The sequence below is a fragment of the uncultured Streptomyces sp. genome (assembly GCF_947488945.1).
Taxonomy (GTDB): Bacteria; Actinomycetota; Actinomycetes; order Streptomycetales; family Streptomycetaceae; genus Streptomyces.
Genome location: NZ_CANLBS010000011.1, coordinates 57,672 through 113,742, shown reverse-complemented (window position 1 = coordinate 113,742; position 56,071 = coordinate 57,672). Strand labels below are relative to the sequence as shown.

The following is a 56,071-nucleotide window of genomic DNA, read 5'->3' as shown; positions in this document are numbered from 1 at the left end:
GTCGCGGCCTCGATGTCGATCTCCTTGGACGCGCCGAGCGCCGAGTTGACGTCCCACGACTTGACCGGGGCACCGGAAGCCGAACGGCTGTACAGGCGGAGGACGTTGGACTCGTCGTCGGCGACCACCGCGTAGCCGTCGCCGACGTCCACCGCGGCGGAGGCGTCGGACGAGCCGGTGAGGTAGCGGGTGTCGGCGGCGTTCTTCACGGCGGCGGACGCGGCGTAGTACAGCTTCTTGGTGGCGGTCTTGCCGCCGAGGCCGGTGACCTTGACGGTGAGGTCGGTGTAGCCGCGGCCACGGGCGGCGACCGCGAGCCGCCGGGTGGCGCCGGTTCCGGTGACGGTCACGTCGGCCGTCGTCGCGACCGAGGACTTCGACGTGGCCGACGCCGCCACGGTGAGCGCGGAGGCGTCGGCGCCGCTCTGCGCGACGGTCACGGTGACCACAGGGTCGCCGGTCGCGCCGACCGCACCGGAGAGGTACGAGGCGGAGAGGGTGATCGTCGGGGTCCCGTACGTCACGGCCTGGGCGGGGGTGCCGGACGCGAGCGCGGTCACGGCGAGGAGCCCGGCGGTGGCGGCGGCGGTGAGAACGGCGGTCCGGCGGCTCTGGGGCTGAAGCTGGTGCAGCACTGCGTGCCTCTCGTCGGCGTGGTGTCGAAGAGAAGGCTGCGGTCTGCATGTGACCGGCGGGACTACGACGGACGACGGGCGGGCGAACACCGTCGGGCCGACCCCCGTCCGCGCCCCATCGCAGCAACGGGCCGGCCCCCGCCCGCGCCCCGCGGCAGCAACGGGCAGGCCCCCGTCCCGCGCGGGTGGGCGCAGAACCGGGGGCCGGTCGAAGGTGCTGTGCGGGATCAGACGTTGAAGCCCAGCGCGCGAAGCTGCTCGCGGCCGTCGTCGGTGATCTTGTCCGGGCCCCACGGCGGCATCCAGACCCAGTTGATCCGCAACTCGCTGACGATGCCGTCGGTCGCGGACTTCGCCTGGTCCTCGATGACGTCGGTCAGCGGGCAGGCCGCGGACGTCAGCGTCATGTCGAGGGTGGCGATGTTGGCGTCATCGATGTGGATGCCGTAGATCAGCCCGAGGTTGACGACGTCGATGCCCAGCTCGGGGTCCACGACGTCGTACAGCGCCTCCCGGACCTCCTCCTCGGAGGCCGGCTTCAGTGCTGCCACGGTCTCGTTCTCGCTCATGCGGTCTTCCCTTCGGACAGCGCCTTCGCCGTCGCGTCCTTCCACGCCATCCAGCTGAGCAGCGCGCATTTGACCCGGGCCGGGTACTTGGAGACGCCGGCGAACGCGACCGCGTCCTCCAGCACCTCCTCCATCGCGTCGTCCGGCTCCAGCTGCCCCTTGGACTGCATGAGCTCCAGGAACGCGTCCTGGATCTTCATGGCCTGGTCCAGTTCCTTGCCGACCAGCAGGTCGTTCAGGACGGAGGCGCTGGCCTGACTGATGGAGCAGCCCTGGCCCTCGTAACTCACGTCGGCGATGGTCTCGCCGTCGTACTTCACGCGGAGCGTGATCTCGTCGCCGCACGTCGGGTTGACGTGGTGCACCTCGGCGTCGCCGTCCCGCAGGCCTCGCCCGTGGGGGTGCTTGTAGTGGTCCAGGATCACTTCCTGGTACATGGAGTCCAGCTTCACCAGTCAGCCCTCAGCCACTGTCGCCTGTTAACCGAAAAAGTTCCGTACGTGCTCCAGGCCGTCCACCAGGGCGTCGACCTCGGCGGGCGTGGAGTACAGATAGAACGACGCTCGCGTGGTCGCGGGAATTCCGTACCGCAGGCAGACCGGCCGTGCGCAGTGGTGGCCGACCCGGACCGCGATGCCCTCCTCGTCGAGCACCTGGCCCACGTCGTGCGGGTGGATGTCGCCGAGCGTGAAGGAGATCGACGCCCCGCGGTCCACGGCCGTCGCCGGTCCGATGATCCGCAGGTCCGGCACCTCCAGGAGCCGCTTCACCGCGTACTCGGTGATGGCGTGCTCGTGGCGGGCGATGTTCTCCATGCCGATCGCCGAGAGGTAGTCCACGGCCGCGCCGAGGCCGACGGCCTGGGCGATCGGGGGCGTACCCGCCTCGAACTTGTGCGGCGCGGGGGCGTAGGTGGACGAGTGCATCGACACGGTCTCGATCATCTCGCCGCCGCCGAGGAAGGGCGGCAGGTCCTCCAGGAGTTCCTGCCGTCCCCACAGCACGCCGATGCCCGTCGGGCCGACCATCTTGTGGCCGGTGAAGGCCACGAAGTCGGCCTGCAGCGCCTGCACGTCGAGCACCATGTGCGGGGCCGCCTGCGAGGCGTCGATGCAGACCAGCGCGCCGACCTGCTGGGCACGGCGGATGATCTGCTCGACCGGGTTGATCGTCCCCATGATGTTCGAGACCAGCGTGAAGGAGACGATCTTCGTCTTCTCGGTGATGATCTCGTCGATGTTGGAGAGGTCGAGCCGGCCGTCGTCCGTGATGCCGAACCACTTCAGCTTCGCACCGGTGCGCTGCGACAGGAGCTGCCACGGAACGATGTTGGAGTGGTGCTCCATCTCGGTCGTGACGATCTCGGTGTCCCGGTCCACCCGGTAGGGCTCGTCGGCCCAGCCGAGCATGTTGGCCACCAGGTTGAGCGACTCCGAGGCGTTCTTGGTGAAGATCACCTCGTTGCGGCTCGGCGCGTTGATGAAGGCGGCGACCTTGTCGCGGGCGCCTTCGTACAGCGCGGTGGCCTCCTCCGCGATGGTGTAGACACCGCGGTGGACGTTGGCGTTGTGCCGCTCGTAGTACTCGTTGAGCGCGTCGAGGACCTGGCGCGGCTTCTGGGAGGTCGCCGCGCTGTCGAGGTACACGATCTTCTTGCCGTCGTGGACCGTGCGGTCCAGGAGGGGGAAGTCCTTGCGGATCGCCTCGGTGTCGAGGAGGCCGGAGAGCCCCTGGCGGGCGTCAGTCACTCGGAAGCGCCACCCTTCACGTATGCCTCGTAGCCCTCGTTCTCCAGCTTGTCGGCGAGCTCGGCGCCACCGGACTCGGCGATGCGGCCGTTCGCGAAGACGTGCACGAAGTCGGGCTTGATGTACCGGAGGATGCGCGTGTAGTGCGTGATCAGCAGGGTGCCGACCTCGCCCGACTCGCGGACCCGGTTGACGCCCTCGGAGACGACGCGCAGGGCGTCGACGTCGAGGCCGGAGTCGGTCTCGTCGAGGATCGCGACCTTCGGCTTGAGCAGTTCGAGCTGGAGGATCTCGTGGCGCTTCTTCTCGCCGCCGGAGAAGCCCTCGTTGACGTTGCGCTCGGCGAAGGACGGGTCCATCTGGAGCTCGGCCATCGTCTCCTTGACCTCCTTCACCCAGGTACGCAGCTTGGGCGCCTCGCCGCGGACGGCGGTGGCGGAGGTGCGCAGGAAGTTGGAGACGGAGACACCGGGGATCTCCACCGGGTACTGCATCGCGAGGAAGAGGCCGGCGCGGGCGCGCTCGTCGACGCTCATCTCCAGGACGTCCTCACCGTCGAGGGTGACGGTGCCGCTGGTGATCGTGTACTTGGGGTGACCGGCGAGGGAGTACGCCAGGGTGGACTTGCCGGACCCGTTCGGGCCCATGATGGCGTGGGTCTCGCCCTGCTTCACGGTCAGGTCGACGCCCTTGAGGATCTCCTTCGTGGCGTTGTCGGCCTCGACGGTGACGTGCAGGTCGCGGATTTCAAGCGTTGCCATGGGTGACTCAGGACTCCTGGGTGACGGAGACGAGCACATCGTCCCCTTCGATCTTGACGGGGTAAACGGGGACGGGGCGCGTCGCGGGAAGGCCGGACGGCTTGCCGGTGCGGAGGTCGAAGGCGGATCCGTGCAGCCAGCACTCGATCATGCAGTCCTCCACCTCGCCCTCGGAGAGCGAGACGTTGGCGTGCGAGCAGATGTCGTTGATGGCGAACACCTCGCCCTCCGTGCGGACCACGGACACCGGGGTGCCGTCGAGTTCCACCCGGGTGGGGGTGTCGTCCTCCAGCTCGCTCAGCGAGCACACCTTGACGAACGCCATCAGACGGACGCCTTCAGCTCGGTCTCGATCTTGTCGAGGAGCCGGGCCTCGACGTCCGGCAGGCCGATCTGCTGGACGAGTTCGGCGAAGAAGCCGCGCACGACGAGCCGGCGGGCCTCCTCGGCCGGGATGCCCCGGGACTGGAGGTAGAAGAGCTGCTCGTCGTCGAAGCGGCCGGTCGCGGAGGCGTGGCCGGCGCCGACGATCTCGCCGGTCTCGATCTCCAGGTTCGGCACGGAGTCCACGCGGGCGCCGTCGGTCAGAACCAGGTTGCGGTTCATCTCGTAGGTGTCGGTGCCCTCGGCCTTGGCCTGGATGAGGACGTCCCCGATCCACACGGCGTGCGCGCCGTCGCCCTGGAGGGCGCCCTTGTACACCGCGTTGGACTTGCAGTGCGGGGTGTTGTGGTCGACCAGGAGGCGGTGCTCCTGGTGCTGGCCCTTGTCGGTGAAGTACAGGCCGAAGAGCTCGGCCTCGCCGCCGGGGCCCGCGTAGGCGATCCGGGGGTGCAGCCGGACGACGTCGCCGCCGAAGGTGACGACCACGGACTTGAAGGAGGCGTCGCGGCCGACCAGCGCGTTGTGCTGGCCGACGTGGACGGCGGTGTCGTCCCAGTCCTGGACGGAGACGACGGTGAGCTTGGCGCCGTCGCCGACGACGTAGTCGACGTTGGCGGCGAGCACGGCGTCACCGGTGTGGTTGATGACGACGACGGCCTCGGCGAACGCGCCCAGCTCCACGACCTGGTGGCCGTAGGCGGTGCCGCCCTCGCCGTGCACCGCGATGCGGATCGGCTCGGTGAGCACCGTCTCCTTCGGCACGGTCACGACGGACGCCTGCTCGAAGGAGGTGTACGCCTGGGCGGCCACCCGGTCGACCGGGGTGCCGGCGCGGCCGAGGCGCGCGTCGTCACGGCCGACGGTCTCCACGGTGACGCCCTCGGGCGCCTCCACGGCGACCTTGACGCCGCCGGTGGCGACGGCGGTGCCGTCGTGCAGCCCGCGCAGGCGCTCCAGCGGGGTGAACCGCCATTCCTCCTCGCGGCCGTGCGGAACCGGGAAGTCCGCCACGTCGAAGGACGGGGGGGCGCTCATGCGGGTGGCGACGGTCGACTCGGCGGCCACCGCGATGGACCCGGCGGTCGTGGAGCCCGCAGGGATGTTCTGAGCCTCAGCCATGGCTGTCGTAGTGCTCGCTTTCTCAGTCTGGAAGTCGGGGGGACGGTCGCGACGGCGGGGCCGTCAGCCGACCGAGCCCTCCATCTGCAGCTCGATCAGCCGGTTCAGCTCCAGGGCGTACTCCATGGGCAGCTCCTTCGCGATCGGCTCGACGAAGCCGCGCACGATCATCGCCATGGCCTCGAACTCGGTGAGTCCGCGGCTCATGAGGTAGAAGAGCTGGTCCTCGGAGACCTTGGAGACGGTCGCCTCGTGGCCCATCGAGACGTCGTCCTCGCGGACGTCGACGTAGGGGTAGGTGTCGGAACGCGAGATCGTGTCGACGAGCAGCGCGTCGCAGAGGACGTTGGACTTGGAACCCGGCGCGCCCTCGCCGATCTCGATGAGGCCGCGGTAGGAGGTCCGGCCGCCGCCCCGCGCCACCGACTTGGAGACGATGTTGGACGAGGTGTTCGGGGCCATGTGGACCATCTTGGCGCCCGCGTCCTGGTGCTGGCCCTCGCCGGCGAAGGCGATGGACAGCGTCTCGCCCTTGGCGTGCTCGCCCATGAGGTAGACGGCGGGGTACTTCATCGTGACCTTGGAGCCGATGTTGCCGTCGACCCACTCCATGGTCGCGCCCTCGTACGCCACGGCGCGCTTGGTGACCAGGTTGTAGACGTTGTTCGACCAGTTCTGGATCGTCGTGTAGCGGCAGCGGCCGCCCTTCTTCACGATGATCTCGACCACGGCGCTGTGCAGGGAGTCCGAGGAGTAGATCGGGGCGGTGCAGCCCTCGACGTAGTGGACGTAGGCGTCCTCGTCGACGATGATCAGCGTCCGCTCGAACTGGCCCATGTTCTCCGTGTTGATGCGGAAGTAGGCCTGCAGCGGGATCTCGACGTGGACGCCCTTGGGGACGTAGATGAAGGATCCGCCGGACCACACGGCCGAGTTCAGCGACGCGAACTTGTTGTCGCCGACCGGGATCACGGTGCCGAAGTACTCCTGGAAGAGCTCCGGGTGCTCCTTCAGCGCGGTGTCGGTGTCCATGAAGATGACACCCTGCGCCTCCAGCTCCTCGTTGATCTGGTGGTAGACGACCTCGGACTCGTACTGGGCGGCGACACCGGCGACGAGGCGCTGCTTCTCCGCCTCCGGGATGCCGAGCTTGTCGTACGTGTTCTTGATGTCCTCGGGCAGGTCCTCCCAGGACTCCGCCTGCTTCTCCGTGGACCGGACGAAGTACTTGATGTTGTCGAAGTCGATGCCCGACAGGTCGGAGCCCCAGTTCGGCATGGGCTTCTTGCCGAACAGCTTCAGGCCCTTGAGCCGGAGCTTCAGCATCCAGTCGGGCTCGTTCTTCTTCTCCGAGATGTCGCGGACGACGGCCTCGGAGAGACCGCGCTTGGCCGCCGCGCCTGCCGCGTCGGAGTCGGCCCAGCCGAATTCGTACGTGCCCAGGCCCTCGAGTTCGGGGTGGGCAGTCTCCGTGGGGAGCGTCATGCGGGGTTCCTCCCGGCCTTGCTGGCGGATGAAGCGGATGAAGATGAAATGGTCTGCTGGGTCTGCGGGGCCTGCTGCGGCGCGGGCGCCGTGTGGTGGCCGCTGCGGGGCACGTACGTCGTGCAGACACCGTCGCCGTGGGCGAGGGTGGCCAGACGCTGCACGTGGGTCCCGAGCAGGCTGGAGAAGAATTCCGTCTCCGCCTCGCACAGCTGCGGGAACTGCTCGGCGACGTGCGCCACCGGGCAGTGGTGCTGGCACAACTGCTCGCCCTGCTGGGGCTCCGGCGCGCTGCGCGCGGTGGCAGCGTACCCGTCGGCGGACAGCGCCCTGGCCAGGGCCTCGGTCCGGTCCTCGGGGGCGGCCGACTCGACCGCGGCGCGGTACCCCTCGGCCTGCGACGCCATGCGGGCCCGCGCGAACGTGAGCAGCGCCTCCTCGCCGGAGTGCGCGGCGATCCAGCGCAGCGCGTCCGCGGCGAGCTTGTCGTAGGACTGGTCGAACGCGTCCCTGCCGCAGTCCGTCAGGGCGAACACCTTGGCGGGCCGGCCGCGGGTGCGTGCGCCGTAGACCCGCTGCTCGCGGGACTCGACGACGCCGTCCGCGACGAGGGCGTCGAGGTGGCGGCGGACGGCGGCCTGGGTCAGACCGACGCGCTTGGCCAGATCGGTGACGGTGGACGGGCCGTGGTCCAGGATGGAGCGCGCGACCCGGTTGCGCGTCGAGCGCTCACCGGTCGCGAGTTCCTCCTGGGGTGGATCGCCCTGGTATTTCACAACGCCATTGTTGCGTAATTCGGGGACGGGTGACAACCACCCTCCGGAACGATCAACGGTGGGTTTGCTCACTTAGGGTTACCTAATCTGGCCCCGCGGCCGGGGTCCGAGGGCGTCGGACCTAGACTTACCGGCCATGGAGAACGAGCCTGTCGTGCGGGTCGAGGGCCTGGTGAAGAGGTACGGCGCCAAGACCGCGGTGGACGGCCTCGACCTCACCGTGGCCGCCGGCGCCGTCACCGCCGTCCTCGGCCCCAACGGCGCCGGGAAGACCACCACCGTCGAGACCTGCGAGGGCTATCGCCGCCCCGATGCCGGGACCGTACGCGTCCTGGGCCTCGATCCGGTGGCGGACGCGGCCGCGCTCCGTCCCCGGGTGGGCGTGATGCTCCAGTCGGGTGGCGTCTACTCCGGCGCGCGCGCCGACGAGATGCTGCGCCACATGGCGAAGCTGCACGCGCACCCGCTGGATGTGGACGCCCTGATCGAACGGCTGGGGCTCGGCGGCTGCGGCCGCACCTCCTACCGCAGGCTCTCCGGCGGCCAGCAGCAGCGGCTCGCGCTGGCCATGGCGGTGGTCGGACGCCCCGAACTGGTCTTCCTCGACGAGCCCACCGCGGGGCTCGACCCGCAGGCCCGCCGCTCGACGTGGGAACTGGTGAACGAACTCCGCGCCGACGGCGTGTCGACCGTCCTCACCACCCACTTCATGGACGAGGCGGAGACGCTCGCCGACGACGTCGCGATCATCGACGCCGGCCGGGTGGTCGCCCAGGGCAGCCCCGAGCGGCTGTGCCGGGGCGGCGCCGAGAACACCCTGCGCTTCACCGGCCGCCCCGCCCTCGACCTCGGCTCGCTGCTGAAGGCGCTCCCGGACGGCAGCGGCGCGTCGGAACCGGCCCCCGGCTCCTACCGGGTCACCGGCGAGATCGACCCGCAGCTGCTCGCCACCGTCACCAGCTGGTGCGCCCAGCACGGCGTGATGCCGGACGGCATCGCCGTCGAGCGGCACACCCTGGAGGACGTCTTCCTCGAACTCACCGGCAAGGAGCTGCGCGCATGAGCGCCGGTACGTACGCCCCCCGGCCGGGTGCCGCCCCGCTGTCCCGCATGATCGCCGCGCAGACCGCGCTGGAGACCCGGATGCTGCTGCGCAACGGCGAGCAGCTGCTGCTGACGGTGATCATCCCCGCGCTGCTGCTGGTGCTGTTCGGCGCGGTCGACATCGTGGACACCGGCGCGGGCGACCCCGTCGACTTCCTCGCCCCCGGCATCCTCGCGCTGGCGGTGATGTCCACCGCGTTCACCGGCCAGGCCATCGCCACCGGCTTCGAGCGGCGCTACGGGGTCCTGAAGCGGCTGGGGGCCTCCCCGCTCCCCCGGTGGGCGCTGATGACCTCCAAGACGCTCTCCGTGCTCGTCACCGAGGTGCTCCAGGTGGTGCTGCTGACGGTGATCGCGTTCGCGCTCGGGTGGTCGCCGCACGGCAGTCCGTTCGCCGTGCTGCTCCTGCTGGTGCTGGGCACGGCCGCCTTCTCCGGCCTCGGGCTGCTGATGGCGGGGACGCTGAAGGCGGAGGCCACGCTGGCCGCGGCCAACCTGGTCTTCCTGCTGCTGCTGGTCGGCGGCGGGGTGATCGTGCCGCTCGACAAGTTCCCGGACGCGGTCGCCTCCGTGCTCGGCCTGCTGCCGATCACGGCCCTCTCCGACGGGCTGCGGGACGTCCTCCAGCACGGCGCGTCGATGCCCTGGAGCGACCTCGGCGTCCTCGCGGTGTGGGCGGTGCTCGGCCTCGGCGCCGCCGCCAGGTTCTTCCGCTGGGAGTGACGCGGGCGGTGACGTGGGCGAAGGCCCGGGGCTCCGGCTTCCCGGCCGCGCCCCGCGACGTGCGAGGACCAGGTGTTTCGGGGTGACTCGTCCCCCTCGTGAAAGCTTGCACAAGCCGCCGCTTACGATGGTGCGCGTGCCCAAGCTGACCCGAGCCGATGTCGCTCAAGCCGCGCGGAACCCGCTCCAGTACATCGCCGAACGGTGGACCCCGGGCCCCCGGACCGTCCGCCGCGCCGCCATGTCCGCCGTCGTCATGGCGGTGCTGATCGTCGCCACCGGCGGCGCGGTCCGGCTGACGGGCTCCGGCCTCGGCTGCCCGACCTGGCCCAAGTGCACCGACGAGAGCCTCACCACGACGAGCGAGATGGGCTTCCACGGCGTCATCGAGTTCGGCAACCGCATGCTGACGTACGTGCTCTGCGCGGCGGTGGGCTGGGCGATCGTCGCCGCCCGCTCCGCGAAGCCGTGGCGGCGCAGCGTGACGCGGCTGGGCTGGGCCCAGTTCTGGGTCGTCATGGGCAACGCGGTGCTCGGCGGGATCGTGGTGCTCGTCGGCCTCAACCCGTACACCGTGGCCGCCCACTTCCTGCTCTCCACGGCCCTGCTGACCGTCGCGGTGCTCACCTACCACCGGGCGGGCGAGGGCGACGGGACGCCGAAGCCGCTGGTCGGCAAGGCGGTCGCGCAGCTCACCTGGATCCTGGTGGTGGCGGCCGGACTGCTGGTGGCGGTCGGCACCGTGGTGACCGGCGCCGGCCGGCACGCGGGCGACTCCAGCGACGTCCACCGCATCCCGATCGACTGGAAGCTGATCACCCAGCTCCACGCCGACCTGGCCTGGATCGTGGTGGCCCTCTCGGTGGCGCTGTGGTTCGTCCTCAAGGCCGTGGACGCCCCCGCCGGGCCCCGCCGCCTCGCCGGTCAGCTCTTCCTCGTCCTGATGGGCCAGGGCGTCATCGGCTACGTCCAGTACTTCCTGGACACCCCGGAGATCCTGGTGGGCCTCCACATGGTCGGCTCCTGCCTGGTCTGGATCGCCGTGCTCCGTGTGCTGCTCTCCCTGCGCGAGCGCCCCGCCGCCGACGCCCCCGTCCCGCCGCAGCAGAACACCGGAGCGCTGACCGCCGCCTGACCCGCCGCGCGTCCCGCGCGCCGCACACGCCCGTGGGCCCGTACGTCACGACGACGTACGGGCCCACGGGCGTGTGTGCGGTGGTGCGGAAGGGCTCAGGCGGGCGGGTTGGAGGGGCCGCCGACCTGGATGCCGGCCATCCGGGACCACTCGTAGGGGCCGGTGCGCACCCGGGCGGCGAAGTCGCCGTCGAACTCGTCGTGGAAGGTGAGGCCGGACTTCTTCGCGGCGCTCTCCGCCACCTCCTGGGAGGTGGCCATCAGGTCGCCCCAGCCGCCGTCCGCGCCGACCAGCACAATCCGGGTGCCGGTCTGTCCGACGTACGCGAGCTGGCCCTCGGCGCCGCCGTGCTCCTTCGCGAAGGAGCCGATCCGGCGGGCGAGCTTGTCCGCCGCGCGCTCCGTGCGGGCGGCCCGCTTGCCGTCCGCCTGCTGGGTCTCGTCCTGCTCAGCGATGTCTGCCATGACCCAGATGCTACCGATGGGTAGACAGCACGGCGACGGGCGGGTGGCGTGGCCCGGGCCACGCCACCCGCCCGTCGGGGGTGCGGATACGACTGCGACTGCGCGGGTCTAGCGGAGGAAGGGGTCCACCGCGACGGCGACGAAGAGCAGCGACACATAGGTGATCGACCAGTGGAACAGCCGCATCTCCTTGAGCTTCGCGCCGGTGACGCCGGCCTTGGCCCGGTTCTGCAGGCCGTGCGCCTCCCAGAGCCAGAAGCCGCCGGAGAGCACCGCGACGGCCGTGTAGAACCAGCCGGTGTAGCCCAGCGGGGTCAGCAGCAGCGAGACCGCCACCATCACCCAGCTGTAGATCACGATCTGGCGGGCGACCACCTGGTTGGTGGCGACGACCGGCAGCATCGGGACGCCGACGCGCGCGTAGTCGTCCTTGACCTTCATCGACAGCGGCCAGTAGTGCGGCGGCGTCCAGAAGAAGATCACGGCGAACAGGATCACCGCGGCCCAGGAGAGCGAGTCGGTCACCGCGGACCAGCCGATGAGCACCGGCATGCAGCCGGCGATGCCGCCCCAGACGATGTTCTGCGCGGTGCGCCGCTTCAGCAGCATCGTGTAGACGACGACGTAGAAGAGCAGCGCGCCGAGCGCCAGCGCGGCGGACAGCCAGTTGACGAGCAGCCCGAACCAGACCGTCGAGATCACCGCGAGGGCGATGCCGAAGGCCAGGCACTCACGCGGAGTGACCATTCCGGTGACCAGTGGGCGCTGCGCCGTCCTGTCCATCATCGCGTCGATGTCGCGGTCGATGTACATGTTGAGCGCGTTTGCACCACCCGCGGAGAGATATCCGCCGATCGTGGTGGTGAGGACGAGCCACAGGTCGGGAACGCCCTGAGCGGCCAGGAACATCACCGGAACGGTGGTGATGAGCAGCAGCTCGATGATGCGTGGCTTGGTCAGCGCCACGAATGCCTTGACGCGGGGCCCGAACGGGCGAGGACCCGCCGGGCTCGAAGTCAAGGCGACCCCAGCGGGTCGGGACTCGACGGCCGTCACGCACACCCCTGACAGAGAAACCCCAGCAAGCCTCCGTCGTGAAGGCACGGTAAAGACTTGCGCGAACCAGGCCACTCTAGACGTTGGCGATACGCCGCCCTTCGCGGGGGTGGGGTCGTGTTGAGGTGACATCTCGGGGAACACGAGCGGTGCGCCGGGAGGCGAAGTCCGCGCGGTGCCCGCACGCTGGAAAGCGCTCGAAAGCGGGACACAGCCACGGGGGTAGGCTCGACCACGTCCGGTGCGGCAAGCCAGCCACCGGCTACACGACAGTGGAGAGGAGCCCTGACTCAGGGTGAGCACCAAGCCGACCACCACAGACCTTCAGTGGACCGAATTGGACCAGCGGGCCGTGGACACCGTCCGCGTCCTCGCCGCGGACGCCGTACAGAAGGTCGGAAACGGCCACCCGGGTACGGCCATGAGCCTCGCTCCGGCCGCGTACACCCTGTTCCAGAAGGTGATGCGGCACGACCCCGCGGACGCCGACTGGACCGGCCGCGACCGGTTCGTACTCTCCGCGGGCCACTCCAGCCTGACGCTTTACATCCAGCTCTACCTGGCGGGCTACGGCCTGGAGCTCGAAGACCTCCAGTCGTTCCGCACCTGGGGCTCGAAGACCCCGGGCCACCCGGAGTACGGCCACACCACGGGCGTCGAGACCACCACCGGCCCGCTGGGCCAGGGTGTCGCCAACGCCGTGGGCATGGCGATGGCCGCCCGCTACGAGCGCGGTCTGTTCGACCCGGAGGCGGCCCCCGGCACCTCCCCGTTCGACCACATGGTCTACGCCATCGCCGGTGACGGCTGCCTGCAGGAGGGCATCTCCGCGGAGGCGTCCTCGCTCGCCGGCCACCAGAAGCTCGGCAACCTGGTCCTGCTCTGGGACGACAACCACATCTCGATCGAGGGCGACACGGAGACCGCGGTCTCCGAGGACACCCTCAAGCGCTACGAGGCGTACGGCTGGCACGTCCAGCGCGTCGAGCAGCTCCCGAGCGGCGACCTGGACCCGAAGGGCCTGTACGAGGCGCTGCTCGCCGCGAAGGCCGAGACGGAGCGCCCGTCCTTCATCGCCGCCCGCTCGATCATCGCCTGGCCGGCCCCGCACGCCCAGAACACCGAGGCCGCGCACGGCTCGGCGCTCGGCGACGACGAGGTCGCGGCCACCAAGAAGGTCCTCGGGTTCGACCCGGAGAAGTCCTTCGAGGTCGCCGACGAGGTCATCGCCCACACCCGTGAGGCGCTGGACCGCGGCCGCGACGCCAAGGCCGAGTGGGAGAAGTCGTTCGCCGCCTGGCGGACCGCCAACCCGGAGCGCTCCGCCGAGTTCGACCGCATCGCCGCGGGCGAGCTGCCCGCGGGCTGGGAGGAGAAGCTCCCGGTCTTCGAGACCGGCAGCGGCATCGCCACCCGCGCCGCCTCCGGCAAGGTGCTCCAGGCCCTCGGCGACGTGATCCCCGAGCTGTGGGGCGGCTCGGCCGACCTCGCGGGCTCGAACAACACCACGATCGACAAGACGTCGTCGTTCCTCCCGGTCGGCAACCCGCTGCCGGGCGCGGACCCGTACGGCCGCACGATCCACTTCGGCATCCGCGAGCACGCCATGGCCGCGGCCATGAACGGCATCGCGCTGCACGGCAACACCCGCATCTACGGCGGCACCTTCCTGGTGTTCTCCGACTACATGCGCAACGCCGTCCGGCTCTCCGCGCTGATGCACCTGCCGGTCACCTACGTGTGGACGCACGACTCGATCGGCCTCGGCGAGGACGGCCCGACCCACCAGCCGGTGGAGCACCTGGCCTCGCTGCGCGCGATCCCGGGCCTGAACGTGGTCCGCCCGGCCGACGCCAACGAGACCGCCCTCGCCTGGCGCGAGATCCTGCGCCGCCACACCAAGGTGTTCGGCAAGGGCGCCCCGCACGGCCTGGCGCTGACCCGCCAGGGCGTGCCGACGTACGAGGCGAACGAGGACGCGGCCAAGGGCGGCTACGTGCTGTTCGACGCCGAGGGCGGCGAGCCGCAGGTCGTGCTGATCGGCACGGGCTCCGAGGTGCACCTCGCCGTCGAGGCGCGCGAGCAGCTCCAGGCGGCCGGCGTGCCGACCCGGGTCGTCTCGATGCCGTGTGTCGAGTGGTTCGAGGAGCAGGACCAGGCGTACAAGGACAGTGTCATCCCGCCGTCGGTCAAGGCGCGGGTCGCGGTCGAGGCCGGCATCGGCCTGACCTGGTACCGCTACGTCGGCGACGCGGGCCGGATCGTCTCGCTGGAGCACTTCGGCGCGTCGGCCGACGCGAAGGTCCTCTTCCGCGAGTTCGGTTTCACCGCCGAGCACGTCGCCGCCGCCGCGCGGGAATCCCTCGCCGCCGCCACGCGCTGACGCAGACATACCACCAGTAGGAGATGCAACTCTCATGACCGACGCACTCAAGCGCCTTTCCGACGAGGGCGTGGCGATCTGGCTCGACGACCTGTCGCGCAAGCGGATCACCTCGGGCAACCTCGCCGAGCTGATCGACCAGAGCCACGTCGTCGGCGTCACCACCAACCCGTCGATCTTCCAGAAGGCGATCTCGGGCGGTGACGGCTACGACCAGCAGCTCTCGGACCTCGCCGTCCGCGAGGTCACCGTCGAGGAAGCCATCCGCATGATCACGACGGCGGACGTCCGCGACGCCGCCGACATCCTGCGGCCGGTCTTCGACTCCACCGACGGCCAGGACGGCCGGGTCTCCATCGAGGTCGACCCGCGTCTGGCCCACAACACCCACGCGACCGTCGCCGAGGCCAAGCAGCTCGCCTGGCTCGTCGACCGGCCCAACACCCTCATCAAGATCCCGGCGACCGAGGCCGGCCTGCCGGCGATCACCGAGGTCATCGGGCGGGGCATCAGCGTCAACGTCACGCTGATCTTCTCGCTGGAGCGCTACCGCCTGGTGATGGACGCCTACCTGGCGGGTCTGGAGAAGGCGAAGGCCGCCGGCCTGGATCTCTCCAAGATCCACTCGGTCGCGTCGTTCTTCGTGTCCCGCGTGGACACCGAGATCGACAAGCGGCTCGACGCGCTGGGCACCGACGAGGCGAAGGCGCTTAAGGGCAAGGCCGCGCTGGCCAACGCCCGCCTGGCCTACCAGGCGTACGAGGAGGTCTTCTCCTCCGACCGCTGGGCCGCCCTCGACAAGGCGCAGGCCAACAAGCAGCGTCCGCTGTGGGCCTCCACCGGCGTCAAGGACCCGGCGTACAAGGACACCCTGTACGTCGACGACCTGGTCGCTCCCGGCACGGTGAACACCATGCCCGAGGGCACCCTGGAAGCCACGGCCGACCACGGGCAGATCACCGGTGACACCATCACCGGCACGTACGAGCAGTCGCGGTCCGAACTGGACGCCCTCGCGAAGCTCGGCATCTCGTACGACGACGTGGTGCGACTGCTGGAAGAAGAGGGCGTCGAGAAGTTCGAGGCGTCCTGGAACGACCTCCTCAAGTCGACCGAGGCGGAGCTCCTCCGTCTCGCCCCCTCGAAGGGCTGACCACTTTGTCTGGTGTTCCCGGAGCCAACCCGCTTCGTGACCCCCAGGACCGACGGCTCCCGCGCATCGCGGGGCCGTCGGGCCTGGTCATCTTTGGCGTCACGGGCGATTTGTCCCGCAAAAAGCTGATGCCCGCCGTCTACGACCTGGCCAATCGCGGCCTGTTGCCGCCGGGCTTCTCCCTCATCGGATTCGCGCGCCGCGACTGGGAGGACGAGGACTTCGCCCAGGTCGTCCACGACGCGGTCAAGGAGCATTCCCGGACCCCGTTCCGCGAGGAGGTCTGGCAGCAGCTCATCCAGGGGATGCGCTTCGTGCCGGGCAACTTCGACGACGACGAGGCGTTCGAGACGCTCAAGGCGACGATCGAGGAACTCGACAAGGCGCAGGGCACCGGAGGCAACTTCGCCTTCTACCTGTCCGTGCCGCCGAAGTTCTTCCCCAAGGTCGTCGAGCAGCTCAAGAAGCACGGCCTCGCCGACCAGAAGGAAGGCGCGTGGCGGCGGGCCGTCATCGAGAAGCCCTTCGGCCACGACCTGGAGAGCGCGCAGGAGCTGAACCGGCTCGTGCACGACGTCTTCCCGCCCAACGAGGTCTTCCGGATCGACCACTACCTGGGCAAGGAGACCGTCCAGAACATCCTGGCGCTGCGGTTCGCCAACACGATGTTCGAGCCGGTCTGGAACAGGTCCTACGTCGACCACGTCCAGATCACGATGGCCGAGGACATCGGCATCGGCGGCCGGGCCGGTTACTACGACGGCATCGGCGCGGCCCGTGACGTCATCCAGAACCACCTGCTCCAGCTCATGGCGCTGACGGCGATGGAGGAGCCCGGCTCCTTCCACCCGAAGGCGCTGGTCGCCGAGAAGCTCAAGGTGCTCACCGCCGTCGAGCTCCCGGAGGACCTGGGCAAGCACACCGTGCGCGGGCAGTACGCGCACGCGTGGCAGGGCGGCGAGGAAGTCCTCGGCTACCTCGAAGAGGACGGCATCGACCCCAAGTCGACGACGGACACCTTCGCGGCGATCAAGCTGACGGTCAACAACCGCCGCTGGGCGGGCGTCCCGTTCTACCTCCGGACCGGGAAGCGCCTCGGCCGCCGGGTCACGGAGATCGCGGTCGTCTTCAAGCGCGCCCCGTACCTGCCGTTCGAGTCCGGCGCCACGGAGGAGCTGGGCGGCAACGCCCTGGTCATCCGGGTCCAGCCGGACGAGGGCGTCACGGTGCGGTTCGGCTCGAAGGTGCCGGGCACCTCCATGGAGGTCCGGGACGTCACGATGGACTTCGCCTACGGCGAGTCCTTCACCGAGTCCAGCCCGGAGGCGTACGAGCGGCTCATCCTCGACGTGCTGCTCGGCGACGCCAACCTCTTCCCCCGCCACCAGGAGGTCGAACTGTCCTGGAACATCCTCGACCCGATCGAGGCCTACTGGGACAAGCACGGCAAGCCCGCGCAGTACGCGGCCGGGACCTGGGGTCCGGCCGAGGCGGACGAGATGCTCGCACGCGACGGACGGAGCTGGCGCCGGCCATGAAGATCGATCTCACGGAAACCACGTCCAGCAAGATCAACAACGCGCTGATCTCGGCCCGCCGCGCGGTCGGCTCGCCGGCCATCGGCATGGTGCTCACGCTGGTCATCGTCACCGACGAGGAGAACGCCTACGACGCGCTCAAGTCGGCGACCGACTCCTCCCGCGAGCACCCCTCGCGGATCATCGCGGTGATCAAGCGGGTCAGCCGCTCGCCGCGCAGCCGCCGCGACGCGCGCCTCGACGCGGAGATCCGGGTCGGTTCCGACTCGGGCTCCGGCGAGACCGTCGTCCTGCGTCTGCACGGCGAACTCGCCAACCACGCGCAGTCGGTGGTCCTGCCGCTGCTGCTGCCGGACGCCCCGGTCGTGGTCTGGTGGCCGGAGGACGCTCCCGCCGACCCGGCGAAGGACCCGCTGGGCGCGCTCGCGCAGCGCCGCATCACGGACACCTACTCGGCCGAGCACCCGCTCGACGAGCTGGCCGTCCGCGCGGCGACCTACGAGCCCGGCGACACGGACCTGGCCTGGACCCGCATCACGCCGTGGCGCTCGATGCTGGCCGCGGCCCTGGACCAGCAGCCCGCGGAGGTCGTCTCGGCGACCGTCGAGGGCGAGGCCGACAACCCGAGCTGCGAGCTGCTGGCCATGTGGCTCGCGGACCGGCTCGGCGTGCCGGTGACCCGCACCCTCTCCGAGGGCCCGGGCCTCACCGCCGTCCGGATGGAGACGAAGAACGGCCCGATCGTGCTCGACCGGGCCGACGGCTCGCTCGCCACGCTCTCCATGGTCGGCCAGCCCGACCGCGGAGTCGCGCTCAAGCGGCGCGAGACCGCGGAGCTGCTCGCGGAGGAGCTGCGCCGGCTGGACCCGGACAACACCTACGCCTCGGCGGTGCGGTTCGGCGTCGAGAAGCTCAGCGGCCCCGGCGAGGTCAACGCGGCCAAGCCCGCCGAGCCCGCGCCGGAGGCGGAGAAGGAGGACGAGGCCGAGAAGCCGAAGTCCGCCGCCCCCGCCAAGAAGGCCGCGGCCACCAAGAAGGCGGCCGCCAAGTGAGCACCCCGCAGTTGGTCGTGCACCGCGACAAGGAGCTGATGGCGCAGGCCGCGGCGGCCCGGCTGATCACGAAGATCGTGGACGCCCAGGCCGCTCGCGGACACGCCTCGGTGGTGCTGACCGGCGGGCGCAACGGCAACGGCCTGCTGGCCGCGCTCGCCGAGGCGCCCGCCCGGGACGCGGTCGACTGGTCGCGGCTCGACCTGTGGTGGGGCGACGAGCGGTTCGAACCGGACGGCGACCCGGAGCGCAACGTCACGCAGGCCCGCGCGGCCCTGCTGGACTCGGTCGACCTGGACCCGGCGCGGGTGCACGCCATGCCCGCCTCGGACGGGCCGTACGGCGCCGACGCGGACGCCGCGGCGGCCGGGTACGCCGAGGAGCTGGCGAAGGCGTCGGCCCCGGAGGACCACGGCCCGGTGCCGACGTTCGACGTGCTGATGCTGGGCGTCGGCCCGGACACCCACGTCGCGTCGCTCTTCCCGGAGCTGCCCGCGGTACGGGAGACCGAGCGCACCGTCGTCGGTGTGCACGGCGCGCCCAAGCCGCCGCCGACCCGCATCACCCTCACGCTCCCGGCCATCCGGGCGGCGCGCGAGGTGTGGCTGCTGGCGGCGGGCGAGGACAAGGCGGAGGCGGCCCGGATCGCCCTGTCCGGCGCCGGGGAGATCCAGGCCCCGGCGGCGGGCGCGTACGGCCGCAGCCGCACGCTCTGGCTGCTGGACGCGGCGGCGGCCTCCCGCCTCCCCCGCGACCTGTATCCGCCGGCCTCTCCCTGATCCGACCGGCTCCGTACCCCCGGAGGCCCGTTCCGCCCGCACCCGCGGGCGGGGCGGGCCTCTGGCGTAAGTTGGCCACCGGATCGGTTCCGCGGCTGGGAAAGGGGTGGCGCCTTGGCCGTGCTCCTCGTGTTCGTCCCGGCGGCGGCCATGCTCGCGCTCGGGTTCTTCGCGGTGCGCGACGTCCTGGTGCTCCGGCGCAGGGGTGTCCGCACCGACGGCAGGCGCATCGGGACGCGTACCGGCCCGGACACCGGGCCGGCCGATGTCGCCTACGAGGACGGCAAGGGCCGCCGCCACCACATCCGGGTGCGGGTGGCCGACCTGCCGCCCGAGGACGGCAAGCCGCTGGTTCCGGTCGTCCACGACCCGGCACGGCCGGAACGCGCCATGACACAAGCGGCCCTGCGGAAGCCGCTGTGGAGGGCCGACGACGGGCATCTCCTCGTCGTCGGCGCGGGGACGGCGGTCCTCACCGCGGCGGTGATCGTGTGCGCCCACGTCCTGTGAGCCGCAGGACGGTGTCCCGCGTCGGCCCGCCTCCCGCTCAGCCGCCCGCGGGCGCGCCCCGCGTACCCTCCCCGGCGGGCTCCAGGAACGGTTCCAACAGCCCCGGAACGGCCTCGGCGGCGAAGATGAGGCCCTCGAAGGCTCCGGCGTCGCGGGCCGTGTAGGCACCGCCCCCGGCAGCGGTGGTGGCGGTGACGTCGACGAGGCCGGCGCGGCGCTGGAAGTACGACTGCCGGACCGTCCAGCCGATCACCCCGGCCCGGTCGAGGGCCGCGGTCGAGCGGCGGACCGTGCCCGAACGGGTGACGAGGTGCCGGTCGGTCAGCGCGTGGCCGAGGTTCCGGTAGGCGTCGAGGGCCAGCACCACCGCGAGCGTCGGCAGCACCGCCGCGCAGACCAGCGCGGTCCACAGCAGCACCGGCGTCACCAGCGCGCCCAGCAGGGCGAGTACGGCGACGGGCACCAGGGCGGCGGACACCGCACGGCGGAGCCTGCGGCCGCGGGCGGCGCGCGGGTGGGCGGTCAGCGGCACGCGGGTCGGCGGGACCGCGCCGCGCAGCACCCGGGCGGCGACGGCGTCGGCCACCGACCGGGGCGCGGCCGGCAGCAGGGTGCCGTGGTGGGCCTCCCTGGCCTCTTCGCCGTCCGCCAGCCCGGTGGTGATCGCGTCCAGCCGCGCCGCGCCGAACAGCCGTACGCCCAGAGGCTCGACGAGGTCCACGCCGCGCAGCCGGGCCTCCTCCACCGATATGGAACGCGAGGTGAGCAGCCCGCGCCGGACCCGCAGGGTGGAGCCCGGCTCGCGGACCAGGCGGTAGTTCCACCACATCTCGGTCCACAGCACGAGCGCGCCGAGCGCCCCGGTCGCCAGCGCGGCGAGGACGACCGCCGTGACGGCCCAGCGGACCGGGACGTCCCGGAACAGCTCCACCGTCCAGTGGATCACCTCGCCCTGCGCGCCCACCCAGTCGCTGACCTGCATGACCCCGCCGATCGCCGCGCCGCCGAGCATGGGGGCGACGAAGGAGACCGGGGCGTAGCGGATCCAGCGGAGGTCGAGGGCCGCCAGCTCGCCCTCGTGCCGGACGTCGTCACCGGCCGCGGAGGCGGTGCGGGTCAGCAGCAGTCGGCGCAGCCGGTCGCCCTCCGCCCTGGTCACCGGGTCCAGTTCGAGCGTGGAGTCGCCGCCCGCGTGCTCCCCGGTGCCGATGCGCACGGTGACCAGTCCGAGCAGGCGCAGCAGGGGGCGGGCGGTGACGTCGACGCTGCGGATGCGCTCGCGGGCCAGCGAGCGGCGGCGGGTCAGCAGCAGTCCGGAGTGGAGCTCGACCCGGTCCTCGCCGATCCGGTAGCGGGTGCGGAGCCGGCGGACGTGGTCGGCGGCGACCGCGACGGCCACGAGGAGCAGGCCGACGGCCACCGCCCAGAGCGCGGCCCGGCCGGTCCCCAGCCGGCCGGAGAGCGCCGCCGCGACGGGCACGCCCGCGCCGACCACCACTCCCCCGGTGAGCTGCGCGGTGACCAGGACCGTGCGCGGGTCGAGCCGCCGCCAGTCGTCGTCGGTCGTCATGTGGCGTCGCCGGGGGTGTCCCGGGTGATCCGGGTCAGCCGGGCCGCGAGGTCCGCCGCCTGTGCGTGGCCGAGCCCCGCGATGCGCAGCGCGCCCTTGGCGGAGGCGGTGGTGACGGTGAGGGTGGCGAGGCCGTAGAGCTGCTCCAGCGGGCCGCGCACCGTGTCCACGGTCTGGATGCGGGACATGGGGGCGATCCGCCACTCCTGGACGAGATAGCCGGTGCGGACGTAGACCGCGTCCCCGGTGACCTCCCAGCGGTGGATGCGGTACCACCACCCGGGCAGCAGCGCCGCGCAGACCGCGCCGAGCACCCCGAGGACGGCGGCGGACAGCAGCAGCCAGAACCGGGCCGTGCCGAAGAACGCGGCCGGCCCGGCGGCGAGGACGGCGGGGGCGGCGGCGGCCAGCAGCCACTGGGTGCGCCACCAGTGGACGGCCCGCCGGTCCAGGGCGTGGCGGGGCGGCCGGAGCCGTACGGCCCCGCCCGCCCCGCCCGCACCGGGAGCGGCGTCACGGTCACCCGGTCCGGGGCCGTCCGTCCCCTCCCCCGCCGTCATCGGCTCAGCGTCCGCGCAGCGACCGGTAGGCGCCGACGAGGGCGGCGGTGGAGCTGTCCAGCCCGTCGGTGGAAGCGTCGCCGGTGAGGACGGGCTCGATCTTCTTCGCGAGGACCTTGCCGAGTTCGACGCCCCACTGGTCGAAGGAGTCGATGTTCCAGACGGCGCCCTGCACGAAGACCTTGTGCTCGTACAGCGCGATGAGCTGGCCGAGGACCGAGGGCGTCAGGGCGTCGGCGAGGATCGTCGTGGTGGGGTGGTTGCCCCGGAACGTCTTGTGCGGCACCAGTTCCTCGGCGACGCCCTCCGCGCGGACCTCGTCCGGGGTCTTGCCGAAGGCCAGCGCCTGCGTCTGGGCGAAGAAGTTCGCCATCAGCAGGTCGTGCTGGGCCACCAGCCCCGGCAGCAGGTCCTCGACGGGCGAGGCGAAGCCGATGAAGTCGGCGGGGATCACCTTGGTGCCCTGGTGGATCAACTGGTAGTACGCGTGCTGGCCGTTGGTGCCGGGCGTGCCCCAGACCACCGGGCCGGTCTGCCACTCGACGGGGTTGCCGTCGCGGTCCACGGACTTGCCGTTGGACTCCATGTCGAGCTGCTGGAGGTAGGCGGTGAACTTCGACAGGTAGTGGCTGTAGGGCAGGACGGCGTGCGACTGCGCGTCGAACCAGGCGCCGTACCAGATGCCCAGCAGGCCCAGCAGCAGCGGGGCGTTCTCCTCGGCGGGGGCGGTGCGGAAGTGCTCGTCGACGAGGTGGAAACCGGCGAGCATCTCGCGGAACCGGTCCGGTCCGATGGCGATCATCAGCGAGAGGCCGATCGCCGAGTCGTAGGAATAGCGCCCGCCGACCCAGTCCCAGAACGCGAACATGTTCTCGGTGTCGATGCCGAAGTCCGCGACCTTCTCGGCGTTGGTCGACAGCGCCACGAAGTGCTTGGCGACCGCTTCCTGACCCGCCTTCAGGCCGGTGAGCAGCCAGTCGCGGGCCGAGGTGGCGTTGGTGATGGTCTCGATGGTGGTGAACGTCTTCGAGGCGACGATGAAGAGCGTCTCGGCCGGGTCGAGGTCGCGGACCGCTTCGTGCAGGTCGGCGCCGTCGACGTTGGAGACGAAGCGGAAGGTGAGCGAGCGGTCCGTGAAGGAGCGCAGCGCCTCGTACGCCATGGCGGGGCCGAGGTCGGAGCCGCCGATGCCGATGTTGACGACGTTCTTGATCGCCTTGCCGGTGTGACCGGTCCAGCCGCCGGAGCGCAGGCGGTCGGAGAAGGCGGACATCTTGTCGAGGACGGCGTGCACCTCGGGCACGACGTTCTCGCCGTCCACCTCGATCACCGCGTCGCGCGGGGCGCGCAGCGCGGTGTGCAGGACGGCGCGGTCCTCGGTGGTGTTGATCTTCTCGCCGCGGAACATGGCGTCGCGCAGCCCGGCGACCCCGGTGGCCGCGGCGAGGTCGCGGAGCAGCCGCAGCGTCTCGTCGGTGACGAGGTGCTTGGAGTAGTCGATGTGGAGGTCGCCGACCCGGAGCGTGTATGCGGTGCCGCGGTCGGCGTCGTCCTCGAACAACTGCCGGAGACGGACCGCGCCGAGCTCCTCGCGGTGCTTGCCGAGCGCGGTCCACTCGGGCGTCTGGTTGAGCTTGGTGCGGCTGTGTGCGTTCATCCCGGGTATCAGCCCATTCTTCTTCTCGTACCTGCGCGTTCCCCGCTGCACCCAACCTAATTGATCGGCGGGGAAGGTGACGCGGACGCACGGCGCGGCACGGGAAAAGGCCGTCCGGCCGGCACCCCGGGGGTGTCCGGCCGGTGAAGGGGGGACGAAGGTCTCAGATCTCGCCGCGGAGCTTGGCGAGCGCCTCGGCGAGGATCGCCTCGCCGTCCTCGTCGCTGCGCCGCTCGCGGACGTACGCCAGGTGGGTCTTGTACGGTTCGGTGCGCGGCGGGTCCGGCGGGCTGTCCTTGTCCTGGCCTGCCGGGAAGCCGCAGCGCGGGCAGTCCCAGGTGTCCGGCACCTGTGCGTCATGGGCGAAGCTGGGCTGGGTCTCGTGCCCGTTCGAGCACCAGAAGGAGATGCGGAGGCGCGGCGCCGACTCGCCCCGCTCGGCCTCCCCCATCGGCCCCGCTCCGACCCGGCTTCCCCGGATCGCGTTGCCACTTGCCACGGTCGTAACTCCCTGCGTGATGGTGCTCGAAGTTGCCCCAGTCTACGTAAGGCCCAACGCTCGTCCAGTGGTTGGAGTTACACCGTGACCCGCCGCGGGATTCCGCGGGGCCGTCGGCGGGCGGGTGCGGGAAGGCCCCGGAAAACGGAGGAGGGAGCCACGGCGTGTGCCGTGACTCCCTCCTGCGACGATACGAACGCCGGTCCGCGCGACCCGGATCGGTGGGCCTGGTCAGCCGTCCAGCTTGATGAGCAGGCCGAGCGCCACGATGGAGGCGAACCAGCAGAGGCCGACCACGACGGTGATCCGGTCGAGGTTGCGCTCGGCGACCGAGGAGCCGCCGACGGACGACTGCATGCCGCCGCCGAACATGTCGGACAGACCGCCGCCCTTGCCCTTGTGCATCAGCACCAGCAGCATCAGCAGCAGGCTGAAGACGATCAGGGCGATCTGGAACGCCAAAATCACGGCTGGTCCCTACTTTCCGGAATTCACTGGACTCGCATGCACGAACCCTGGACTCGCTTGCACGAACACGGGGGCCGGAGGTGGGCGATACCCACCCCGGCCCCCGCAAGGGTACGACGGATCGGCGCTACCGCCTACTCACTGGTCGCGGAAGCGGACGATCTTGACGAACTCGTCGGCGTCCAGCGCGGCACCGCCCACGAGGGCACCGTCCACGTCGGGCTGCGCCATGATCGCGGCGACGTTGCCGGACTTCACGGAGCCGCCGTACTGGATGCGGACCTTGTCGGCCAGCTCCTGCGAGTACAGCTCGGCCAGCCGGCCGCGGATCGCTCCGCAGACTTCCTGGGCGTCCTCGGGGGTGGCGACCTCTCCGGTCCCGATGGCCCAGACCGGCTCGTACGCGATCACGATCGACTCGGCCTGCTCGGCCGGGACGTCCTTGAGGCCGCCGTCGAGCTGCGCGAGGGTGTAGGAGACCTGGTCACCCGCCTTGCGGATGTCCAGGCCCTCGCCGACGCAGAGGATCGGGGTCAGGCCGTGCTTGTAGGCGGCCTTCACCTTGGCGTTGCAGATCTCGTCGTTCTCGCCGTGGTACTGGCGGCGCTCGCTGTGGCCGACGGCCACGTACGCGCACCTGAGCTTGGCCAGCATGGAGCCGGAGATCTCACCGGTGTACGCGCCGGAGTCGTGGGCCGAGATGTCCTGGGCGCCGTACTTGATCTTCAACTTGTCGCCGTCCACCAGGGTCTGCACGGAGCGCAGGTCGGTGAAGGGCGGCAGGACGGCGACCTCGACGGCGTCGTAGTCCTTGTCGGCCAGGGCGAAGGCGAGCTTCTGGACGTGCGCGATGGCCTCGAGGTGGTTGAGGTTCATCTTCCAGTTGCCCGCCATCAGCGGCAGGCGGCCCGGGGCGGTTTCGGTCATGCTCAGTTCTCCAATGCGGCGAGACCGGGCAGGGTCTTGCCTTCGAGGTATTCGAGGCTGGCGCCGCCACCGGTCGAGATGTGCCCGAAGGCGTTCTCGTCGAAGCCGAGGATGCGGACCGCGGCGGCGGAGTCGCCACCGCCGACGACGCTGAACGCCGGGGAGTCGACGAGGGCCTGGGCGACCGCGCGGGTGCCCTCGGCGTAGTCGGGGTGCTCGAAGACGCCCATCGGGCCGTTCCAGAAGACCGTGGCGGCGTCGGCGAGCTTCTCCGCGTACAGCCGGCGGGTCTCGGGGCCGATGTCCAGGCCCTCCTGGTCGGCGGGGATGGCGTCCGCGGCGACGGTGGTGGGGTGGGCCGGAGCCTTGGTCTTCAGATCCGGGAACTCGGGCGAGACGAGGACGTCGACGGGGAGCACGAACTCCACGCCGCGCTTCTCGGCACGCTCCAGGTACTCCAGGACCGTCGGGATCTGGTCCTCCTGGAGCAACGAGATGCCGACCTCGTGGCCCTGGGCCTTGAGGAAGGTGTACGCCATACCGCCGCCGACCAGGATGCGGTCGGCCTTCTCCAGCAGGTGGTCGATGACGCCGAGTTTGTCGGAGACCTTGGCGCCGCCGAGGACGACCGCGTACGGCCGCTGGACCTCGCTGGTGAGCTTCTTGAGGACGCCGACCTCGGTGGCGATCAGGTAGCCGGCGTAGTGCGGCAGCCGGGCCGGGAGGTCGAAGACCGAGGCGTGCTTGCGGTGCACCGCGCCGAAGCCGTCGCCGACGTAGACGTCGGCGAGGGCGGCGAGCTGGTCGGCGAAGGCGCCGCGCTCGGCGTCGTCCTTCGACGTCTCACCGGCGTTGAAGCGGAGGTTCTCCAGGACGGCGACCTTGCCGTCGGTGAGCGCGGCGACCGTGGCGCTCGCGGACTCGCCGACGGTGTCCGCGGCGAACGCCACCTCGGCGCCGAGCAGTTCGCCCAGCCGGGCGGCGGCGGGCGCCAGCGAGAAGGCGGGGTCCGGGGCGCCCTTGGGGCGGCCCAGGTGGGAGGCGACGATGACCCGGGCACCGGCTTCGGAGAGCTTGGTGACCGTCGGCAGGACGGCGCGGATGCGGCCGTCGTCGGTGATGGTGGTGCCGTCCAGCGGCACGTTGAGGTCGGCGCGGACGAATACCCGCTTGCCCGCGACCCCGTCGGCGAGAAGTTCGTCGATCGTCTTCATCTGTTCCTGCACTCCTAGGAAAGGACTGATGAGCACGCGAGGGGGCTCGGACGGCGCCGCGTCGCGCCGTCCGAGCCCCTCACTCACATCGAGATGCCTGCCGGTCCGAGGATCAGAGCTGGCCGCCGACGAACTCGGTCAGGTCGACGAGGCGGTTGGAGTAGCCCCACTCGTTGTCGTACCAGCCGAGGATCTTCACCGTCTTGCCTTCCTGAACCATCGTCAGGGAGGAGTCGAAGGTGCAGGACGACGGGTCACCCACGATGTCGGAGGAGACGATCGGGTCCTCCGTGTAGGTGAGGAAGCCCTTGAGGTCGCCGTCGTCGGCGGCCTTCTTGAACGCGGCGTTGACCTCGTCCTTGGTGACCTCGCGGCCCAGCTCGACGACCAGGTCGGTGGCCGAACCGGTCGGGACCGGCACGCGCATGGCGATGCCGTCGAGCTTGCCCTTGAGCTGCGGCAGGACCAGGGCGGTGGCCTTGGCGGCGCCCGTCGTGGTCGGGATGATGTTCTCGGCGGCGGCACGCGCGCGGCGCAGGTCCGAGTGCGGGTAGTCCAGGATGCGCTGGTCGTTCGTGTACGCGTGGACCGTCGTCATCAGGCCCTTGACGAGACCGAAGTTCTCGTCGAGCACCTTCGCCATCGGCGCCACGCAGTTGGTGGTGCAGGAGGCGTTGGAGATGACGTTGTGCTGCGCCGGGTCGTACTTGTCGTGGTTGACGCCCATCACGATGGTGATGTCCTCGTCCTTGGCCGGAGCCGAGATGAGGACCTTCTTGGCGCCGCCCGCGAGGTGCTTCTCGGCGTCGGCCTTCTTGGTGAAGAAGCCGGTCGACTCGATGACGATGTCGACGCCCAGCTCACCCCAGGGGATGTCGGCCGGGTTGCGCTCGGAGAGCACCTTGATGGTGTGGCCGTCCACCGTGATGGTGTCGGCGGTGTGGCTGACCTCGGCCTTCAGACGACCCAGGATGGTGTCGTACTTCAGCAGGTGGGCCGTGGTCGCAGTGTCACCCAGGTCGTTGACAGCCACGATCTCGATGTCCGCACCCTGCTCCAGCAGCGCGCGGAAGTAGTTACGACCGATGCGGCCAAAGCCGTTGATGCCTACGCGGATCGTCACGAACCGATCTCCTCGTTAGGTACGCCGGGTTTCGACGCCGGCGAGATGTATGGGATGTCCCCGACCGCCTCCGACCCTACCTCTCCGGAGCCCCGGTAGTGACATCGAGCGGGGCCGGGGAGGCGGGGAGAGTCGCGTACTGACCAGTAGAAAGCGGCGGGTCCGGTCCTCCTGCCCCGAAACACGGGAGAAACGTCCCGTCAACGGCCGGGACCTGCGCCTTCTCCGCACGGGGCCGCGGGACGCCTCCAGCAGGGGGAGGACGGGACGCGCCGCGGGCCCGCTCCCCGGGAGGAGCGGGCCCGCGGCGCGTCGGAGCGGACCGGTCAGCCGACCAGGCCGTCCGCCATCTCCTCGCTGAGGGTCGCCTCGGTGCTCGGGATGCCGAGGTCCTGCGCCCGCTTGTCGGCCATGGCCAGCAGGCGGCGGATACGGCCCGCGACCGCGTCCTTGGTCAGCGGCGGGTCGGCCAGCGCGCCGAGCTCCTCCAGGGACGCCTGCTTGTGGTCCATCCGCAGCCGCCCGGCCGCCGCCAGGTGCTCGGGGACCTCCTCGCCGAGGATCTCCAGCGCCCGGCCGACCCGGGCCCCCGCCGCCACCGCGGCACGGGCGGAGCGGCGCAGGTTGGCGTCGTCGAAGTTGGCGAGCCGGTTGGCGGTCGCCCGGACCTCGCGCCGCATCCGGCGCTCCTCCCAGGCCAGCACCGCCTCGTGGGCGCCGAGCCGGGTCAGCAGCGCGCCGATCGCGTCACCGTCCCGGACGACGACCCGGTCCACCCCGCGCACCTCGCGGGCCTTCGCCGCGATGGAGAGCCGGCGGGCGGCGCCGACCAGCGCCAGAGCCGCCTCGGGGCCGGGGCAGGTCACCTCCAGGGACGACGAGCGGCCCGGCTCGGTGAGCGAGCCGTGCGCCAGGAACGCGCCCCGCCAGGCCGCCTCCGCGTCGCAGGTGGCCCCCGAGACCACCTGCGGGGGAAGGCCGCGGATGGGACGGCCGCGGCCGTCCACCAGGCCGGTCTGCCGGGCCAGCTGGTCGCCGCCCGCCACCACCCGGACGACGAAGCGGGAACCGCGGCGCAGCCCGCCGGGCGCCATCACGATCAGCTCCGAGCTGTGCCCGAAGATCTCCAGAATGTCGCGCTTGAGCCGGCGCGCCGCCATCCCGGTGTCGAGTTCCGCTTCGATCACAATGCGGCCGCTCACCAGGTGCAGCCCGCCCGCGAAACGCAGGATCGCCGAGACCTCCGCCTTTCTGCAGCAGGTCCGGGTGACGGGAAGCCGAGAGATTTCGTCCTTCACCGCTGGCGTCATCGCCATGGGCCGATCCTTCCATGCATCCGAAAAATACGGTCGTACGCGGCGGCCAACAGCTCCGGATCGTGAATCGGAACCCCGTCGGGCGAGGCGACCGGAGCCAGCTCCACCGCGGCGCCGAGGCGTTTCGCGGCGTCGGCCAGGGACTCACGGTCGGGCACGGCGGCCTCGTCGGCCAGCACCACGTCCAGGGCGAGTTTAGGGGCGTGTCGTCCCAAAACCTCCACATGACGCTGCGGTGAGAAGCCTTCTGTTTCACCGGGCTGCGGCGCGAGGTTCAGCGAGAGCACCTTCCGGGCCTTCGTCACGGTCAGCGCGTCGAGCAGTTCCGGCACCAGCAGATGCGGAATCACCGAGGAGAACCAGGAGCCCGGACCGAGCACCACCCAGTCGGCGTCGAGCACCGCCGCGACCGCCTCCGGGACGGCCGGCGGGTCGTGGGGCACCACCTGCACGGACTGCACGTCTCCGGGGGTGAGCGCCACGGTCGCCTGGCCGCGCACGGTGACGATCTCGTCCGGGCGTTCCTGGTCGTGGCCCCTGACCTGCGCCTGCAGCTCCAGCGGCACGGCGGACATCGGGAGCACCCGGCCGTGTGCTCCCAGCAGCCTGCCGACCAGGTCCAGCGCCTGCACGGGGTCGCCGAGCTGCTCCCACAGGGCGACGATCAGCAGATTTCCGACCGCGTGACCGTGCAGGTCGCCGCGGGACTCGAAGCGGTGCTGGATGACCCGGGCCCAGGTCTGGCCCCAGTCGTCGTCGCCGCAGAGCGCGGCGAGCGCCTTGCGCAGGTCGCCCGGGGGCAGCACCCCGAGCTCCTCGCGCAGCCGCCCGCTGGATCCGCCGTCGTCGGCGACCGTGACCACGGCCGTGACGTCGCCGGTGATCCGGCGCAGGGCGGCGAGCGACGCGGACAGCCCGTGGCCGCCGCCGAGGGCGACGACCTTGGGCTGAGCCCCGCGCCCCCGGCCCGGCAGTGCGGGCCTGGCCTTGCGCAGCCGCCGCAGACGCAGGTGGGAGCCGGTCACTCTCGCCCCATGTCCCGGTGGACGAGGACGGTCTCGATCCCCTCGGCGGCCAGACGCGCCGAGAGCTTCTCCGACATGGCGACGGAACGGTGCTTGCCGCCGGTGCAGCCCACGGCGATGGTGACGTAGCGCTTGCCCTCGCGGCGGTAGCCGGCCGCGATCAGCTGGAGCAGCTCGGTGTACTGGTTGAGGAACTCCTTGGCGCCCGGCTGGTCGAAGACGTAGGCGGACACCTCCTCGTTCAGGCCGGTGAAGGGGCGCAGCTCGGGGACCCAGTGCGGGTTGGGCAGGAAGCGGCAGTCCACCACGAGGTCGGCGTCGACCGGCAGGCCGTACTTGTAGCCGAACGACATGACGGTGGCCCGCAGCTCCGGCTCCTGGTCGCCGGCGAACTGGGCGTCCATCTTGGCGCGCAGTTCGTGGACGTTGAGGCTGGAGGTGTCGATGACCAGGTCGGCGTCGCCGCGCAGCTCGCGCAGCAGGTCGCGCTCGGCCGCGATGCCGTCGACGATGCGCCCGTCGCCCTGGAGCGGGTGCGGGCGGCGGACCGACTCGAACCGGCGGACCAGGGCGTCGTCGGACGACTCCAGGAAGACGATCCGGCGGGTGACGTGCTTGGCCGCCAGGTCCGCGAGGGACTCCCGGAGGTTGTCGAAGAAGCGCCGGCCGCGCACGTCGACGACGACGGCGATGCGGGCGACGTTGCCCTGCGAGCGGGCGCCGAGCTCGACCATGGTGGGGATCAGCGCGGGCGGCAGGTTGTCGACGACGAACCAGCCGAGGTCTTCCAGGCACTTGGCCGCGGTGCTGCGTCCGGCGCCGGACATCCCGGAGATGATCACCAGTTCGGGGATGACCGCCGGTGCCGTCGCGTCCCCCGTCTCGGGGGTGGAAGCTGTGCTCACCTGTCCTGCTCCGTCTGTTCGGTCCGTGCCTGCGTGCGTGTCCGGTGCGTCCTGCTCGTGTCCGGTCATGGTGTGCCCCCGTCGCTCTCTTCCATGATCTCTCCTGTGGCCGTGTTGACGGCCGGTGCGGCCGGGGCGGCCGAGGCGAGGGCGACCGCCACCGATTCCGCCGTCCTGCGCCCTATCCCCGGAACCTCGCAGATCTCGTCGATTGTCGCCTGCCGCAGCTTCTTCACGGAGCCGAAATGCTTGAGCAGCGCCAGTTTCCGGGTCTCGCCGAGCCCGGCGACCCCGTCCAGGGGGCTGCTGCGGACCCGCTTGGCCCGCTTGGCGCGCTGGTAGGTGAGGGCGAAGCGGTGCGCCTCGTCGCGGACCCGCTGGAGGAGGTAGAGCCCTTCGCTGGAGCGGGGCAGCACGACCGGGTCGTCGTCGTCCGGCAGCCAGACCTCTTCGAGCCGCTTGGCGAGGCCGCAGACGGCGATGTCGTCGATGCCCAGCTCGTCCAGCGCCCGCTTGGCCGCCGCCACCTGCGGCTGGCCGCCGTCGACCACGACGAGCTGCGGGGGGTAGGCGAACCGCTTGGGGCGGCCGTCGTCCTCGCGGGGGCCCTCCACGGCGAACGGGTCGTCCTGCGCCTCCGGGGCCCGGTCCGTCCCGGCCGGGTCCTCGCCGAAGGGCACGGTCAGGGGCTCCGCCTCCAGGGGGCCCGCCGCGGCGGCGGACTCCGCGGGGGCGTGTCCGTCGGCGAGCGGCAGGCCCGGCGCGGAGCCGGTGGCGTCGGAGCCCGCGGGGGCGGGGAGGCCGGGCACGTCGGCAGGGGTCCCGCCGCCGGGGGCCGGGGTGTCGTCCCAGTCCCCGGTGCGCTCCTTGTCCGCCAGATACCTGCGGAAACGCCGGCCGATCACCTCGTGCATGGACCGGACGTCGTCCTGGCCCTCGAACCCCTTGATCTGGAAGCGGCGGTACTCGCTCTTACGGGCGAGGCCGTCCTCGAACACCACCATGGACGCGACCACGTCGTCGCCCTGGAGGTGGGAGATGTCGTAGCACTCGATCCGCAGCGGGGCGCCGTCCAGGCCGAGCGCCTCGGCGATCTCCTCCAGCGCCCGCGAGCGCGTGGTGAGGTCGGAGGCGCGCTTGGTCTTGTGCAGCCCGAGCGCCTGCACGGCGTTGCGCTGGACCGTCGCCATCAGGTCCTTCTTGTCGCCGCGCTGCGGGATGCGCAGGCTGACCTGCGAGCCCCGGCGCCGGGACAGCCACTCGGAGACCGCCTCGGGGTCCTCGGGCAGCGCGGGCACCAGGACCTCCTTGGGGACCGCGTCGCCGGCCTCCTCGCCGTAGAGCTGCTGCAGGGCGTGCTCGACCAGGCCGGAGGTGTCGACCGCCTCGACCTTGTCGGTGACCCAGCCGCGCTGGCCGCGCACCCGGCCGCCGCGCACGTGGAAGATCTGCACGGCCGCTTCGAGTTCGTCCTCGGCGACGGCGATGAGGTCCGCGTCGGTGGCGTCCGCGAGCACCACCGCGCTCTTCTCCATGGCGCGCTTGAGCGCCCCGGCGTCGTCGCGCAGCCGCGCCGCCCGCTCGTACTCCATCTCCTCGGCCGCCTCCGCCATCTCGCGCTCCAGGCGGCGGATGTACGTACCGGTGCGGCCGGCCATGAAGTCGCAGAAGTCCTCGGCCAGTTCGCGGTGTTCCTCGGGGGTGACCCGGCCCACGCAGGGGGCGGAGCACTTGCCGATGTAGCCGAGCAGGCAGGGGCGGCCGGTGCGGACGGCGTTCTTGAACACGCCCGCGGAGCAGGTGCGCACGGGGAAGACGCGCAGCATCAGGTCGACGGTCTCGCGGATCGCCCAGGCGTGGCCGTACGGACCGAAGTAGCGCACGCCCTTCTTCTTGGCGCCGCGCATGACCTGGACGCGGGGGAACTCCTCGTTGAGCGTGACCGCGAGGTAGGGGTAGCTCTTGTCGTCGCGGTACTTGACGTTGAACCGCGGGTCGAACTCCTTGATCCAGGTGTATTCGAGCTGCAGCGCCTCGACCTCGGTGGAGACGACCGTCCACTCCACGGACGCGGCCGTGGTCACCATCGAGCGGGTGCGCGGGTGCAGTCCGGCCAGGTCCTGGAAGTAGTTGGCCAGGCGCTGGCGGAGGTTCTTCGCCTTGCCGACGTAGATCACCCGGCGGTGCTCGTCGCGGAACTTGTAGACCCCCGGGGAGTCGGGGATCTGTCCCGGCTTGGGGCGGTAGCTGGAGGGGTCTGCCATGTCTCACACCCTACTTCCGGCCGGTGACAGCGGGCTTCCGTCGCGGTTACCGGCACCCGCGCGCGGGCCGGGCACCGTCCGGGGCCGGCGCACGGCTCCCCCGGTCAGGCGCCGGGGCCGGCGACGAGGTTGCCGCTCGCGTCGGCGCTGACCGGGACGGCGGGCAGCGGCACGGTGGCGGGGCCCTGGATCACCTTGCCGGTGGTGGCGTCGAAGATCGAACCGTGGCAGGGGCAGTGCCCCTCCGTGCCCTCGACCTTGGTGAGGACGCAGCCGGCGTGGGTGCACTGGGCGCTGAACGCCTTGTACCGGCCCTTGGCCGGGCAGCTCACGATGACCCGCTCCTCGCGGTAGAGCTTCGCCCCGCCGACCGGTACGGCGTCGGCGGAGCCCAGTTCCACGGGGGCGGTGGGGGTCGGCGTCTCGGCGTGGCCGAGCTTGGAATCGGTGGAGCAGGCGGCCGCTCCCAGTCCGGCGACACCGACGAGCGCGGCGCCCTTCAGCACGGTGCGGCGGGGGGCAGGCAGGCCGGACATGCGGGACTCCACGGGGTCGGGGGTACGGGGGTGCGGGGGTACGGTGCGCGCGGTCGCGGGGCGGTTGCGGACCCGACGGGCGGGTGCCGGACCTGCGACAAACCGACGATACCGGCGGAGACCGGGACGCCGGCGGGCGGGGCGGGCGCCCAGGGGTGCGGGCGGCGCCGTGCGGTGCGGACGGGGAAACCGGGCGCGGGGCGGCGCCGTGGGGCGGCTCCCGTCGGGGAGCCGCCCCACCTGCGCCGCACCCATCAGGCCTTGCGGGCGCGGGCCGCCTTCTTGGCGGGCGCCTTGGCCGCGGTCTTGGTCGCCGCGGCCGTCTTGGCCGCCGCTCCCTTGCCCGCGGCCGTCTTGGCGGTCGCCGTCTTGCGTGCGGTGGCGGTCTTCGCCGCGGCCGTCTTGCGGGTGGTGGCCTTGCGGGCCGTCCCGCGGGCGGGCATCGATGCCTCGGCGATGCGGTCGGGGTCCAGGATCTCGCCGAGGAACTTGCCGGTGTGGCTGGCGGGGACCGCCGCCACCTCCTCCGGCGTGCCCTCGGCGACCACCAGTCCGCCGCCGTTGCCGCCTTCGGGGCCCATGTCGATGACCCAGTCGGCGGTCTTGATCACGTCGAGGTTGTGCTCGATGACCACGACCGAGTTGCCCTTGTCCACGAGACCGGAGAGCACCTTGATCAGCTTGCTGATGTCCTCGAAATGCAGGCCGGTGGTCGGCTCGTCCAGGACGTAGACCGTGCGGCCGGTCGAACGCTTCTGGAGCTCGCTCGCCAGCTTCACGCGCTGCGCCTCGCCGCCCGACAGGGTCGGCGCGGACTGCCCGAGGCGGACGTAACCGAGGCCGACCTCGTTGAGCGTGCGCAGGTGGCGGGCGATCGTCGGCACGGCCTCGAAGAACTCCAGGCCCTCCTCGATGGGCATGTCCAGCACCTCGGCGATGGACTTGCCCTTGTAGTGGACCTCCAGCGTCTCCCGGTTGTAGCGCGCTCCGTGGCAGACCTCGCACGGGACGTACACGTCGGGCAGGAAGTTCATCTCGATCTTGATGGTGCCGTCGCCGGAGCAGTTCTCGCAGCGGCCGCCCTTGACGTTGAAGGAGAAGCGGCCCGGCAGGTACCCGCGGACCTTCGCCTCCATGGTCTCGGCGAAGAGCCGGCGGACGTGGTCGAAGACCCCGGTGTAGGTCGCCGGGTTGGACCGGGGCGTCCGGCCGATCGGCGACTGGTCGACGTGCACCACCTTGTCGACGAGGTCGTCCCCGTCGACCCGGGTGTGGCGTCCGGGCACCGACTTGGCGCCGTTCAGCTCGCGGGCCAGGTGCGTGTAGAGGATGTCGTTGACCAGCGTCGACTTGCCCGAACCGGAGACACCGGTGACGGCGGTGAACACACCGAGCGGGAAGGAGACGTCGATGTCCTGGAGGTTGTTCTCGCGGGCCCCGTGCACCGTCAGCCGGCGCGCGGGGTCGACCGGGCGGCGCACCTCGGGCGTCGGGATGGCCCGCTTGCCCGCCAGGTACTGGCCGGTGATCGAGTCCTTGTTGGTCAGCAGTTCCTTCAGCGAGCCGGAGTGGACCACCTTGCCGCCGTGCTCACCGGCGCCGGGGCCGATGTCCACCACCCAGTCCGCGACCTTGATGGTGTCCTCGTCGTGCTCGACGACGATGAGCGTGTTGCCCATGTCGCGGAGGCGGACGAGGGTCTCGATGAGCCGGTGGTTGTCGCGCTGGTGCAGCCCGATGGACGGCTCGTCCAGGACGTACAGGACGCCGACGAGGCCGGAGCCGATCTGGGTGGCGAGCCGGATGCGCTGCGCCTCACCACCGGACAGGGTGCCGGCCGCCCGGTTCAGCGAGAGGTAGTCGAGGCCGACGTCCACGAGGAAGCGGAGGCGTTCGTTGACCTCCTTGAGCACCCGCTCGGCGATCTTCTTGTCGCGGGCGTTCAGCTTGAGCCGGCCGAGGAACTCGGCGCAGTCGCTGATCGACATCGCGGCGACCTCGGCGATGGACTTCTCCATCACCGTGACCGCCAGGACGATCGGCTTGAGGCGGGTGCCCTCGCAGGTGGGGCACGGCACCTCGCGCATGTACCCCTCGAACCGCTCCCGGCTGGAGTCGCTCTCCGCCTCGGAGTGCCGCCGCTTGACGAACTGCACCGCACCCTCGAAGGACGGCGTGGTGTAGGCGCGCTCGCGGCCGTACCGGTTGCGGTAGCGGACCTCGGTCTGGATCTTGTGGCCGTACAGCAGGGCCTTCTTGGCGCGCTGCGGCAGCCCGGCCCAGGGGATGTCGGTGCGGAAGCCCAGGGCGTCGGCGAGCGCGCCGATCAGCCGGCCGAAGTACTCCTTGGTGTGGCCGTGCGACCACGGGTGGATCGCGCCCTCGTCGAGGGACTTGTCCTCGTCCGGGACGACCAGCTCGGGGTCGACCTCCATGCGGGTGCCGATACCGGTGCACTCGGGGCAGGCGCCGAACGGGGAGTTGAAGGAGAAGGAGCGCGGCTCCAGCTCCTCGAAGGAGAGGTCGTCGTACGGGCAGTAGAGGTGCTCGGAGAACATCCGCTCACGCTCGGGGTCGTCCTCGGGCAGGTCCACGAAGTCGAGCACCACCATGCCTCCGGAGAGGCCGAGGGCCGTCTCGACGGAGTCGGTCAGGCGGCGCTTGGCGCTCTCCTTGACCGTGAGGCGGTCGACGACCACCTCGATGGTGTGCTTCTCCTGCTTCTTGAGCGTGGGCGGCTCGGAGAGCTGGATCGTGGCGCCGTCGACCCGGGCGCGGCTGTACCCCTTGGTGGTGAGGTCGGCGAAGAGGTCGACGAACTCGCCCTTGCGCTCGCGCACCAGCGGGGAGAGCACCTGGAAGCGGCTGCCCTCGGGCAGCGCCAGCACCTTGTCCACGATGGCCTGCGGCGACTGCCGGGAGATCGGCCGGGAGCACTCGGGACAGTGCGGCTTGCCGATGCGGGCGAAGAGCAGCCGGAGGTAGTCGTAGACCTCGGTGATGGTGCCGACCGTCGAGCGCGGGTTGCGCGAGGTCGACTTCTGGTCGATCGAGACGGCCGGTGACAGCCCCTCGATGAAGTCGACGTCCGGCTTGTCCATCTGGCCGAGGAACTGCCGTGCGTACGAGGAGAGGGACTCCACGTAACGGCGCTGCCCCTCCGCGAAGATCGTGTCGAACGCGAGGGAGGACTTGCCCGACCCGGACAGCCCGGTGAAGACGATGAGGGAGTCGCGCGGGAGGTCGAGCGAGACGTTCTTCAGATTGTGCTCGCGCGCGCCACGGACGATGAGACGGTCGGCCACGCCGGTCCGCACCTTTCTTGAGTGAAGCGGGGGAACTGAGCCCCCGTCCCAGGGTATGGGGGGCGCCTCAGCGATGGAGGAAGCTTTCGGATTCGAGCGTATAGCACGCACATTCGATTTACGGACGGTCGTGGCCTCCTTCACCCGAACGAGTGGCAGGACTAACCTCGGCCGCATGGGAGATCACCCGAGCGACATCGAGTCCGTCGACCGTGCCACCGACCGGCTCCTGCACGAGGTGGCGGGCTGGGACCCTTCCGCGGTCGCCGTACCCTCGCTGCTTCCCGGCTGGAGCCGGGGCCATGTTCTGGCCCACCTGTCACGTAACGCCGACGCGCTCGAAAATGTTCTCCGCGGGGGACCGATGTACGCGAGCAGCGAAACCCGCGACCGTGACATCGCCCGGGACGCGGTCCGGCCGCAGCAGGTCCAGCTCGCCGACCTCCGCGCCTCCCACCTGCGCTTCCTCGCCGCCGCGCGGGCCCCCGGGGACCTCTCCCGCACGGTGGAACTGCGCAACGGCGTGACCGACCGGGCGTCGCGGCTGCCGTTCCGCCGCTGGGTCGAGGTCGAGCTGCACCACGTCGACCTCGGAGCGGGCTACACCCTGGAGGACATGCCGGCGGAGTTCACCGGCCGTCTCGTCGGCCACCTCGCCGCGCGCTACGACCGGCACCCCGCGCTCGTCCCCGTCCGGCTGGCCGCCGACGACGGCGGGACCTGGACCACCGGCGGCGGCGCCGAGGGGCCCGTCACCCTGGTCCGGGGCCCGGCCGCCGTCCTCGCGGGGTGGCTCTCGGGCCGCCGGGCGGCTTCCGCACCGGCCGTCGAAGGCGGCCCGCTGCCCCCGGTGCCCCCGCTATAGGCTGGGCGCCATGACGTACAGCGGAGCGGTCAGGGTCGGCGGACCCGCGGACGTGCACGAGTTGACGGACCTGATGATCTCCAAGGTCGCCGTCGGCGAGATGAACAACAACGCCTATCTGCTGCGCTGCCGGGCCACCGGCGAGCAGCTGCTGATCGACGCGGCGGCCGAGGCGCCGACGCTGCTGCGGCTGGTCGGGGCGGACTCGGTCGCCTCCGTGGTCACCACGCACCGGCACGGCGACCACTGGCAGGCGCTCGCCGAGGTGGTGGCGGCGACCGGCGCCACCACGTACGCGGGGCGGCACGACGCCGAGGGCATTCCGGTGCCGACCGACGTGGCCCTGGACGACGGGGACACGCTCCGGGTCGGCGCGGTCACCCTGACCGCCCGCCACCTGGCCGGCCACACCCCCGGCTCGGTCGCGCTGGTCTACGACGACCCGCACGGGGCGCCGCACGCCTTCACCGGCGACTGCCTCTTCCCCGGCGGGGTCGGCAACACCCGCAAGGACCCGGAGGCCTTCGCCCGGCTGCTGCACGACGTGGAGACCAAGCTGTTCGACGTGCTCCCCGACGAGACCTGGGTCTACCCGGGCCACGGCCACGACACCACCCTGGGCGCCGAGCGCCCGCACCTGCCGGAGTGGCGCGAACGAGGCTGGTAGGCGCACGACGGAGCGCCCCGGTACCGAGGTCGGTACCGGGGCGCTCCGTCGTGCTGCCGTGGCCGTGGGGGGCGCCGGCGCCCCGCACGGTCAGGCGCCGATGCTCTTGTTCTCGTCGGCGCTGTCGGCCGCCGGGGCCCCGGCGGCCTTCTCGGCCTCCGCGCGCTCCTGCTTCTTGTTCGCGATGAGGCTGGTGATCGTGGTGATGATCAGCACGCCGCAGATCACGGAGAGCGAGAACGGGATCGAGATCTCGGGGACGTGGACGCCGGACTCGTGCAGCGCGTGCAGCACGAGCTTGACGCCGATGAATCCGAGGATCACCGAGAGGCCGTAACTCAGGTGGACCAGCTTCTTCAGCAGGCCGCCGATGAGGAAGTAGAGCTGACGCAGACCCATGAGGGCGAACGCGTTGGCGGTGAAGACGATGTACGGGTCCTGGGTCAGGCCGAAGATCGCCGGGATGGAGTCCAGCGCGAACAGCACGTCGGTGGTGCCGATGGCGAGCATGACCACCATCAGCGGGGTCATGACGCGCTTGCCGTTGTTGCGGATGAAGAGCTTGGTGCCGTGGTAGCGGTCGGAGACGCCGAAGCGCCGCTCGATCGACTTCAGCAGCCTGTTCTCCTCGAACTCCTCTTCCTCCTCGTCGGCACGCGCCTCCTGGATGAGCTTCCAGGCGGTGTAGATCAGGAACGCGCCGAAGATGTAGAAGATCCACGAGAAGTTGGCGATGACCGCGGCGCCGGCGGCGATGAAGATCGCACGCAGCACCAGGGCGATGAGCACGCCGACCAGCAGCACCCGCTGCTGGAGGTGGGAGGGCACCGAGAACTTCGCCATGATCAGCACGAAGACGAAGAGGTTGTCGACGCTGAGCGACTTCTCGGTGATGAAGCCGGCGAAGAACTCGCCGGATGCCTGGCTCTCCCCGAAGACAAGCAGCCCGAGTCCGAACAGGACGGCGAGCGCGATCCAGACCAGCGTCCAGATTCCGGCTTCCTTGGTCGTCACGTCATGGGGCTTGCGCCCGATGAAGAAATCGACGGCGATGAGGGCGACCAGACCAAAAATGGTCAGCGCCCAGAGGGTCCATGAAACGTCCACTGCGCCTCCGGCAGTTCGCTACGGCTACTGATCAGCGTCGTCGCTGCCGGAGGTCTCTTCCACCCGAGCGCGCGGTTGCGCGGTGGGCCGGCGCCCCGGGACCGGTCACAGTCCGTATTGACGGGAACGTCGCGTATGGGAGTACTCCCCTCCGTGCCAGGAAGAGTACATGCATGGCCAAGAAAAGGTAAAGCGATGGGCAAGAGAGGACCAAGGTCCCTGGTGAGGGCGGGGCTTCGGTCCCTGCGCCGGACGGGCCCGGTCAGCGGCCGCCCGTGCGGCGGCCGGCCGCCACGGCGGCGAGGACCTGCTCCAGCACGCTGCTGCCCGGTGGCGTGCGCGGCGGCTCGTAGGTCCAGGCGTGCCCCACCCACGGGTCGGCCAGGTGCTCGTCGGCAACCGGGGTGAGCCGGAGCAGGGTCCGCCACAGCGGGTCGAGGACCGGTCCGTAGGCGGCGGCGTCCTCGCGGTCGGCGACCATCAGCAGGTGCACGCCCACCGCGGGCCCCTCGTCGGCGAGATAACGGAGCTGGGTGACGGCCCGGTCGTCGAATCCGTGCGGGAAGTCGTTGACGACGAGGAGCTGCTCACCGGGGTCCAGGTCCGGCGGCAGCGAGTCGGTGGCTCCGGCGCGGACCGCCATGGTGACCAGTTCGACGCGGCGGGTGAGGTGGGCGAGGGTCGCGCGCACGCCCTGCGCCCCGGCGGCGGGCGGCCCCGCGAGCACCCCGGAGCGGGCCAGCGGGCCGAAGGCCGTCGCGCCCGCCCCGGCCGGGTCGATCACGTGCACCTGGAACAGGCCCGGCGGGTGCACGGCCAGCAGCCGGGCGGCGTGGCCGGCCGCGGTCTCCAGCGCCAGTCGCTTCAGGGTGCCGCCGTCGGTCGTCGCGGCGGCCTCGGACGCGGTGCGCCCGCAGTCGATCCACAGCCCGCGCTCCAGCGGCAGCCGCACGAGCAGCGGGATGCGCAGCTCCGGGCTCTCGGGGAGGTGGAGGTCGCCGACGCGCAGCGCCATCGGGTTCTCCATCGGCACCCGGTAGGCGTGCCAGACCGGGTTGTCCCAGCCGGCGTACGCGGCGGGCAGCGCGGGTTCCACCACGGCCGCCTCGGCGGCGAGCTGGGCGAGGTCCCGGTCGAGGACCTCGCGGGCCCGGTCGACCAGCCCGTCGCGCCGGGCGCGGGCCTCCTCGCGGGCCCGGTCGCCGGCGCCGCCCATGCGGTTGCGGGGATCGGACAGCAGACGGTCCAGTTCCTGGTCCATCCGCGACTCGGCGAAGTCGGCGGCGCTGCGGTACGCGGCGACGGTGCGGGCCAGGTCCTCGAACATGCCCCAGACCTGGTTGTAGAGGCGCTCGTCCATCGACCAGCCGGTGGCGTCGCCCGCGACGGGCGCCGCGGGGCCGCCGGGCGGGGCCGGGGGCGCCTGCGGCGGGGCCGCGGCGCGGCGTCGGGGGTGGGCGTAGTCGATGGGGCCGCCGCCCGCGGCGTTCGCGGCGGAGGCCGGGACACCGGCCGGGGGGACTCCGGGAGCCTCGGGGCGCGGCAGCGGGTCGGGGGCCCCGGAGGCGGGGACACCGGTCGGGGGGACGCCGGGGGAAGGGGAGCCGGTCGACGGCGCGGGGCCGGGCGGGGTCCGGGGGGCCGTGACGCCGCCGACCCGGTCCGGCGGGCCGGGCGCGACGCGCGGGGCGGGCGGGGTGACGGCGCGGGCGTGCGAGGCGACGGTGGCCGCCATCACGGCGGCGGCCACCTGCGCCGCCTCCGCGAGGCCCTGGTCGGTGAGCATCCCGGTGAGGCCGGTGGCGTATCCCTGGCCGACGGCGCGCACCTTCCACGCTCCCCCGCGCCGGTACAGCTCCAGCGCGCTGACGGCGGTCTCGCTGTCCAGGCCGGTGAGGGTGAAGGAGGCGATCTCGTCGCCGTCGAGCCCGGTGACGGCGACGAACGGCGCGGCGACCGCGCCGAACCTCGCCGGGCCGCCGGTGCGCTCCGGCAGTGCCAGCAGGACGGTGACGCGGTGCACGGAGGGCGGCAGGGCGTCCAGGTCGACCGCGAGCCGGTGGGCGGCCGCGGCCTGGCCGGGGACTTCGAGGCCGGGCAGCCGGGGCGCGCCGGGGTGCGCGACCCACTCGGCGCCGGGCACCGTCCCGCGCTCGTCGGCGAGGCTGGCCCCCGCCACGACGGGGCACCCCGCCGACACCCGGATCTCCAGACGGGTCTGGGGCAGTGTGTGGTTCTGCCCCCGGACCAGCTCGGCCGTCATCGCCCTGTCCCCTTGCCCTGGGTCTGCCGCGCCGGGTGGCGCGGGGTTCGCGCGCGCACGCGCGCGAGTGAACGGGAGGCGGGAGGCCCGTACCCGGAGGCGTACGGGGTACGGCGGACCGTCCCGCGTGGTGGTGCCATGCGCGCAGCTCCCGGCGGCGGGTGCCGCCGGGAGCTGCGTCGGTGCCGGACCGGGTCCGGTCCCGTCCTGCCTGTCGGCCCGGTGCGGCGGGGTGGTCCGCCCGCCGCGCGGCGGCCTAGAGGTGGGGCAGGATCGCGGGCATCAGGTCCTGGAAGGTGCGGCCGTTGGCCGGGTTGCCGAGGGCCGTCATCTGCCATCCGGACCCCGCGCGGTGCACCTTCGCCATGATCTGGGCCGTGTACTGGCCGCCGCCGTCCAGCGTGTAGCGCGCCAGCTCCTGGCCGTTGGTCTCGTCGACGATCCGGCAGAAGGCGTTCTGGACTTCCTGGAACGTCTGACCGGTGAAGGAGTTCACGGTGAAGACGATCTGGTCGATGTGGACCGGCACGCGCTGGAGGTCGACGAGGATCGCCTCGTCGTCCCCGCCGGAGCCGGCGCCGCCCACCAGGTTGTCGCCGGTGTGCTTGACCGAGCCGTCGTCGCTGACGAGGTGGCGGAAGAAGACGACGTCCACCGGCTGCTTGTCGGCGAACAGGACCGCCGAGGCGTCCAGGTCGATCTCACGGGTACGCGAGCCGAACAGCCCGCGGCGCGGCGCCGCCTGCCAGCCGAGCCCCATCCGTACCGCGGTCAGGGTCCCCCCGTCGCTCTTCTGCAGGCTGATGGCCTGGCCCTTGGTCATGTTGACCGTCACGCGCTGTCCCCTCTCCGCATTGCCCCGCGACCGTCCACGCGCGGTGTTCCCGAACCCTACGCAGCGGGCCCCCGCCGGTGCAGGCCCCCGGCCGCTTTTGTGTCGGTTCCGCAACACTCCGGAGTTCCGCAGCACTCCGGAGCCGGCCGGGCCGCCCCGGCGCACCGGGGACGGCCCGCGCGTCAGGCGATGCCCGCCTCCCTCATCTGCCGCAGCTCCTTCTTGAGTTCGCCCACCTCGTCGCGGAGCCGGGCGGCGACCTCGAACTGGAGGTCGGCGGCGGCGGCGCGCATCCGCTCGGTCATCTCCTCGATGATCCCGGCCAGTTCCTCGGCCGGGCGGTCGCCGGTCACCGCGCCGCGGCCGCGCGCCTCGCGCTTCTTCGCCGCCGCGGCGCCGAGCGTGGGCACCGGGGCCTTGGCTCCCTTGCCCTGGCGGTAGCCGGTGCCGAGCAGCTGCTCGGTGTCGACCTCCTCGCGGGCGATGGTGGCCACAATGTCGTTGATCTTCTTGCGCAGCGGCTGGGGGTCGAGGCCGCGCTCGGTGTTGTACGCGATCTGCTTCTCGCGGCGGCGGTTGGTCTCGTCGATGGCCTGCGCCATCGCGGGGGTGATCTTGTCGGCGTACATGTGGACCTGGCCGGAGACGTTGCGCGCCGCGCGTCCGATGGTCTGGATGAGCGAGGTGCCGGAGCGCAGGAAGCCCTGCTTGTCGGCGTCGAGGATCGCGACCAGCGAGACCTCGGGCAGGTCGAGGCCCTCGCGCAGCAGGTTGATGCCGACCAGGACGTCGTACTCGCCGGAGCGCAGCTCGCGCAGCAGCTCGATGCGGCGCAGGGTGTCGACGTCGCTGTGGAGGTACCGGACCTGGATGCCGAGCTCCAGGAAGTAGTCGGTGAGGTCCTCGGACATCTTCTTGGTCAGCGTGGTCACCAGCACGCGCTCGTCGCGTTCGGTGCGCTTGCGGATCTCGTGCACCAGGTCGTCGATCTGGCCCTCGGTGGGCTTGACGACGATCTCCGGGTCGACCAGTCCGGTCGGGCGGATGATCTGCTCGACGAAGCCGTCGCCGCGCGAGAGTTCGTACTTCCCGGGGGTGGCGGAGAGGTAGACGGTCTGGTCGATCCGCTTCAGGAACTCCTCCCACTTCAGCGGGCGGTTGTCCAGCGCGGACGGCAGCCGGAACCCGTGGTCGACCAGGGTCCGCTTGCGGGACGCGTCGCCCTCGTACATCGCGCCGATCTGCGGGACGGTGACGTGCGACTCGTCGAGGACCAGCAGGAAGTCCTCGGGGAAGTAGTCGAGGAGGGTGTGCGGGGCGGTGCCGGGCGCGCGGCCGTCGAAGTGCATCGAGTAGTTCTCGACGCCCGAGCAGGTGCCGATCTGCCGCAGCATCTCGATGTCGTACGTGGTGCGCATGCGCAGCCGCTGGGCCTCCAGGAGCTTGCCCTGCTTCTCCAGCTCGGCGAGGCGCTCCTCCATCTCCCGCTCGATGCCGGTGATCGCCTTCTCCATGCGCTCGGGCCCGGCGACGTAGTGGCTGGCGGGAAAGACGTGCAGCGACGGGTCCTCGCTGATGATCTCGCCGGTCAGCGGGTGGAGGGTGGAGAGCGCCTCGATCTCGTCGCCGAACATCTCGATGCGGACGGCGAGCTCCTCGTAGACCGGGAAGATCTCGATGGTGTCGCCGCGCACCCGGAAGGTGCCGCGGGTGAAGGCGAGGTCGTTGCGGGTGTACTGCATCTCGACGAAGCGGCGCAGCAGTTGGTCCCGGTCGATCTCGTCGCCGACGGTGAGCTGGACCATGCGGTCCACGTACTCCTGCGGGGTGCCGAGGCCGTAGATGCAGGAGACGGAGGCGACCACCACGACGTCGCGGCGGGTCAGCAGGGAGTTGGTGGCGGAGTGGCGCAGCCGCTCGACCTCCTCGTTGATCGAGGAGTCCTTCTCGATGTAGGTGTCCGACTGCGGGACGTACGCCTCGGGCTGGTAGTAGTCGTAGTACGAGACGAAGTACTCGACGGCGTTGTTCGGCAGCAGCTCGCGGAACTCGTTGGCGAGCTGGGCGGCGAGGGTCTTGTTCGGCGCCATCACCAGGGTCGGGCGCTGCAGCTTCTCGATCATCCAGGCGGTGGTCGCCGACTTGCCCGTGCCGGTCGCGCCGAGCAGCACGACGTCCTTCTCCCCCGCCCTCACGCGCCTCTCCAGCTCGGCGATGGCCGTGGGCTGGTCGCCGCTGGGCTGGTAGGGGCTGATGACCTCGAAAGGCTTCGTGGTGCGTTCGATCTTCGAAACTGGCCGCATGCATCAACCGTACGGCGCGGGACCGACAACGCGACCGGATCGGGCCGCACCGCCCGGAAAGGGCGGTGCGGGCGGGCCCGCGGCGCGGCGGGTCAGCGGCGCTGCCGGTCCTGTCCCGGAAGCGGCGCGCCGTCGTGGTCCCGGCTCCGCTGGGGCGGTATGCCGCGTACGCTGCCTCGCCCCCGGAGCGGCCCGGATGGCGCGGCCGGCACGGCCGGGCCCTTCCCGGGCAGCACGTCGCGTCCGGCGAGCGTCTCCGGGTCGAACAGCACCACGGCGGCGGCGAGGAACATGAAGACCGCGGGCCCGATGAGCAGCGGCACCAGGATGCTCGTGGCCGAGTCCCCCGCGTCCCTCCCGGCGGAGGCCACCGGGTGGAGGTGGACGCCGAGCGACGCCATCCCGGTGTAGTGCATGCCGCTGACGGCCACCGCCATGATCACACTGGCGCCGAGGCTGGGCAGGAAGCCCCGGATGGAGACGGCCGCCCAGAGCGCCGCCGTGGCGGCGACGACGGCGATGGCGACGGAGAGGATCACGGTCACCGTGTCGTAGCTGAACTCGCCGTCGAAGTACATCCCGGCCATGCCGAGGTAGTGCATGGACGCGATCCCCAGCCCGGTGAGGGTGCCGCCGGTGATCAGCGCCATCCGCGTCGCGCCGCGGTAGCCGACGATGAAGATGCCGATGCCCACCATCACGACGGCCAGCGCGAGGCTGGCGTAGGTGAGCGGGCGGTCGTAGGTGATCGTCGCCTCCCGGACGCTGAATCCCATCATGGCGATGAAGTGCATCGTCCAGATTCCGGAGCCTATGGAGGCGGCCCCCAGCGCCAGCCATCCGGCCTTGGCCCTGGCGCCGGCCCGCAGCGACCTGGCGGTGCAGCGCAGCCCCAGCGAGGAGCCGAGCCCGGCCATGAGGAAGGCGACGACCGGCGTCACCATGCCGTAGGTGAAGCCGTCGGTGGTGCCCTGCATGCTGATACGCCCTTCACGGAAGCGCGGGGTGGGGAGTGTCCCGGGATGCGTGCCCCTGCGGGGGCTGGGCTTCTCTGGCGGTTCAGACCCGGCAAGCGAACATAAGGACGGCATTTTATCCCCACGCCACCCCTGCCTGTGAAGTGGTGACGGATATTCCGTTCATGTGACAGTCACTGCCCTCCCGCCCCTCGTTCGCGTCGGACTGCGAATCTCCTCGTGTTCCGTTTTTCTCACGAGGAGTACTCCGTGCCCGCACGTACCGTCACGATGTCCGCCGCCGCCTTCCTCGGCTCCTGCGCCCTGCTGCTGCCCGCCGCGCAGGCGCAGGCCTCCGCGCCCCGCCACCACGACGACGCCCCCGTCGTCTACGCGCACCGCGGCGCCTCCGGTTACGCCCCGGAGAACACGCTGGCCGCCGTCGACGCGGCGGACGACCTGGGCATCGCCTGGGTGGAGAACGACGTGCAGTTCAGCAAGGACGGCGTGCTCGTCGTCGTGCACGACACCGACCTGGCGCGCACCACCGACGTCGAGCAGCTGTTCCCGGGCCGCACGTCCTACGCGGTCAAGGACTTCACGGCCGCCGAGATCGCGAAGCTGGACGCCGGAAGCTGGTTCGGCCAGGAGTTCGCCGGCGCCCGCATCCCCACGCTCACCCAGTACCTGCGCAAGGTCGAGCGCAACCACCAGAAGCTGCTGCTGGAGATCAAGAGCCCGGAGATCTACCCGGGCATCGAGAAGGAGACCCTCCGCATCCTGCGCGAGGAGGGCTGGCTGGACCGCGACCACGTGAAGAACAAGCTGGTCATCCAGAGCTTCGGCGCGGACAGCGTGAAGAAGGTCCACCAGCTGCGCCCCGACGTGGTCACCGGCTTCCTCGGCAACCCCGCGGTCGCCGACCTTCCGGCCTACGCGAAGTTCACCGACCAGATCAACCCGTACTTCTCGGCCGCCACCGCGGACTACGTCGCCGCCGTCCACCGGCTGAAGGGCGCCCACGGCAAGAAGCTCCGGGTGAACACCTGGACGGTGAACGACGCCGCGTCCGCGGCCGCGGTCGACGCCGCCGGGGTCGACGGCATCATCACCAACTTCCCCGACGTGGTCCGCGAAGCCACCCGCTGACCCGGCGCCGGCCACCACGCGGGGCTCCGCTGTCGGACCCGGGACGTACGGTGGGTCCATGGACGACGACGGGCTCCGTGTGGAGTGGACGGTGACGCCGAGCGGCATCGGGCCCCTGCTGCTCGCCGCCACCCCCAGCGGCCTGGTGACCGTGGCGTTCCACGCCGTCCCGGCCGCCCGTGACGCCGTGCTGGAGCGGCTGCGGACCCGCCTCGGGGCGGAGCCGGTGGAGCGCCCCGGCTCTCCCCTGCTCGCCGGGCCGGTGCGCCAGATCGCCGACTACCTCGCGGGCCGCCGACGCGCGTTCGACCTCGACCTCGACTGGTCGCTCACCGGCGGCTTCCACCGCGAGGTGCTCCAGGAGCTGACGACCGTGCCGTACGGGACGGTCGTCGGGTACGGCGATCTGGCGCGCCGGACCGGCCGCCCCGACGGGGCGCAGGCGGTGGGCGCCGCGATGGGGGCCAATCCGCTACCCGTGGTGGTGCCCTGCCACCGGGTGGTGGAGAGCGGTGGCGGACTCGGCGGCTTCGGCGGCGGGCTGGAGACGAAACGGCGGCTGCTGGAGCTGGAAGGCGTCCTTCCGCAGCCGCTGTTCTGAGGCAGGGGCGTTCCGGCACCGGGATGCCCCGACGCCTGGGTGTTCCGGCGCCCGAATGTTCCGGTGCCCGGGCGTTCCGGCGGGCCAGGTGTTCCGGCGCCCCGGGGCACGGCTAGCGCTCCAGTCCGGTCCAGGCCGGGTGGCGCGGATCGTCGGCCCGCACCACGACGTCGGCGGCGGCTCCGGGATCCGTCTCCCGTTCGTAGCGGGCGAAGGCCGGCAGCGTCCACAGCCACTCCTCGGCCGTCCGCCGCCGCAGGGCGCCCGGCGACAGCCGCAGGTGGACGGAGAGGTCGAAGGGGAACCACCGCCCGAGCAGCAGCGGCCCGTGCACGAGCAGCACCCCGCCCTCCGGCAACCGCTCGTACGGGCTGCGGGTCGCCCGGTCGGTCACCGGGTCCCAGAGGTCCGGCAGCACCCGGCCGCTGCCTCCCGGTTCCAGCGGCCCGAACACCTCGCGCCAGAGCGCGCCGGTGTCGAACCAGCCGTCGGCGTAGCTGTCGGGGTCCCGCTTGCCGTACTCGTAGCGCAGACTCGCCGGGCGCAGGAAGCCCTCGGTGGAGACGACCAGCACGGCGCGTCCGCGCAGCCGCAGTTCCCGGGCGATCCGTTCGGCCAGCTCGCCGCCGGCGGCGGCCGGAGCGCCGTCGACGCCCGCCTTCAGCCAAGGGCTCCCGTCGGACGGCGCGAGCGCGTCGAGGCGCGCCGCGAGGGCGTCGGCCATCCGTTCCCAGGTGATCGGTTCGAGTCGCACCGTCCCATCATCGCGCGCCGGGCGCCGGCCCCTCCGGGGGCTGCGGGGTGGCGGGGCGCTTCCGTACGATGGCGCCATGGATCTCTCCGAGGCCCGCGCGTTCGCGCAGCGGTGGCAGGACGACTGGAACTCCCACGACCTCGACCGCATCCTGGCGCACTACAGCGAGGACGTGACCTTCCGTTCTCCCATGATCGTCCGCTTCACGGGTGATCCGAGCGGTACCGTGCGGGGCCGGGCGGCGTTGCGGGCGTACTGGGAGGCGGGGCTGAAGCTCGTCCCCGACCTGCGGTTCGAGGTGATGGACGTGCGCGCCGGGGTGGATGCCGTGGTGATCGACTACCGCAACCAGATCGGCGGGCGGGTCACCGAGGTGCTGATGTTCCGCGACGGCCTGGTGAACGCCGGATTCGGCGCCTACGGGGAGACTGCCGCACTCTGACCCGCACGGCTGCGGCTCGCCCTCACGCTCCCCGGAGTGCGTCGGCGAGCGGGGAGTCGCCCGCCACCTCGACACGCCCGTCGGCGACCGCACGGGCGAACGTCGTCGCGCCCCGCCCGAGTTCCAGACACACTTCGGCCCGCGTCACCAGGCGCGCGTCCGGCCGGTCGGCGGGGCCGTAGCCGTAGACCCCCTCCTGCTCCGCTGCGCCTCCGGTACGGAGATGGAACTCCCCCTCCGCCAGGCGCACTTCGACGACGCCGGGGACGCTCACCCCCGCCAGGGCGCGCAGCAGGGGCAGGGCGAACCAGTGGGCCCGTACCGCGTCGGTGGGCCGCCGCTCGTCGAGCGCGGGGCCGCCCCAGGCCGCCAGCGCCGCGACCACGGGCAGCAACTCCCGTCCTCGCGCGGTCAGTTCGTAGACCGAGGCGGCGGCGGGCGGGGGCAGCCTCCGGCGCTCGGCGAGACCGGTCTGCTCCATGTCCTTGAGCCGCGAGGCCAGCACGTCGGTGGACACCCCGGGCAGGTCGGCGTGCAGGTCGGTGTACCGGCGGGGGCCCGCGAGCAGTTCACGCACGATCAGCAGCGTCCACCGGTCCCCCACGAGATCGAGGGCGCGGGCGGTGGCGTCGTACTGGTCGTAGCTGCGGCGTCGGACGGGGCGCGGGGCGGTGGACTGACGTGGCATGCGACGCAGTCTAGACAAGTTGTTGGACTTTCCAAGGGTCCACTTGGTAAAACCAAGTATCGCAATCGCCCGGGGAGGCAGCGCATGGAGTTCCGGCAGTCCAGCAAGCTCAACGAGGTCTGTTACGAGATCCGGGGGCCGGTCATCGAACAGGCCGACGCCCTGGAGGAGGCGGGCCACAGCGTGCTCCGCCTCAACACCGGCAATCCGGCGCTCTTCGGTTTCGAGGCGCCGGAGGAGATCGTCCAGGACATGATCCGGATGCTGCCGCAGGCCCACGGGTACACCGAGTCGCGCGGCATCCTGTCGGCGCGGCGCGCGGTCGTCCAGCGCTATCAGGCGATGGGGCTGACGGATGTCGACGTGGACGACGTGTTCCTCGGCAACGGCGTCTCCGAGCTGATCCAGATGGCCGTCCAGGCCTTCCTGGAGGACGGCGACGAGGTGCTGGTGCCGAGCCCGGACTATCCGCTGTGGACGGCCGTGGTCACGCTGGCGGGCGGCAAGGCGGTGCACTACACCTGCGACGAGGCGGCCGACTGGAACCCCGACGTCGCGGACATCGCGTCGAAGATCACCGACCGCACCAAGGCGATCGTGATCATCAACCCCAACAACCCCACCGGCGCGGTCTATCCGAAGGAGGTCCTGGAAGGCGTCCTCGACCTCGCCCGCCGCCACGGACTGCTCGTCTTCGCCGACGAGATCTACGACCGGATCGTCTACGACGACCACGTCCACCACCCGGTGTCGGTCCTCGCCCCCGATGTGGTCTGCCTGACCTTCGGCGGGCTGTCCAAGACCTACCGGGTGGCCGGCTTCCGCTCGGGCTGGCTGGTGGTGTCCGGCCCCCGGCAGCACGCCCGCGACTACCTGGAGGGGCTCACCACCCTCGCCTCGATGCGGCTCTGCCCCAACGCCCCGGCCCAGTACGCCATCCAGGCCGCGCTCGGCGGCCGGCAGTCGATCGCGGACCTGGTAGCCCCCGGCGGCAGGCTCCGCGAGCAGCGGGACCGGGCGTGGCAGAAACTGAACGAGATCCCCGGCGTCTCCTGCGTCAAGCCGAAGGGCGCCCTCTACGCCTTCCCGCGCATCGATCCGAAGGTCCATCCGCTGGTCGACGACGAGAAGTTCGTGCTCGACCTGCTGCTGCGGGAGAAGATCCAGGTGGTGCAGGGCACCGGTTTCAACTGGCCCCGCCCCGACCACTTCCGCATCCTCACCCTGCCGCACGCCGACGATCTCGACGCCGCGATCAGCCGTATCGGCCGCTTCCTGGAGGGGTACCGGCAGTGAGCGGGCCCGCGGGGGCCGCCGGCCGTCCGGCCCCAAGGCCCTCCGGCCGGAGAGGGAGAACGGGAGCGGGCCCGGAGGCGTAGCCGGCCTCCGGGCCCTGGGTGTGCCGCCCCTGTGGGCACGCCGGCACGTTTAAGGGTCCGGGTCAGTCATGATGACGTCGCGTCCTGCCCTTGGACCACCGCAGATCGAAGCTCTGCGGGCTGGATTCGAACCAGCACGTCGACGTTCGTGGGCCCGGGCCCGGTCGATCCGGCGATGGGCGGCTGCTGCTGAGTCTGGAGCAAGAGTCTGAGATTGACCGCGGTCTGCCTCTGCCCGTTGGGCCACTCCGGCCCGTGCGCGTCCGGCGGCGGGAACCGCGGATGCGTCGGGAGTGCCGGAGGGAGGACTCGAACCTCCACCGGAACCGCGTCCTTCACGACAAGCCTCAGTGTCAGCTTGCGCTCCTCGCGCACCCCGGACCGTCTGAAGACGGCCCGGGGAATCCATGGTCGGTCACCCGAAGAGGTAACCGAATACCGCGTCGCCCACCCTCCGGTCGGTGACCTCCGCGCCGTTGGCCTCCTCGCGGGCGAACTTCACGGCCTGCTGGAGCTTCTCCACCCGCTCCACCAACTCCCGCACCCGGCGCGCGGGCAGGGCCCCGGAGAACTTCACGGTGGTCCAGTAACCGATCGGCACGTCCTCGTGGTAGACGTCCACCTGTGCCGGGTGCTTCTCGGTGGCCTCCGCCTTCACGTGGTTGCGGGGCACCTTCCTGGTGCGGACCGTCTTCACCGGCTCCGTCTTCCAGGAGTCGGTCGAGGGGTCCTGCGTCCACGCCTCGGAGGCGTCCAGTACCGGCAGCTTGCGGACGAACGTGCCGAGGTCCGTCAACTGCTTCTCCAGGAACAGCAGATAGGAGACCGGCACGTCGGCGACGAGCACCCGCCCCTCCACCCGCACGTCGGCACGGGCCTCGCAGTTGGCCCAGTCCTTGGTGGCGGTCACGTCGAACAGCCGGGTCAGTGCCGCCGCGGTGTCCCGCAGCACGTCCTCGGCCTTGATCTGCACCAGGGTCGACTCGGGCGGCAACTGCTCGCCCTCCTCGTCCTTGGGCTGGTAGGTGCGGGCGATCCCGGCGAGCAGCCCGGCCTTCTGGAGCCCGTGGTGGGCGGCCGTGAGGTCCTGGTGCGCCTTGGACTTGACGCCCTTCTCCACTGCGATGATCTGATTGAGTTTCGCCACGCGAGGAAGCTAGCAGCGGCCGGGCGGAGGCTGCCACGGATTTACCCGCCCCGCGCCGGAGTTCGCCCGGTGCGCACCCGGTAGAGTCGCGCGCCGTGCGCCCCGCGCCCCCCCACCGGCGTGCGCCGCACGGCCGATGCGGCCGGGCGGGACCACGGCGCCGGAACGGGAAGGGAGCACCGCCATGCCCGCACCGATGCGGCACTTCACCGCGGCCGACGCCTCGGGCCGGGTCTTCACGGTGAACATCGAACGCCACTTCCCGTACGAGCCCTACCGCGATTTCCTGGTCTGCACGCACTGCGACTGGTCCCCGTCCCTGCTGACCACGCGCCGGATCGACGACATGGCGGCCGAGCATCTGGCCACCGCGCACGGGGCGGGCGGGGCCATGACGCAGTACGAGGACAGCTCGCTGCGGACCCTGCGGTGGATCGTGCTGCCGGTCGTCGCGGTGTTCCTCGTCGTGCTGCTGTTCCTGGCCGGGAAGTGAGCAGGGCGCGAACGGGGCGGAAGCCGCCGGGAGCCGGCCCGCGATCCGGTGAGTGGGCCGGGGATCGAGCGGGGCGGCTCCGGTGGCACGCGCCTGCCCCGGGCAGGCTCCGGCCCGCTCCGGTCAGCCGCCGTGCACGGCGCGGAGGGCGGTGACCGGGTCGGGGTCCGGCTCGCCGCGCGGCCACCAGTCCTCCGCCCCGGCGTCGGACTCGTAGCCGTACCAGCGGCCGTCGCGGCCGAAGCGGAGCTGGAGCGTTCCGGCCGGGTGGCCGAGGCGGTTGCGCCACGGCTGGAACCTCGGCAGACCGGCGGCCGCCAGTGCGGGCCTGGCCCGGTCGAAGGGGCCGGCCGGCGGGTCCCAGGGCTCTTCCAGCACCTCCAGTCCGCCGGCGCCGCCCTGCCGCCAGGCGGCCACGGCGCGCGCCAGCTCGGTGGTGTCACGGCCGGTGGCGTAAGCGAGTTCGCGGTACAGGGCACGGGTGGTCGCGGTGAGCCCGGCGGTGGGGCGGGCGGCGGCCAGCCGGACCGCGTCCTGCCAGCGGGTGAAGCCCGCCAGCGGGTCGCGGCCGGTCGTCAGCACGGCGTGGGCGCGCGCGGCCGCGTCGGTGGCGAGCTGGTCCAGGGCGAGCGGGTCGCGGGCGCCGGGCAGGTCCGGGTAGGACGGCGGACGGCCCGGATACGGCTCTACGGGCAGCGGTGGCGGCAGCGGCGGCAGGTAGCGCTCGGCGAGCGCCTCGCGGGCCGGGACACCGGGGGTCGCGGGGGCGGCCGGCCGCTCGCGGGCGGCGTGCTCGGCGTTGCGCAGGGCCAGTTCGTCGAGGAGTTCGCGTTCGCCCCGGCCGCGCAGGAGCAGCAGCACGAACGGGTCGCTGTCGAGGAGCCGGGCGGTCTGGTAGCAGAGCGCCGCGACGTGCTTGCAGGGCACTTCCCGGTCGGGGCAGGTGCAGGCGGGGTCGAGGTCGTCGGCGGCCGGCAGCAGCCGCACCCCGGCCGCCTCGGCGGTGTCCGCGAGGGCGTGCGGCATCTCCTTGGCGAGCAGCGCGGAGAAGTGTCCGGGCCGGGCGGACACCGCGTCGAGCAGGGTGTCCCAGCCGCTCTCGGTGAAGGTCCGCAACCGCAGTTCGACGCGGTACGGGCGGGCCCGGCTGCCGTGGACGTACGCGACGACCCGGCCGGGCGTCACGGTGATCGCGGCGACGTGTCCCCCGTCGGCGTACGCGCGGCCGCGGGCGAGGCGGGCGTCGTCCAGCGAGAGGGATTCCAGCGCGTCGGTCCAGGCCCGGCCCCACCAGCTCGCGGCGAACGGCTCGCCGGGGGCGGTGGCGCGGGCGGGCACCGCGTCGAAGGTGCGGCGCAGCCCGTCGGGTCCGGGCCGGGCGCGGGGCCCCTGCGGGGCGGCCGGGCGGGCTCCGGCGCGGGGGCCGGCGGGGCGCGGGCTCACGCGGGCCTCCTCAGGGAGACGAGGTCGGCGAGATCGCGGTCGCTCAGCTCGGTCAGCGCGGCCTCGCCGCTGCCGAGCACGGCGTCGGCGAGGGCCCGCTTGGACTCCAGCAGCTCGCCGATGCGGTCCTCGACGGTGCCCTCGGCGATGAGCCGGTGGACCTGCACGGGCTGGGTCTGGCCGATGCGGTAGGCGCGGTCGGTGGCCTGCTCCTCGACCGCGGGGTTCCACCAGCGGTCGTAGTGCACGACGTGGGCGGCCCGGGTGAGGTTGAGGCCGGTGCCCGCCGCCTTGAGGGAGAGCAGGAAGACGGGCGTCTCGCCCGCCTGGAACCGGTCGACCATCGCCTCGCGCTCCGGCACCGGCGTGCCGCCGTGCAGGAGCTGGCTGGGGACCGCCCGTGCGGTCAGGTGGGCGGAGAGCAGCCGGGCCATCGAGACGTACTGGGTGAAGATCAGCACGGAGCCGTCCTCGGACAGGATCGTGTCCAGGAGCTCGTCGAGCAGGGCGAGCTTCCCGGACCGGCCGTGCAGCCGGGCCGCGTCCTCTTTCAGGTACTGCGCGGGGTGGTTGCAGATCTGTTTGAGGGAGCCGAGCAGCTTCATGATCAGCCCGCGCCGGGCGATGCCCTCGGACGCCTCGATGAGCGTCATGGTCTCGCGCACCGCCGCCTCGTAGAGGGTGGCCTGTTCGCGGGTGAGGGAGACGGGGTGGTCGGTCTCGGTCTTGGGCGGCAGTTCGGGGGCGATGCCCGGATCGGACTTCTTGCGGCGCAGCAGGAACGGCCGGACCAGCCGGGCGAGCCGGTCGACCGCCTCGTCGTTGCCGAGGCCCGCGGCGGTGCCGGTGTTCTCGACGATGCGGGCGTGCCGGGCGCGGAACGCCTTGAGGGGGCCGAGGAGTCCGGGGGTGGTCCAGTCGAGCAGGGCCCACAGCTCGGAGAGGTTGTTCTCGACGGGGGTGCCGGTGAGGGCGACGCGGGCGGGCGCGGGGATGGTGCGCAGCGCCTTGGCCGTGGAGGAGTGCGGGTTCTTCACGTGCTGGGCCTCGTCGGCGACGACCAGGCCCCAGGTGTGGGCGGCCAGTTCCTCGGCGCTGGTGCGCATGGTGCCGTAGGTGGTGAGGACGAAGCCGTCGCCGGGCGCGGCGAGGGTGCGGTCGCTGCCGTGGAAGCGGCGGACCGGGACGCCGGGGGCGAAGCGGTTGATCTCGCGGTGCCAGTTGCCGAGGAGGGAGGCGGGGCAGACCACGAGGGTCGGGGCGGGGTGGGCGCGGTGCAGGTGGAGGGCGATCACGGTGATGGTCTTGCCGAGCCCCATGTCGTCGGCGAGGCAGCCGCCGAGCCCCAGTGACGTCATCCGGTCCAGCCAGGCCAGGCCGCGGAGCTGGTAGTCGCGCAGGGTCGCGTGCAGGCCGGGCGGGGGCGGCAGGGTGGCGTCGGTGTCGAGGATGCGGGAGCGCAGGGCGGCCAGCGCGCCGGTGGGTACCGCGGGCACGTGCTCGCCGTCCACCTCCGCGCTGCCGGTGAGGGCGACGGCGAGGGCGTCCACCGGGTCCAGCAGGCCCAGCTCGCGCTTGCGGGCCCTGCGCACCAGCGCGGGATCGACCAGCACCCACTGGTCGCGCAGCCGCACCACCGGCCGGTGCGCCTCGGCCAGGGTGTCCATCTCCGCCTCGGTGAGCTCGTCGTCTCCGAGGGAGAGCTGCCAGTCGAAGGTGAACAGGCTCTCCGCGTCGAAGAACGAGGTGCCGTCGGTCGCGGATCCGGGGGCGGTCCGGACCACCGCGGCGGCGCTGAGCGAACGGGCCAGCTCGCGCGGCCAGTGCAGCGCGACGCCCGCGTCGGCGAGCCGGGTGCCGGCCGGCCCGAGGAGGTCGTACAGCTCGTCCTCGGTGACCGCGAGCACGTCGGGCACCGGCTGGTCGAGCAGGCGTTCCAACGGGTCCCAGACGCGGGCGGCCCGGCGCAGCGCGAGGACCGCGTCGACCTGGGCGCGCGGCCCGAACGCCTCCCCCGCCGTGCCGGCCCAGAGCGCCGCGGCGTCGGCGACCTGCGTGGGGTCGGCGAGGCTGTGCACCTGGACGATCGCGGCCGCCGCGTGACGCCGGGCGGGGTCGGTCGCGGGGGCGCCGGTTCCCCCGGTGCCGTCGGAGGCGTGGGCGTCGGAGTCGGGGGCATCGGGGGCGTAGGTGTCGGAGGCGTCGAAGAGTTCGAAGGCGGAGAGGTCGAGCCGCA

Annotated in this window: 51 protein-coding genes (2 of these 51 only partly in view); 16 read left to right on the top strand and 35 right to left on the bottom strand. The window is 71.7% G+C overall.

Features of this window, described 5'->3' with window-relative positions; all coding sequences use genetic code 11:
- From Q0994_RS19165 to Q0994_RS19125, 9 genes are all read right to left on the bottom strand, one after another.
- Positions 1-635 carry the 5' portion of a hypothetical protein gene (locus tag Q0994_RS19165; protein ID WP_299536445.1) on the bottom strand. The gene continues 772 nt to the left of window position 1, outside the view, so the window shows 635 of its 1,407 coding nt (coding positions 1-635); it begins with the start codon at positions 633-635; its stop codon lies off the left edge, out of view.
- Between the two features lie 227 nt (positions 636-862).
- Positions 863-1,204 carry a metal-sulfur cluster assembly factor gene (locus Q0994_RS19160; protein WP_299536443.1) on the bottom strand — a complete coding sequence of 114 codons (342 nt, stop codon included), beginning with the start codon at positions 1,202-1,204 and terminating at the stop codon, positions 863-865.
- On the bottom strand, positions 1,201-1,656 hold the full coding sequence (gene sufU / locus Q0994_RS19155) for a Fe-S cluster assembly sulfur transfer protein SufU (protein WP_299536441.1): 456 nt from the start codon (positions 1,654-1,656) through the stop codon (positions 1,201-1,203). The genes Q0994_RS19160 and sufU overlap by 4 nt, the downstream gene beginning before the upstream one ends.
- A gap of 27 nt (positions 1,657-1,683) precedes the next feature.
- Positions 1,684-2,952, bottom strand: a complete 1,269-nt coding sequence (locus Q0994_RS19150) for a cysteine desulfurase (RefSeq protein ID WP_299536439.1) — start codon at positions 2,950-2,952, stop codon at positions 1,684-1,686.
- Positions 2,949-3,713, bottom strand: coding sequence for a Fe-S cluster assembly ATPase SufC (gene sufC / locus Q0994_RS19145; RefSeq protein WP_299536436.1), 765 nt, complete (start codon positions 3,711-3,713; stop codon positions 2,949-2,951). Before sufC ends, Q0994_RS19150 begins: the two co-directional genes overlap by 4 nt.
- A 7-nt stretch (positions 3,714-3,720) precedes the next feature.
- Positions 3,721-4,038 (bottom strand): bifunctional 3-phenylpropionate/cinnamic acid dioxygenase ferredoxin subunit, encoded by a 318-nt coding sequence (locus tag Q0994_RS19140; RefSeq protein ID WP_299536434.1) that lies wholly within the window; start codon positions 4,036-4,038, stop codon positions 3,721-3,723.
- The gene (sufD, locus tag Q0994_RS19135; protein WP_299536432.1) at positions 4,038-5,216 is read right to left on the bottom strand and encodes a Fe-S cluster assembly protein SufD; all 1,179 of its coding nucleotides are present in this window, start codon (positions 5,214-5,216) and stop codon (positions 4,038-4,040) included. Before sufD ends, Q0994_RS19140 begins: the two co-directional genes overlap by 1 nt.
- Positions 5,217-5,279: 63 nt before the next feature.
- On the bottom strand, positions 5,280-6,701 hold the full coding sequence (gene sufB / locus Q0994_RS19130) for a Fe-S cluster assembly protein SufB (RefSeq protein WP_299536430.1): 1,422 nt from the start codon (positions 6,699-6,701) through the stop codon (positions 5,280-5,282).
- Positions 6,698-7,477, bottom strand: a complete 780-nt coding sequence (locus Q0994_RS19125; protein ID WP_299536429.1) for a metalloregulator ArsR/SmtB family transcription factor — start codon at positions 7,475-7,477, stop codon at positions 6,698-6,700. Before Q0994_RS19125 ends, sufB begins: the two co-directional genes overlap by 4 nt.
- 136 nt (positions 7,478-7,613) lie before the next feature.
- Here Q0994_RS19125 and Q0994_RS19120 point away from each other — a divergent pair, with 136 nt between their 5' ends.
- From Q0994_RS19120 to Q0994_RS19110, 3 genes are all read left to right on the top strand, one after another.
- Positions 7,614-8,540, top strand: coding sequence for an ABC transporter ATP-binding protein (locus Q0994_RS19120; RefSeq protein WP_299536427.1), 927 nt, complete (start codon positions 7,614-7,616; stop codon positions 8,538-8,540).
- Positions 8,537-9,304, top strand: a complete 768-nt coding sequence (locus tag Q0994_RS19115; protein ID WP_299536422.1) for an ABC transporter permease — start codon at positions 8,537-8,539, stop codon at positions 9,302-9,304. The genes Q0994_RS19120 and Q0994_RS19115 overlap by 4 nt, the downstream gene beginning before the upstream one ends.
- A gap of 127 nt (positions 9,305-9,431) precedes the next feature.
- Positions 9,432-10,439, top strand: a complete 1,008-nt coding sequence (locus Q0994_RS19110) for a heme A synthase (RefSeq protein ID WP_299536769.1) — start codon at positions 9,432-9,434, stop codon at positions 10,437-10,439.
- Positions 10,440-10,534: 95 nt separating this feature from the next.
- On the opposite strand, the gene Q0994_RS19105 is transcribed toward Q0994_RS19110, so the two are convergent.
- Positions 10,535-10,903, bottom strand: coding sequence for a hypothetical protein (locus Q0994_RS19105; RefSeq protein ID WP_299536419.1), 369 nt, complete (start codon positions 10,901-10,903; stop codon positions 10,535-10,537).
- 108 nt (positions 10,904-11,011) lie between these two features.
- Positions 11,012-11,965, bottom strand: coding sequence for a heme o synthase (locus Q0994_RS19100; RefSeq protein WP_299536416.1), 954 nt, complete (start codon positions 11,963-11,965; stop codon positions 11,012-11,014).
- A 289-nt stretch (positions 11,966-12,254) separates the two neighbouring features.
- On the opposite strand from Q0994_RS19100, the gene tkt reads away from it, so the two are divergent.
- The 6 genes from tkt (at position 12,255) to Q0994_RS19070 (ending at position 19,374) form a co-directional block, all read left to right on the top strand.
- Positions 12,255-14,342: a transketolase gene (tkt, locus tag Q0994_RS19095; protein ID WP_299536414.1), complete on the top strand. Its 2,088-nt coding sequence runs from the start codon at positions 12,255-12,257 to the stop codon at positions 14,340-14,342.
- A gap of 34 nt (positions 14,343-14,376) precedes the next feature.
- Complete coding sequence (gene tal / locus Q0994_RS19090) at positions 14,377-15,495, top strand: transaldolase (protein ID WP_299536412.1); 1,119 nt, start codon at positions 14,377-14,379, stop codon at positions 15,493-15,495.
- Between the two features lie 5 nt (positions 15,496-15,500).
- A complete protein-coding gene (gene zwf / locus Q0994_RS19085) occupies positions 15,501-17,033 on the top strand; it encodes a glucose-6-phosphate dehydrogenase (RefSeq protein ID WP_299536410.1) in 1,533 nt (510 codons plus the stop codon).
- Positions 17,030-18,085: a glucose-6-phosphate dehydrogenase assembly protein OpcA gene (gene opcA, locus Q0994_RS19080; RefSeq protein WP_299536408.1), complete on the top strand. Its 1,056-nt coding sequence runs from the start codon at positions 17,030-17,032 to the stop codon at positions 18,083-18,085. Before zwf ends, opcA begins: the two co-directional genes overlap by 4 nt.
- Positions 18,082-18,864, top strand: coding sequence for a 6-phosphogluconolactonase (gene pgl, locus Q0994_RS19075; RefSeq protein WP_299536406.1), 783 nt, complete (start codon positions 18,082-18,084; stop codon positions 18,862-18,864). Before opcA ends, pgl begins: the two co-directional genes overlap by 4 nt.
- A 120-nt stretch (positions 18,865-18,984) precedes the next feature.
- The gene (locus Q0994_RS19070; protein ID WP_363325558.1) at positions 18,985-19,374 is read left to right on the top strand and encodes a DUF3592 domain-containing protein; all 390 of its coding nucleotides are present in this window, start codon (positions 18,985-18,987) and stop codon (positions 19,372-19,374) included.
- A gap of 37 nt (positions 19,375-19,411) precedes the next feature.
- On the opposite strand, the gene Q0994_RS19065 is transcribed toward Q0994_RS19070, so the two are convergent.
- The 14 genes from Q0994_RS19065 to uvrA form a co-directional block, all read right to left on the bottom strand.
- Positions 19,412-20,944, bottom strand: coding sequence for a PH domain-containing protein (locus Q0994_RS19065; RefSeq protein WP_299536402.1), 1,533 nt, complete (start codon positions 20,942-20,944; stop codon positions 19,412-19,414).
- Positions 20,941-21,504, bottom strand: coding sequence for a PH domain-containing protein (locus Q0994_RS19060; RefSeq protein WP_299536399.1), 564 nt, complete (start codon positions 21,502-21,504; stop codon positions 20,941-20,943). The genes Q0994_RS19065 and Q0994_RS19060 overlap by 4 nt, the downstream gene beginning before the upstream one ends.
- A gap of 4 nt (positions 21,505-21,508) precedes the next feature.
- Positions 21,509-23,161, bottom strand: a complete 1,653-nt coding sequence (pgi, locus tag Q0994_RS19055; protein ID WP_299536396.1) for a glucose-6-phosphate isomerase — start codon at positions 23,159-23,161, stop codon at positions 21,509-21,511.
- 163 nt (positions 23,162-23,324) lie between these two features.
- Positions 23,325-23,660, bottom strand: coding sequence for an RNA polymerase-binding protein RbpA (locus Q0994_RS19050; protein WP_073217477.1), 336 nt, complete (start codon positions 23,658-23,660; stop codon positions 23,325-23,327).
- Between the two features lie 231 nt (positions 23,661-23,891).
- Positions 23,892-24,128 (bottom strand): preprotein translocase subunit SecG, encoded by a 237-nt coding sequence (secG, locus tag Q0994_RS19045; protein WP_299536375.1) that lies wholly within the window; start codon positions 24,126-24,128, stop codon positions 23,892-23,894.
- Between the two features lie 138 nt (positions 24,129-24,266).
- Complete coding sequence (gene tpiA, locus Q0994_RS19040; protein WP_299536373.1) at positions 24,267-25,055, bottom strand: triose-phosphate isomerase; 789 nt, start codon at positions 25,053-25,055, stop codon at positions 24,267-24,269.
- 2 nt (positions 25,056-25,057) lie between these two features.
- The gene (locus Q0994_RS19035; RefSeq protein WP_299536370.1) at positions 25,058-26,269 is read right to left on the bottom strand and encodes a phosphoglycerate kinase; all 1,212 of its coding nucleotides are present in this window, start codon (positions 26,267-26,269) and stop codon (positions 25,058-25,060) included.
- A gap of 112 nt (positions 26,270-26,381) precedes the next feature.
- The gene (gene gap, locus Q0994_RS19030) at positions 26,382-27,392 is read right to left on the bottom strand and encodes a type I glyceraldehyde-3-phosphate dehydrogenase (RefSeq protein WP_299536367.1); all 1,011 of its coding nucleotides are present in this window, start codon (positions 27,390-27,392) and stop codon (positions 26,382-26,384) included.
- Between the two features lie 326 nt (positions 27,393-27,718).
- Positions 27,719-28,708, bottom strand: coding sequence for a DNA-binding protein WhiA (whiA, locus tag Q0994_RS19025; protein ID WP_299536365.1), 990 nt, complete (start codon positions 28,706-28,708; stop codon positions 27,719-27,721).
- Entirely contained in the window at positions 28,699-29,733 is a 1,035-nt protein-coding gene (yvcK, locus tag Q0994_RS19020; RefSeq protein ID WP_299536363.1) for a uridine diphosphate-N-acetylglucosamine-binding protein YvcK, read from the bottom strand. Before yvcK ends, whiA begins: the two co-directional genes overlap by 10 nt.
- Entirely contained in the window at positions 29,730-30,707 is a 978-nt protein-coding gene (gene rapZ / locus Q0994_RS19015) for an RNase adapter RapZ (RefSeq protein ID WP_299536360.1), read from the bottom strand. Before rapZ ends, yvcK begins: the two co-directional genes overlap by 4 nt.
- Positions 30,704-32,902 carry an excinuclease ABC subunit UvrC gene (gene uvrC, locus Q0994_RS19010; protein WP_299536358.1) on the bottom strand — a complete coding sequence of 733 codons (2,199 nt, stop codon included), beginning with the start codon at positions 32,900-32,902 and terminating at the stop codon, positions 30,704-30,706. The genes rapZ and uvrC overlap by 4 nt, the downstream gene beginning before the upstream one ends.
- A 104-nt stretch (positions 32,903-33,006) precedes the next feature.
- A complete protein-coding gene (locus Q0994_RS19005) occupies positions 33,007-33,438 on the bottom strand; it encodes a Rieske (2Fe-2S) protein (RefSeq protein ID WP_299536356.1) in 432 nt (143 codons plus the stop codon).
- 254 nt (positions 33,439-33,692) lie between these two features.
- Positions 33,693-36,743 (bottom strand): excinuclease ABC subunit UvrA, encoded by a 3,051-nt coding sequence (uvrA, locus tag Q0994_RS19000; protein WP_299536354.1) that lies wholly within the window; start codon positions 36,741-36,743, stop codon positions 33,693-33,695.
- A gap of 175 nt (positions 36,744-36,918) precedes the next feature.
- Between uvrA and Q0994_RS18995 the strand changes: the two genes are divergently transcribed.
- Both Q0994_RS18995 and Q0994_RS18990 read left to right on the top strand, forming a co-directional pair.
- Positions 36,919-37,608, top strand: a complete 690-nt coding sequence (locus tag Q0994_RS18995) for a maleylpyruvate isomerase family mycothiol-dependent enzyme (protein WP_299536353.1) — start codon at positions 36,919-36,921, stop codon at positions 37,606-37,608.
- Between the two features lie 10 nt (positions 37,609-37,618).
- Positions 37,619-38,275, top strand: coding sequence for an MBL fold metallo-hydrolase (locus tag Q0994_RS18990; RefSeq protein ID WP_299536351.1), 657 nt, complete (start codon positions 37,619-37,621; stop codon positions 38,273-38,275).
- Positions 38,276-38,365: 90 nt separating this feature from the next.
- Here Q0994_RS18990 and Q0994_RS18985 read toward each other — a convergent pair whose 3' ends face one another.
- From Q0994_RS18985 to Q0994_RS18965, 5 genes are all read right to left on the bottom strand, one after another.
- Positions 38,366-39,382, bottom strand: a complete 1,017-nt coding sequence (locus Q0994_RS18985; RefSeq protein ID WP_299536349.1) for a TerC family protein — start codon at positions 39,380-39,382, stop codon at positions 38,366-38,368.
- A 262-nt stretch (positions 39,383-39,644) separates the two neighbouring features.
- Complete coding sequence (locus tag Q0994_RS18980) at positions 39,645-41,645, bottom strand: TerD family protein (protein WP_299536347.1); 2,001 nt, start codon at positions 41,643-41,645, stop codon at positions 39,645-39,647.
- Between the two features lie 256 nt (positions 41,646-41,901).
- Entirely contained in the window at positions 41,902-42,480 is a 579-nt protein-coding gene (locus tag Q0994_RS18975; RefSeq protein WP_104789925.1) for a TerD family protein, read from the bottom strand.
- 182 nt (positions 42,481-42,662) lie between these two features.
- The gene (uvrB, locus tag Q0994_RS18970) at positions 42,663-44,783 is read right to left on the bottom strand and encodes an excinuclease ABC subunit UvrB (RefSeq protein ID WP_299536344.1); all 2,121 of its coding nucleotides are present in this window, start codon (positions 44,781-44,783) and stop codon (positions 42,663-42,665) included.
- Between the two features lie 92 nt (positions 44,784-44,875).
- Positions 44,876-45,760: an MHYT domain-containing protein gene (locus Q0994_RS18965; protein ID WP_299536341.1), complete on the bottom strand. Its 885-nt coding sequence runs from the start codon at positions 45,758-45,760 to the stop codon at positions 44,876-44,878.
- 270 nt (positions 45,761-46,030) lie between these two features.
- Between Q0994_RS18965 and Q0994_RS18960 the strand changes: the two genes are divergently transcribed.
- Both Q0994_RS18960 and Q0994_RS18955 read left to right on the top strand, forming a co-directional pair.
- Positions 46,031-46,888 carry a glycerophosphodiester phosphodiesterase family protein gene (locus Q0994_RS18960; protein WP_299536766.1) on the top strand — a complete coding sequence of 286 codons (858 nt, stop codon included), beginning with the start codon at positions 46,031-46,033 and terminating at the stop codon, positions 46,886-46,888.
- Positions 46,889-46,946: 58 nt separating this feature from the next.
- Positions 46,947-47,489 carry a methylated-DNA--[protein]-cysteine S-methyltransferase gene (locus Q0994_RS18955; protein ID WP_299536338.1) on the top strand — a complete coding sequence of 181 codons (543 nt, stop codon included), beginning with the start codon at positions 46,947-46,949 and terminating at the stop codon, positions 47,487-47,489.
- A 112-nt stretch (positions 47,490-47,601) separates the two neighbouring features.
- On the opposite strand, the gene Q0994_RS18950 is transcribed toward Q0994_RS18955, so the two are convergent.
- Positions 47,602-48,243 (bottom strand): uridine kinase, encoded by a 642-nt coding sequence (locus tag Q0994_RS18950; RefSeq protein WP_299536336.1) that lies wholly within the window; start codon positions 48,241-48,243, stop codon positions 47,602-47,604.
- 76 nt (positions 48,244-48,319) lie between these two features.
- Between Q0994_RS18950 and Q0994_RS18945 the strand changes: the two genes are divergently transcribed.
- Entirely contained in the window at positions 48,320-48,685 is a 366-nt protein-coding gene (locus Q0994_RS18945) for a nuclear transport factor 2 family protein (RefSeq protein WP_299536335.1), read from the top strand.
- 22 nt (positions 48,686-48,707) lie between these two features.
- On the opposite strand, the gene Q0994_RS18940 is transcribed toward Q0994_RS18945, so the two are convergent.
- Positions 48,708-49,373 (bottom strand): winged helix-turn-helix transcriptional regulator, encoded by a 666-nt coding sequence (locus Q0994_RS18940; protein ID WP_299536333.1) that lies wholly within the window; start codon positions 49,371-49,373, stop codon positions 48,708-48,710.
- Positions 49,374-49,457: 84 nt separating this feature from the next.
- On the opposite strand from Q0994_RS18940, the gene Q0994_RS18935 reads away from it, so the two are divergent.
- A complete protein-coding gene (locus tag Q0994_RS18935) occupies positions 49,458-50,669 on the top strand; it encodes a pyridoxal phosphate-dependent aminotransferase (RefSeq protein WP_299536332.1) in 1,212 nt (403 codons plus the stop codon).
- Between the two features lie 498 nt (positions 50,670-51,167).
- On the opposite strand, the gene Q0994_RS18930 is transcribed toward Q0994_RS18935, so the two are convergent.
- On the bottom strand, positions 51,168-51,899 hold the full coding sequence (locus Q0994_RS18930) for a hypothetical protein (protein ID WP_299536330.1): 732 nt from the start codon (positions 51,897-51,899) through the stop codon (positions 51,168-51,170).
- A 184-nt stretch (positions 51,900-52,083) separates the two neighbouring features.
- Here Q0994_RS18930 and Q0994_RS18925 point away from each other — a divergent pair, with 184 nt between their 5' ends.
- Positions 52,084-52,392 (top strand): hypothetical protein, encoded by a 309-nt coding sequence (locus tag Q0994_RS18925; RefSeq protein ID WP_299536328.1) that lies wholly within the window; start codon positions 52,084-52,086, stop codon positions 52,390-52,392.
- A 123-nt stretch (positions 52,393-52,515) separates the two neighbouring features.
- Here Q0994_RS18925 and Q0994_RS18920 read toward each other — a convergent pair whose 3' ends face one another.
- Positions 52,516-53,835, bottom strand: coding sequence for an SWIM zinc finger family protein (locus tag Q0994_RS18920; RefSeq protein ID WP_299536326.1), 1,320 nt, complete (start codon positions 53,833-53,835; stop codon positions 52,516-52,518).
- Positions 53,832-56,071, bottom strand: the 3' portion of a protein-coding gene (locus Q0994_RS18915) for a DEAD/DEAH box helicase (protein WP_299536324.1). 715 nt of this gene lie beyond the right edge of the window; only the last 2,240 of its 2,955 coding nucleotides appear in the window; its start codon lies off the right edge, out of view; it ends in the stop codon at positions 53,832-53,834. The genes Q0994_RS18920 and Q0994_RS18915 overlap by 4 nt, the downstream gene beginning before the upstream one ends.

What these genes read in the sequence shown, in the direction of transcription:
- Q0994_RS19035 (WP_299536370.1), bottom strand. Translation starts at nt 26,269, where the DNA reads ATGAAGACGATCGACGAACTTCTCGCCGACGGGGTCGCGGGCAAGCGG.
- Q0994_RS19160 (WP_299536443.1), bottom strand. Translation starts at nt 1,204, where the DNA reads ATGAGCGAGAACGAGACCGTGGCAGCACTGAAGCCGGCCTCCGAGGAG.
- Q0994_RS18935 (WP_299536332.1), top strand. Translation starts at nt 49,458, where the DNA reads ATGGAGTTCCGGCAGTCCAGCAAGCTCAACGAGGTCTGTTACGAGATC.
- sufB (WP_299536430.1), bottom strand. Translation starts at nt 6,701, where the DNA reads ATGACGCTCCCCACGGAGACTGCCCACCCCGAACTCGAGGGCCTGGGC.
- uvrB (WP_299536344.1), bottom strand. Translation starts at nt 44,783, where the DNA reads ATGCGGCCAGTTTCGAAGATCGAACGCACCACGAAGCCTTTCGAGGTC.
- Q0994_RS19140 (WP_299536434.1), bottom strand. Translation starts at nt 4,038, where the DNA reads ATGGCGTTCGTCAAGGTGTGCTCGCTGAGCGAGCTGGAGGACGACACC.
- Q0994_RS19115 (WP_299536422.1), top strand. Translation starts at nt 8,537, where the DNA reads ATGAGCGCCGGTACGTACGCCCCCCGGCCGGGTGCCGCCCCGCTGTCC.
- Q0994_RS18980 (WP_299536347.1), bottom strand. Translation starts at nt 41,645, where the DNA reads ATGACGGCCGAGCTGGTCCGGGGGCAGAACCACACACTGCCCCAGACC.
- Q0994_RS18945 (WP_299536335.1), top strand. Translation starts at nt 48,320, where the DNA reads ATGGATCTCTCCGAGGCCCGCGCGTTCGCGCAGCGGTGGCAGGACGAC.
- Q0994_RS18955 (WP_299536338.1), top strand. Translation starts at nt 46,947, where the DNA reads ATGGACGACGACGGGCTCCGTGTGGAGTGGACGGTGACGCCGAGCGGC.
- Q0994_RS18995 (WP_299536353.1), top strand. Translation starts at nt 36,919, where the DNA reads ATGGGAGATCACCCGAGCGACATCGAGTCCGTCGACCGTGCCACCGAC.
- tpiA (WP_299536373.1), bottom strand. Translation starts at nt 25,055, where the DNA reads ATGACCGAAACCGCCCCGGGCCGCCTGCCGCTGATGGCGGGCAACTGG.
- Q0994_RS19005 (WP_299536356.1), bottom strand. Translation starts at nt 33,438, where the DNA reads ATGTCCGGCCTGCCTGCCCCCCGCCGCACCGTGCTGAAGGGCGCCGCG.
- Q0994_RS18925 (WP_299536328.1), top strand. Translation starts at nt 52,084, where the DNA reads ATGCCCGCACCGATGCGGCACTTCACCGCGGCCGACGCCTCGGGCCGG.
- sufC (WP_299536436.1), bottom strand. Translation starts at nt 3,713, where the DNA reads ATGGCAACGCTTGAAATCCGCGACCTGCACGTCACCGTCGAGGCCGAC.
- Q0994_RS19120 (WP_299536427.1), top strand. Translation starts at nt 7,614, where the DNA reads ATGGAGAACGAGCCTGTCGTGCGGGTCGAGGGCCTGGTGAAGAGGTAC.
- Q0994_RS19110 (WP_299536769.1), top strand. Translation starts at nt 9,432, where the DNA reads ATGGTGCGCGTGCCCAAGCTGACCCGAGCCGATGTCGCTCAAGCCGCG.
- Q0994_RS18990 (WP_299536351.1), top strand. Translation starts at nt 37,619, where the DNA reads ATGACGTACAGCGGAGCGGTCAGGGTCGGCGGACCCGCGGACGTGCAC.
- pgi (WP_299536396.1), bottom strand. Translation starts at nt 23,161, where the DNA reads ATGAACGCACACAGCCGCACCAAGCTCAACCAGACGCCCGAGTGGACC.
- sufD (WP_299536432.1), bottom strand. Translation starts at nt 5,216, where the DNA reads ATGGCTGAGGCTCAGAACATCCCTGCGGGCTCCACGACCGCCGGGTCC.
- Q0994_RS19060 (WP_299536399.1), bottom strand. Translation starts at nt 21,504, where the DNA reads ATGACGGCGGGGGAGGGGACGGACGGCCCCGGACCGGGTGACCGTGAC.
- uvrC (WP_299536358.1), bottom strand. Translation starts at nt 32,902, where the DNA reads ATGGCAGACCCCTCCAGCTACCGCCCCAAGCCGGGACAGATCCCCGAC.
- opcA (WP_299536408.1), top strand. Translation starts at nt 17,030, where the DNA reads ATGAAGATCGATCTCACGGAAACCACGTCCAGCAAGATCAACAACGCG.
- Q0994_RS18940 (WP_299536333.1), bottom strand. Translation starts at nt 49,373, where the DNA reads ATGCCACGTCAGTCCACCGCCCCGCGCCCCGTCCGACGCCGCAGCTAC.
- rapZ (WP_299536360.1), bottom strand. Translation starts at nt 30,707, where the DNA reads ATGACCGGACACGAGCAGGACGCACCGGACACGCACGCAGGCACGGAC.
- tal (WP_299536412.1), top strand. Translation starts at nt 14,377, where the DNA reads ATGACCGACGCACTCAAGCGCCTTTCCGACGAGGGCGTGGCGATCTGG.
- Q0994_RS18965 (WP_299536341.1), bottom strand. Translation starts at nt 45,760, where the DNA reads ATGCAGGGCACCACCGACGGCTTCACCTACGGCATGGTGACGCCGGTC.
- whiA (WP_299536365.1), bottom strand. Translation starts at nt 28,708, where the DNA reads ATGGCGATGACGCCAGCGGTGAAGGACGAAATCTCTCGGCTTCCCGTC.
- Q0994_RS19105 (WP_299536419.1), bottom strand. Translation starts at nt 10,903, where the DNA reads ATGGCAGACATCGCTGAGCAGGACGAGACCCAGCAGGCGGACGGCAAG.
- Q0994_RS19065 (WP_299536402.1), bottom strand. Translation starts at nt 20,944, where the DNA reads ATGACGACCGACGACGACTGGCGGCGGCTCGACCCGCGCACGGTCCTG.
- Q0994_RS18960 (WP_299536766.1), top strand. Translation starts at nt 46,031, where the DNA reads ATGTCCGCCGCCGCCTTCCTCGGCTCCTGCGCCCTGCTGCTGCCCGCC.